Source organism: Clostridium sp. LBM24168 (assembly GCF_052953915.1).
The window spans coordinates 2,076,172-2,133,553 of the sequence record NZ_CP196861.1 but is presented as its reverse complement, the minus strand read 5'-3'; the positions used below and the strand labels follow the sequence as shown (position 1 = coordinate 2,133,553).

The 57,382-nt window shown below is 33.2% G+C and carries 72 protein-coding genes, 1 tRNA gene and 1 CRISPR repeat array (2 of these 74 running past the window's edge); of the genes, 68 read left to right on the top strand and 5 right to left on the bottom strand.

The window, feature by feature from the left end; translation table 11 throughout:
- From ACSVC9_RS10560 to ACSVC9_RS10390, 35 genes are all read left to right on the top strand, one after another.
- Positions 1-161, top strand: the 3' portion of a protein-coding gene (locus tag ACSVC9_RS10560) for a hypothetical protein (RefSeq protein WP_446897456.1). Its footprint begins 559 nt before the window's first position; the window shows 161 of its 720 coding nt (coding positions 560-720); the start codon falls outside the window, past its left edge; the stop codon is at positions 159-161.
- A gap of 60 nt (positions 162-221) precedes the next feature.
- Positions 222-407: a hypothetical protein gene (locus tag ACSVC9_RS10555; protein ID WP_446897455.1), complete on the top strand. Its 186-nt coding sequence runs from the start codon at positions 222-224 to the stop codon at positions 405-407.
- Positions 401-556 (top strand): hypothetical protein, encoded by a 156-nt coding sequence (locus tag ACSVC9_RS10550; RefSeq protein ID WP_446897454.1) that lies wholly within the window; start codon positions 401-403, stop codon positions 554-556. The genes ACSVC9_RS10555 and ACSVC9_RS10550 overlap by 7 nt, the downstream gene beginning before the upstream one ends.
- Before the next feature lie 37 nt (positions 557-593).
- Entirely contained in the window at positions 594-794 is a 201-nt protein-coding gene (locus ACSVC9_RS10545; RefSeq protein ID WP_446897453.1) for a hypothetical protein, read from the top strand.
- A gap of 278 nt (positions 795-1,072) precedes the next feature.
- Positions 1,073-1,246 (top strand): hypothetical protein, encoded by a 174-nt coding sequence (locus ACSVC9_RS10540; protein WP_446897452.1) that lies wholly within the window; start codon positions 1,073-1,075, stop codon positions 1,244-1,246.
- Complete coding sequence (locus tag ACSVC9_RS10535) at positions 1,230-1,385, top strand: hypothetical protein (RefSeq protein ID WP_446897451.1); 156 nt, start codon at positions 1,230-1,232, stop codon at positions 1,383-1,385. Before ACSVC9_RS10540 ends, ACSVC9_RS10535 begins: the two co-directional genes overlap by 17 nt.
- Positions 1,386-1,417: 32 nt before the next feature.
- Positions 1,418-1,954 carry a transcriptional regulator gene (locus ACSVC9_RS10530; RefSeq protein WP_446897450.1) on the top strand — a complete coding sequence of 179 codons (537 nt, stop codon included), beginning with the start codon at positions 1,418-1,420 and terminating at the stop codon, positions 1,952-1,954.
- Between the two features lie 92 nt (positions 1,955-2,046).
- Positions 2,047-2,829 carry a DUF5986 family protein gene (locus ACSVC9_RS10525; RefSeq protein ID WP_446897449.1) on the top strand — a complete coding sequence of 261 codons (783 nt, stop codon included), beginning with the start codon at positions 2,047-2,049 and terminating at the stop codon, positions 2,827-2,829.
- Positions 2,830-2,855: 26 nt separating this feature from the next.
- A complete protein-coding gene (locus ACSVC9_RS10520) occupies positions 2,856-4,061 on the top strand; it encodes a helix-turn-helix domain-containing protein (protein WP_446897448.1) in 1,206 nt (401 codons plus the stop codon).
- A 517-nt stretch (positions 4,062-4,578) separates the two neighbouring features.
- Positions 4,579-4,701, top strand: a complete 123-nt coding sequence (locus tag ACSVC9_RS10515) for a hypothetical protein (protein ID WP_446897447.1) — start codon at positions 4,579-4,581, stop codon at positions 4,699-4,701.
- A 147-nt stretch (positions 4,702-4,848) separates the two neighbouring features.
- Positions 4,849-5,829 carry a ParA family protein gene (locus ACSVC9_RS10510; RefSeq protein ID WP_446897446.1) on the top strand — a complete coding sequence of 327 codons (981 nt, stop codon included), beginning with the start codon at positions 4,849-4,851 and terminating at the stop codon, positions 5,827-5,829.
- Between the two features lie 69 nt (positions 5,830-5,898).
- Positions 5,899-6,639, top strand: coding sequence for a phage terminase small subunit (terS, locus tag ACSVC9_RS10505; protein WP_446897445.1), 741 nt, complete (start codon positions 5,899-5,901; stop codon positions 6,637-6,639).
- Positions 6,639-7,991 (top strand): PBSX family phage terminase large subunit, encoded by a 1,353-nt coding sequence (locus tag ACSVC9_RS10500; protein ID WP_446897444.1) that lies wholly within the window; start codon positions 6,639-6,641, stop codon positions 7,989-7,991. Before terS ends, ACSVC9_RS10500 begins: the two co-directional genes overlap by 1 nt.
- Entirely contained in the window at positions 7,991-9,511 is a 1,521-nt protein-coding gene (locus ACSVC9_RS10495; RefSeq protein ID WP_446897443.1) for a phage portal protein, read from the top strand. Before ACSVC9_RS10500 ends, ACSVC9_RS10495 begins: the two co-directional genes overlap by 1 nt.
- A gap of 2 nt (positions 9,512-9,513) precedes the next feature.
- Positions 9,514-10,917 (top strand): hypothetical protein, encoded by a 1,404-nt coding sequence (locus ACSVC9_RS10490; protein ID WP_446897442.1) that lies wholly within the window; start codon positions 9,514-9,516, stop codon positions 10,915-10,917.
- A 5-nt stretch (positions 10,918-10,922) separates the two neighbouring features.
- Positions 10,923-11,207: a hypothetical protein gene (locus tag ACSVC9_RS10485; RefSeq protein ID WP_446897441.1), complete on the top strand. Its 285-nt coding sequence runs from the start codon at positions 10,923-10,925 to the stop codon at positions 11,205-11,207.
- A 62-nt stretch (positions 11,208-11,269) separates the two neighbouring features.
- A complete protein-coding gene (locus ACSVC9_RS10480) occupies positions 11,270-11,611 on the top strand; it encodes a hypothetical protein (RefSeq protein WP_446897440.1) in 342 nt (113 codons plus the stop codon).
- Between the two features lie 3 nt (positions 11,612-11,614).
- Positions 11,615-11,812, top strand: a complete 198-nt coding sequence (locus ACSVC9_RS10475; protein WP_446897439.1) for a hypothetical protein — start codon at positions 11,615-11,617, stop codon at positions 11,810-11,812.
- Between the two features lie 49 nt (positions 11,813-11,861).
- The gene (locus ACSVC9_RS10470) at positions 11,862-12,479 is read left to right on the top strand and encodes a phage scaffolding protein (protein WP_446897438.1); all 618 of its coding nucleotides are present in this window, start codon (positions 11,862-11,864) and stop codon (positions 12,477-12,479) included.
- A gap of 22 nt (positions 12,480-12,501) precedes the next feature.
- A complete protein-coding gene (locus ACSVC9_RS10465) occupies positions 12,502-12,894 on the top strand; it encodes a hypothetical protein (protein ID WP_446897437.1) in 393 nt (130 codons plus the stop codon).
- A 17-nt stretch (positions 12,895-12,911) separates the two neighbouring features.
- On the top strand, positions 12,912-13,961 hold the full coding sequence (locus ACSVC9_RS10460; RefSeq protein WP_446897436.1) for a major capsid protein: 1,050 nt from the start codon (positions 12,912-12,914) through the stop codon (positions 13,959-13,961).
- 58 nt (positions 13,962-14,019) lie between these two features.
- Positions 14,020-14,253, top strand: a complete 234-nt coding sequence (locus ACSVC9_RS10455) for a DUF7210 family protein (RefSeq protein ID WP_446897435.1) — start codon at positions 14,020-14,022, stop codon at positions 14,251-14,253.
- 2 nt (positions 14,254-14,255) lie between these two features.
- Positions 14,256-14,576, top strand: coding sequence for a hypothetical protein (locus ACSVC9_RS10450; RefSeq protein ID WP_446897434.1), 321 nt, complete (start codon positions 14,256-14,258; stop codon positions 14,574-14,576).
- Positions 14,576-14,965 (top strand): hypothetical protein, encoded by a 390-nt coding sequence (locus ACSVC9_RS10445; protein ID WP_446897433.1) that lies wholly within the window; start codon positions 14,576-14,578, stop codon positions 14,963-14,965. Before ACSVC9_RS10450 ends, ACSVC9_RS10445 begins: the two co-directional genes overlap by 1 nt.
- A 21-nt stretch (positions 14,966-14,986) precedes the next feature.
- The gene (locus tag ACSVC9_RS10440) at positions 14,987-15,412 is read left to right on the top strand and encodes a hypothetical protein (protein WP_446897432.1); all 426 of its coding nucleotides are present in this window, start codon (positions 14,987-14,989) and stop codon (positions 15,410-15,412) included.
- A gap of 2 nt (positions 15,413-15,414) precedes the next feature.
- Complete coding sequence (locus ACSVC9_RS10435; RefSeq protein WP_446897431.1) at positions 15,415-16,245, top strand: hypothetical protein; 831 nt, start codon at positions 15,415-15,417, stop codon at positions 16,243-16,245.
- 6 nt (positions 16,246-16,251) lie between these two features.
- Positions 16,252-16,590, top strand: coding sequence for a hypothetical protein (locus tag ACSVC9_RS10430; protein ID WP_446897430.1), 339 nt, complete (start codon positions 16,252-16,254; stop codon positions 16,588-16,590).
- A 3-nt stretch (positions 16,591-16,593) separates the two neighbouring features.
- Positions 16,594-18,021: a phage tail sheath family protein gene (locus ACSVC9_RS10425; protein ID WP_446897429.1), complete on the top strand. Its 1,428-nt coding sequence runs from the start codon at positions 16,594-16,596 to the stop codon at positions 18,019-18,021.
- A gap of 11 nt (positions 18,022-18,032) precedes the next feature.
- The gene (locus ACSVC9_RS10420) at positions 18,033-18,449 is read left to right on the top strand and encodes a phage tail tube protein (protein WP_446897428.1); all 417 of its coding nucleotides are present in this window, start codon (positions 18,033-18,035) and stop codon (positions 18,447-18,449) included.
- Positions 18,450-18,520: 71 nt separating this feature from the next.
- Positions 18,521-19,195, top strand: a complete 675-nt coding sequence (locus ACSVC9_RS10415; RefSeq protein WP_446897427.1) for a hypothetical protein — start codon at positions 18,521-18,523, stop codon at positions 19,193-19,195.
- A 79-nt stretch (positions 19,196-19,274) separates the two neighbouring features.
- Positions 19,275-19,745 carry a phage tail assembly chaperone gene (locus tag ACSVC9_RS10410; RefSeq protein ID WP_446897426.1) on the top strand — a complete coding sequence of 157 codons (471 nt, stop codon included), beginning with the start codon at positions 19,275-19,277 and terminating at the stop codon, positions 19,743-19,745.
- Between the two features lie 146 nt (positions 19,746-19,891).
- Positions 19,892-20,920 carry a hypothetical protein gene (locus ACSVC9_RS10405; RefSeq protein WP_446897425.1) on the top strand — a complete coding sequence of 343 codons (1,029 nt, stop codon included), beginning with the start codon at positions 19,892-19,894 and terminating at the stop codon, positions 20,918-20,920.
- An 11-nt stretch (positions 20,921-20,931) separates the two neighbouring features.
- Positions 20,932-21,795, top strand: coding sequence for an HNH endonuclease (locus ACSVC9_RS10400; protein WP_446897424.1), 864 nt, complete (start codon positions 20,932-20,934; stop codon positions 21,793-21,795).
- Between the two features lie 234 nt (positions 21,796-22,029).
- Entirely contained in the window at positions 22,030-25,239 is a 3,210-nt protein-coding gene (locus tag ACSVC9_RS10395; protein ID WP_446897423.1) for a transglycosylase SLT domain-containing protein, read from the top strand.
- A gap of 12 nt (positions 25,240-25,251) precedes the next feature.
- The gene (locus ACSVC9_RS10390; RefSeq protein WP_446897422.1) at positions 25,252-25,425 is read left to right on the top strand and encodes a hypothetical protein; all 174 of its coding nucleotides are present in this window, start codon (positions 25,252-25,254) and stop codon (positions 25,423-25,425) included.
- A 3-nt stretch (positions 25,426-25,428) separates the two neighbouring features.
- On the opposite strand, the gene ACSVC9_RS10385 is transcribed toward ACSVC9_RS10390, so the two are convergent.
- Entirely contained in the window at positions 25,429-25,689 is a 261-nt protein-coding gene (locus ACSVC9_RS10385) for a hypothetical protein (RefSeq protein ID WP_446897421.1), read from the bottom strand.
- Between the two features lie 111 nt (positions 25,690-25,800).
- Here ACSVC9_RS10385 and ACSVC9_RS10380 point away from each other — a divergent pair, with 111 nt between their 5' ends.
- The 20 genes from ACSVC9_RS10380 (at position 25,801) to ACSVC9_RS10285 (ending at position 38,809) form a co-directional block, all read left to right on the top strand.
- The gene (locus ACSVC9_RS10380) at positions 25,801-25,950 is read left to right on the top strand and encodes a hypothetical protein (protein WP_446897420.1); all 150 of its coding nucleotides are present in this window, start codon (positions 25,801-25,803) and stop codon (positions 25,948-25,950) included.
- 31 nt (positions 25,951-25,981) lie between these two features.
- Complete coding sequence (locus ACSVC9_RS10375; protein ID WP_446897419.1) at positions 25,982-26,446, top strand: DUF4190 domain-containing protein; 465 nt, start codon at positions 25,982-25,984, stop codon at positions 26,444-26,446.
- A gap of 100 nt (positions 26,447-26,546) precedes the next feature.
- A complete protein-coding gene (locus ACSVC9_RS10370) occupies positions 26,547-26,693 on the top strand; it encodes a toxin-antitoxin system HicB family antitoxin (protein ID WP_446897418.1) in 147 nt (48 codons plus the stop codon).
- A 127-nt stretch (positions 26,694-26,820) separates the two neighbouring features.
- Positions 26,821-27,018, top strand: a complete 198-nt coding sequence (locus ACSVC9_RS10365) for a hypothetical protein (RefSeq protein WP_446897417.1) — start codon at positions 26,821-26,823, stop codon at positions 27,016-27,018.
- A gap of 51 nt (positions 27,019-27,069) precedes the next feature.
- On the top strand, positions 27,070-27,888 hold the full coding sequence (locus ACSVC9_RS10360; RefSeq protein ID WP_446897416.1) for a hypothetical protein: 819 nt from the start codon (positions 27,070-27,072) through the stop codon (positions 27,886-27,888).
- Between the two features lie 59 nt (positions 27,889-27,947).
- Positions 27,948-28,658 carry a LysM peptidoglycan-binding domain-containing protein gene (locus tag ACSVC9_RS10355; RefSeq protein WP_446897415.1) on the top strand — a complete coding sequence of 237 codons (711 nt, stop codon included), beginning with the start codon at positions 27,948-27,950 and terminating at the stop codon, positions 28,656-28,658.
- The gene (locus ACSVC9_RS10350; protein WP_446897414.1) at positions 28,655-29,620 is read left to right on the top strand and encodes an XkdQ/YqbQ family protein; all 966 of its coding nucleotides are present in this window, start codon (positions 28,655-28,657) and stop codon (positions 29,618-29,620) included. The genes ACSVC9_RS10355 and ACSVC9_RS10350 overlap by 4 nt, the downstream gene beginning before the upstream one ends.
- Complete coding sequence (locus ACSVC9_RS10345; protein WP_446897413.1) at positions 29,613-29,969, top strand: hypothetical protein; 357 nt, start codon at positions 29,613-29,615, stop codon at positions 29,967-29,969. Before ACSVC9_RS10350 ends, ACSVC9_RS10345 begins: the two co-directional genes overlap by 8 nt.
- Positions 29,962-30,417 (top strand): DUF2634 domain-containing protein, encoded by a 456-nt coding sequence (locus ACSVC9_RS10340; protein ID WP_446897412.1) that lies wholly within the window; start codon positions 29,962-29,964, stop codon positions 30,415-30,417. Before ACSVC9_RS10345 ends, ACSVC9_RS10340 begins: the two co-directional genes overlap by 8 nt.
- 4 nt (positions 30,418-30,421) lie before the next feature.
- Complete coding sequence (locus ACSVC9_RS10335) at positions 30,422-31,555, top strand: baseplate J/gp47 family protein (RefSeq protein ID WP_446897411.1); 1,134 nt, start codon at positions 30,422-30,424, stop codon at positions 31,553-31,555.
- Positions 31,542-32,174: a YmfQ family protein gene (locus ACSVC9_RS10330; protein WP_446897410.1), complete on the top strand. Its 633-nt coding sequence runs from the start codon at positions 31,542-31,544 to the stop codon at positions 32,172-32,174. Before ACSVC9_RS10335 ends, ACSVC9_RS10330 begins: the two co-directional genes overlap by 14 nt.
- Before the next feature lie 3 nt (positions 32,175-32,177).
- Positions 32,178-32,930 carry a phage tail protein gene (locus ACSVC9_RS10325; protein ID WP_446897409.1) on the top strand — a complete coding sequence of 251 codons (753 nt, stop codon included), beginning with the start codon at positions 32,178-32,180 and terminating at the stop codon, positions 32,928-32,930.
- Positions 32,931-32,943: 13 nt separating this feature from the next.
- Positions 32,944-34,419 (top strand): radical SAM protein, encoded by a 1,476-nt coding sequence (locus tag ACSVC9_RS10320; RefSeq protein WP_446897408.1) that lies wholly within the window; start codon positions 32,944-32,946, stop codon positions 34,417-34,419.
- Between the two features lie 13 nt (positions 34,420-34,432).
- Entirely contained in the window at positions 34,433-35,314 is an 882-nt protein-coding gene (locus ACSVC9_RS10315) for a radical SAM protein (protein WP_446897407.1), read from the top strand.
- A 4-nt stretch (positions 35,315-35,318) separates the two neighbouring features.
- On the top strand, positions 35,319-35,972 hold the full coding sequence (locus tag ACSVC9_RS10310; RefSeq protein WP_446897406.1) for a hypothetical protein: 654 nt from the start codon (positions 35,319-35,321) through the stop codon (positions 35,970-35,972).
- A gap of 15 nt (positions 35,973-35,987) precedes the next feature.
- A complete protein-coding gene (locus ACSVC9_RS10305; RefSeq protein ID WP_446897405.1) occupies positions 35,988-36,440 on the top strand; it encodes a hypothetical protein in 453 nt (150 codons plus the stop codon).
- A 15-nt stretch (positions 36,441-36,455) separates the two neighbouring features.
- Positions 36,456-36,593, top strand: coding sequence for an XkdX family protein (locus ACSVC9_RS10300; protein ID WP_446897404.1), 138 nt, complete (start codon positions 36,456-36,458; stop codon positions 36,591-36,593).
- A gap of 456 nt (positions 36,594-37,049) precedes the next feature.
- Positions 37,050-37,331: a hypothetical protein gene (locus tag ACSVC9_RS10295; protein WP_446897403.1), complete on the top strand. Its 282-nt coding sequence runs from the start codon at positions 37,050-37,052 to the stop codon at positions 37,329-37,331.
- A gap of 3 nt (positions 37,332-37,334) precedes the next feature.
- Positions 37,335-38,165 (top strand): glycoside hydrolase family 25 protein, encoded by an 831-nt coding sequence (locus ACSVC9_RS10290; RefSeq protein ID WP_446897402.1) that lies wholly within the window; start codon positions 37,335-37,337, stop codon positions 38,163-38,165.
- A 2-nt stretch (positions 38,166-38,167) separates the two neighbouring features.
- Positions 38,168-38,809 (top strand): hypothetical protein, encoded by a 642-nt coding sequence (locus ACSVC9_RS10285; RefSeq protein WP_446897401.1) that lies wholly within the window; start codon positions 38,168-38,170, stop codon positions 38,807-38,809.
- Between the two features lie 229 nt (positions 38,810-39,038).
- On the opposite strand, the gene ACSVC9_RS10280 is transcribed toward ACSVC9_RS10285, so the two are convergent.
- On the bottom strand, positions 39,039-39,230 hold the full coding sequence (locus ACSVC9_RS10280) for a hypothetical protein (protein WP_106008455.1): 192 nt from the start codon (positions 39,228-39,230) through the stop codon (positions 39,039-39,041).
- A gap of 218 nt (positions 39,231-39,448) precedes the next feature.
- Between ACSVC9_RS10280 and ACSVC9_RS10275 the strand changes: the two genes are divergently transcribed.
- The 3 genes from ACSVC9_RS10275 to ACSVC9_RS10265 all read left to right on the top strand — a co-directional run bounded on the left by ACSVC9_RS10275 (position 39,449) and on the right by ACSVC9_RS10265 (position 41,979).
- A complete protein-coding gene (locus ACSVC9_RS10275) occupies positions 39,449-40,204 on the top strand; it encodes a DNA adenine methylase (protein WP_446897400.1) in 756 nt (251 codons plus the stop codon).
- Between the two features lie 114 nt (positions 40,205-40,318).
- Positions 40,319-41,425, top strand: coding sequence for a hypothetical protein (locus ACSVC9_RS10270; RefSeq protein ID WP_446897399.1), 1,107 nt, complete (start codon positions 40,319-40,321; stop codon positions 41,423-41,425).
- 32 nt (positions 41,426-41,457) lie between these two features.
- Positions 41,458-41,979, top strand: a complete 522-nt coding sequence (locus tag ACSVC9_RS10265) for a hypothetical protein (protein ID WP_446897398.1) — start codon at positions 41,458-41,460, stop codon at positions 41,977-41,979.
- Between the two features lie 432 nt (positions 41,980-42,411).
- On the opposite strand, the gene ACSVC9_RS10260 is transcribed toward ACSVC9_RS10265, so the two are convergent.
- Complete coding sequence (locus tag ACSVC9_RS10260; RefSeq protein WP_446897397.1) at positions 42,412-42,564, bottom strand: hypothetical protein; 153 nt, start codon at positions 42,562-42,564, stop codon at positions 42,412-42,414.
- A 96-nt stretch (positions 42,565-42,660) separates the two neighbouring features.
- On the opposite strand from ACSVC9_RS10260, the gene ACSVC9_RS10255 reads away from it, so the two are divergent.
- The 4 genes from ACSVC9_RS10255 (at position 42,661) to gdhA (ending at position 45,221) form a co-directional block, all read left to right on the top strand.
- Complete coding sequence (locus ACSVC9_RS10255; protein WP_446897396.1) at positions 42,661-43,089, top strand: hypothetical protein; 429 nt, start codon at positions 42,661-42,663, stop codon at positions 43,087-43,089.
- Positions 43,090-43,103: 14 nt separating this feature from the next.
- Positions 43,104-43,262 (top strand): nitroreductase family protein, encoded by a 159-nt coding sequence (locus tag ACSVC9_RS10250; protein WP_446897395.1) that lies wholly within the window; start codon positions 43,104-43,106, stop codon positions 43,260-43,262.
- Between the two features lie 147 nt (positions 43,263-43,409).
- The gene (locus tag ACSVC9_RS10245; RefSeq protein WP_446897394.1) at positions 43,410-43,622 is read left to right on the top strand and encodes a hypothetical protein; all 213 of its coding nucleotides are present in this window, start codon (positions 43,410-43,412) and stop codon (positions 43,620-43,622) included.
- Between the two features lie 252 nt (positions 43,623-43,874).
- Positions 43,875-45,221, top strand: coding sequence for an NADP-specific glutamate dehydrogenase (gene gdhA / locus ACSVC9_RS10240; RefSeq protein WP_446897393.1), 1,347 nt, complete (start codon positions 43,875-43,877; stop codon positions 45,219-45,221).
- 136 nt (positions 45,222-45,357) lie between these two features.
- Here the strand turns inward: gdhA and ACSVC9_RS10235 are convergent, their stop codons facing one another.
- A complete protein-coding gene (locus ACSVC9_RS10235; RefSeq protein ID WP_446897392.1) occupies positions 45,358-45,798 on the bottom strand; it encodes a GNAT family N-acetyltransferase in 441 nt (146 codons plus the stop codon).
- 350 nt (positions 45,799-46,148) lie between these two features.
- Positions 46,149-51,030: direct repeats of the CRISPR family, unit length 30 nt; unit sequence GTTGAACCTTAACATGAGATGTATTTAAAT.
- A gap of 355 nt (positions 51,031-51,385) precedes the next feature.
- Between ACSVC9_RS10235 and ACSVC9_RS10230 the strand changes: the two genes are divergently transcribed.
- The 6 genes from ACSVC9_RS10230 to ACSVC9_RS10205 all read left to right on the top strand — a co-directional run bounded on the left by ACSVC9_RS10230 (position 51,386) and on the right by ACSVC9_RS10205 (position 57,140).
- Positions 51,386-52,210 (top strand): methyl-accepting chemotaxis protein, encoded by an 825-nt coding sequence (locus tag ACSVC9_RS10230; RefSeq protein WP_446897391.1) that lies wholly within the window; start codon positions 51,386-51,388, stop codon positions 52,208-52,210.
- Between the two features lie 406 nt (positions 52,211-52,616).
- Positions 52,617-53,012, top strand: coding sequence for a pyridoxamine 5'-phosphate oxidase family protein (locus ACSVC9_RS10225; RefSeq protein ID WP_446897390.1), 396 nt, complete (start codon positions 52,617-52,619; stop codon positions 53,010-53,012).
- A 281-nt stretch (positions 53,013-53,293) separates the two neighbouring features.
- Complete coding sequence (locus ACSVC9_RS10220; protein WP_446897389.1) at positions 53,294-54,676, top strand: DUF2334 domain-containing protein; 1,383 nt, start codon at positions 53,294-53,296, stop codon at positions 54,674-54,676.
- 672 nt (positions 54,677-55,348) lie between these two features.
- Positions 55,349-55,813, top strand: coding sequence for a YsnF/AvaK domain-containing protein (locus ACSVC9_RS10215; protein ID WP_446897388.1), 465 nt, complete (start codon positions 55,349-55,351; stop codon positions 55,811-55,813).
- Positions 55,814-56,076: 263 nt separating this feature from the next.
- A complete protein-coding gene (locus ACSVC9_RS10210; RefSeq protein WP_446897387.1) occupies positions 56,077-56,907 on the top strand; it encodes a glycoside hydrolase family 25 protein in 831 nt (276 codons plus the stop codon).
- A gap of 157 nt (positions 56,908-57,064) precedes the next feature.
- Positions 57,065-57,140 (top strand) — tRNA-Pro (locus tag ACSVC9_RS10205).
- Between the two features lie 70 nt (positions 57,141-57,210).
- Here ACSVC9_RS10205 and ACSVC9_RS10200 read toward each other — a convergent pair.
- Positions 57,211-57,382, bottom strand: the 3' portion of a protein-coding gene (locus tag ACSVC9_RS10200; protein ID WP_446897386.1) for a hypothetical protein. It continues 125 nt past the right edge of the window; the window shows 172 of its 297 coding nt (coding positions 126-297); the start codon falls outside the window, past its right edge; it ends in the stop codon at positions 57,211-57,213.

Below are 57,382 nucleotides of genomic sequence, written 5' to 3'. Positions count from 1 at the left end.
AGCAGCCAGAAAGCAAGTTTATATTCAGGATGCAATCGGGACCTGCAGCAGCACTTTATGAAGCAGATGGAGGGGCATGGAGAAATGAAGCCATGAGCAGAATTAAGAAGTATCTGGAGGAACAATTGAAAGATGTTCAGGAAGTTAAGATAATTTCATAGTAATTTTGGGGCATGGCTTATGCTGTGCCCTGGATGAAATTTATAGGGAGGGGATGGAATATGAGTAATAAAAATAAATCTATGAGACAAAGATTTAAAGAACACATGGAAAGAAGTAGAAAACTGGCAGATGATTTTAAGAAGGATGGCATTAATGTAGATATGGATGAAAAAACTGGGGAAATAACTATTGATATGAAAAGCTTAGAAGAACGTTTTGAAAAGGGGGATATAGGACCATGTTAATGGAGAAGTTCTACAAGCAGAGAATTGCCATGCTAGAAAAGGAAATTGAGGATGCGGAACTGGAAAGGGATTTCAAGAAGGTTGCCAAGCTTATGGGAGAAAAAGTTAAATGGCAGGATAGAGCCAGGAAGGATGGAGTTAGTTCTTAAAATGAAATTATGGTGAATTTGAAAGAAGGAATAAAATATGACTAACTATGAATGCTATTTTGGAACACAGGAAAGGGCATTAGATTCTTTAACTCTACTTCTTGAATTTCCAGATCATCCAAGGCAAGAGGTAAGAGAATTTCAAAAGGAAGTTAAAGGAATGGGAGCTGCTAGATGGCTAGAAGGTGAATGTACAAAACAAAGATGGTGGACAAATAAACCACTTATAAAAAAATAGATAGTAAGCAATACAAAAATATTGCAAAAAGCAAAAAGGCCAAGGGGTGAAATCCTTGGCACAATGTTATTTGGTATAGGAACCATTAAGGAAATTAAACACTGGGGACTCATCATCCCCAGCATAAAGGTAAATATCAATGTACTTTGAGTAAGATATTTTAGGCTATGTAGAACTTAAAATACTTAGTGAAATAGATACATCAATAACCTTATATAAATATGATGTACAGAATTCAATTTATAATACATGGAAAAATTTAAAAAGTAGGTGGTGAAATGCTGGAGAAAACTCAAATTAAAATAATTGCAGTACCGTATAAAAACTTCAGGCAAAAGGTTAGGATTATTAAGAAATTCGAGAAGAGATACCACATAGAGGATTTGGCAGGAGACGCGGCGTACGGCGTTTTGTATATGGAGAGGAAGGATAGGAATGCAGGAGTTAACTAAACTTGAGAGCTTGAAGCTTGCTTTGAAATACAGCACTTCGGAGAAACACAGGAAGTCACTTAAAGAGAGAATAGATAAGATTGAAAATAATGCAGATATTGAAACCAAGAAAGAAAACATACAGGAAAGTTTTTTATAGGCATAAGTAATAAATAGGTGGGAGGGACCGTTGTGTTAGACAAAGAGATATTTAAAAAGACAGAAGGGCAGTTATATGGCTATTTTAGAGATCTTAAAGAGATAGAGCTTCTAGAAATAGACTGTAGAGATCTTCAGGACCAGGAAGAAAGTATCCAGTGGGATATAGAACACTGCAATGTCCATGTTAGTGCAGACAGCCATATGAGCCCTAGTTTTAGTGAGAGAGTACAGACGAGTCCTACAGGTGAAGGAGTGGCAGAGAAGGGCATTATACGGGAAATTGAGAAACTTGAGAATGAATTGGAGTATGTAAGTGGCAAACTCCGCAGAAACAGGGCCCGAATAAGACAGCTAAAGAGAAATGTAGCTCCATTGAAAAAAGTACTGACAGTCCCTCCACTGTCAAAGGAAATGATGGATTTTATTACTTATAAATATAAGCTGGACAAAGGCTTCGGATGGATAGCTGCTGAAATGTATGGGGGTGTTAGAAGCACTGCTTACAGGAGGCGTGAGGAGATACTTGAGGATATCGTGAAATGGGAGAGTCTGTATGGCGATAAGTAACTTTAATTATTTTTAATTTAACATCAATTCACTTGACTAATTTTAAGTATATGGTATGATTACTGTATATTTTTATAAGAGGGTGAATTAGTATGTCAGATGTTAATATTCCAGAGAAAGTATTGGATGAAGAACCTATAAAGTCAATTATAAAATCTATTGATGATTCAAGAAGCCAATGGTATCAACATCTATTAGATAGAGGCTTAAAATATGATAATGGAAAATATTTAGATAGATGGAACTATATATTTGATAATATAGAACAGAATTTTAAAAATACTGAGTTTAATTGTTATGCAGTTAACAGATGTGCTTTATGGAAATTTGTAGTTTTGTATAATGTACATTCAAAAATTGTTTATGTAATATTTAGAAAAAGCACATTTCTAGGTATAAACAAAAAAGATAATACATTACATCACTATGCAAGAATGCTTAATTCAATAAATTTAAGAAATATATATCCAAAAGAACCTATAGCCGTTCAAGGAACATTTCCATTTTTAAAAAAGAATGTAACTTTATCTGATTTGACTAGTAATATACACCAACAATTAGATGACATGATAGGGGAAATACAAAGAGAAGCTAAATTGTGTGTAAATATTTTATTTGAAGAGAATAATGATAGATTGACCTCAATATCAGGAAACATAGCAAATTATAATCTTGAGATTAAAAAGTCATATAATTGGGATAAATTTATTTCACCTACAATTGAAGAAATTACTGATACTGAGGATATTGAATTAGATGAAGGTCACAAGATTATAGACTTGAAAATTAGAAAAGAAAAATTCAATCAAACTGAAAAAGAAGATATGGTTAGCAAAAAAGGAACCAAAAATAAAAAAGACAAAAATAAAAATTAGTTGCATTTAGGAGGCTAGCATGAAAAATGTTAAATGGTAATAAAGAAGATGCAGTTAAAAAAATAAATAGAGAATTTAATGGAGAAAGGCTCAAATCTGCCAGAAAATATAGAGGAAAAACTATAAAAGATCTGGCTGAGGATATAGGAGTATCAAAGCAGGCTGTTTCCCAATTTGAAAATGGTAAATCATCTCCTCTATTTGAGACATTGATAAAAATTGTAAATAATCTTAAATTTCCAAGAGATTATTTTTATGAAAAAGATGAAGTGAATATACAGTTAGGGAATACTTATTTTAGAGCATTAAGTAAAATGACAAAAAAAGAGGAAAATATTCAAAAGGAAAAAACTAAATTAATAGGAAAGATTTTTAATTTTTTGAATGAATATATAGAATTTCCTGAGCTGAATTTGCCTGATTTTAAAGAAGATATGGGAATAGAAGATATGGCTATGGGGCTTAGAGATTATTGGGGATTAGGTGAAGAGCCTATTAAAGATATGGTATATCTTCTTGAAAAAAATGGGATGATAATTACTTCTATGAATACTAATACTGATACTATAGATGCGTATAGCCAGCAGCAGAATATAAATGGGGTGAAGTATTTCATAGTAGTATTAGGAAATGATAAATATTCAGCTGCAAGAAGACAATTTAGTTTAGCGCATGAACTTGGACATATAATAATCCATGACGGATTTTTGGATATAGAAGATTTAACTAGAGAAGAGATCAGAAATATGGAAAATGAAGCTCACGCTTTTGCATCAGCATTTCTTTTACCTAAGAATGGATTTGCTAAAGATGTAAGTATGTATCCGACAAATTTGAATTATTACAAACAATTGAAGAAAAAATGGAGAGCTTCAATTTCTGCTATGTTAGTTAGAGCAAATCATTTAGGAATACTTACTAATGGATCGTATCAAGTTGCAATGAAAAAAATAAGTAAACTTGGTTGGAGAAAACGTGAACCATTAGACGATACCTTAATTATGAGCAAACCAACTGTTTTAAATAGAGCAATAGATATTTTACTAGATAATGATATTTTAGATGTTAAAGGTATATTGCTAGAAATGTCTAATATGGGATTGACTTTACCACCAGAGGAAATTGAAGATCTATTAGGATTAAAGAAGGGAAAATTAAAAATTAACGAAAGTGCTGATGGGAAAGTTATAGAAATGGCTATAAAAAATAGTAATCAATTTAGTTGCAAATAAAAATCGTGAGACAAAAATGAGACAGATTTGAAACAAAAGTGAGACAAAGTTGGGACAAAATTCATGTAAAAGTATTATATACTATATATAGTCGATTATGGCTAAGATATAAGTTCTCCTTTTGATATATCTATGGCTCCAGGGTTAAATGGAGCTCCAATGCGGGAAACCGTAAATATAAAATTCCTATATATGTGTAACGGCACCTAACGTAATGTTGGGTGTCATTTTAATATCGTTAATAAAGTAAATGGTTAATTAATAAATTTGACATAACGCTGTAACAAATGACCTGTAAAATAATAATCATATTAAGGAAACATCCTTAAGAAAAACTTAAAAATAATAGTTCCCTCTATTGTTACAAGAAGGTGTCTGTGGTTGCAGGGCACGATAAACTTAAATGCAACCGCAATTGAACAATAATTTCATAGATCTCCTTTTAATAAGCATCCATTATTTTGGGTGCTTATTTTGCGTGGAGAAAAGTCGGGAGTGATAAGCTTGAAACGTGATGATGAATATTATACGAAACTGTATTACAACAATTTTGAAGAATATTGCAGAAAGTGCCCTAACAGGAAAGAGAGAAGGATATGTTCTTGTAGGTGTAAGAGTAGTATTTGTAAATATGCTTTAGAGTAGAGGAATAAACATATATTGGCATATACATCAAAGACTGCTACAAAAGGGACAAGGGTGCTATTAAGAGGGTGAGGTAAAGAAGAATAAAAAAGGAAAAATATTATTAATGTAGAATAATATATTTAGAGGAGATGAACTAAATATGGTAGTTACGTTAAGTATATTTAATAATAAAGGTGGAGTTGGAAAAACTACATATATGTACCATATTGCGCATTTGTTGTGTAAGAAAGATATAAAAGTTTTAATGGTTGATTGCGATAGCCAATGTAATTTAACGTCATATACTCTTGATGACGCATCAATTTTGAGATCTTGGGGGGAGAAAGGAAATAGCATATATAGAATACTTGAACCAGTAGAAAAAGGTTTGGGAGATATAAGACAAAGATCCCCAGAAAAGGTTAAAGATAATTTATATATAGTTCCGGGAGATTTATATCTTACTAATTATGAAGATAAGCTAGGAGATTCATGGATTAAGGCTAAAGGAGGTAGCGAATCTGATATTAGAATACAATCAGCGGTTTATAGATACATTCAATGGGCGGCAGAAAAAATAAAAGCTGATATTATAATGATAGATTTAGGACCTAATTTAGGTTCGTTAAATAGAACTGTGCTTGGAGGAAGTGATTATTTTATAATCCCAGCTTCACCAGATTTATTCTCTATAAGAGGTACAGAAAACTTAGGGAATAAACTTATCCTATGGGAGAAAGAATGGGAACAATGTAATAGGGAAAATAAATCTGGATTAATTATACCAAAAGGAAAGCCATCTTTTTTAGGATATGTTATGCAACAACATAATATTAGAAGTAATAATCAAGGAATGACACAAGGATGGCAAATATTTGGAAATAAATTAGAAGAAGCTATACAAAAAAATATAGTTAATAAGTTACAGCCATTGGGTCAAACGTCACAATACGGGAAGGATAGTTTTAATTTAGGTAAGATACCCAATCTTCATAGCTTAATTCCTTATTCTTTAAATGCAAGAAAACCTGTTTTTGATTGTGGAAGTCATGATGGCCTAAAAGGAGCACATATTACAACAGCTAAAGATAGCGTAAAATATTTTGAACCAATGGTAAAAAAGATAATGAATATAATTTAAAGAACCTTGCATTAAGGCTCTTTTTTACATCCAAAACAAAACGAATAGGCAGGTGGTGACAGTGTAGACATGCCGAGGCAGAGAAGCCCGAACAGGGACAAAGCATTTGAGATTTACAAAGAGAATAACGGAAATATTGATTTAGTAAAGATTGCAGAGATGTTGAATCTTTCACCTGGAACTATAAGAGGGTGGAAGAATAAAGATAAATGGGACAGTAAATTGAATGGAACGCTCCAAAAGAATACGGAACGTTCCAAACGAAAAAAGGGTGCCCAACCCAAAAATAAGAATTCAAAAGGTCATGTGAGCAGCGTACCGAAAGGTAATAAAAACGCTGAAACACATGGCTTTTTTTCTAAGATTTTTCCACCTGAAACAATAGAAATAGTGGAGGATATTATGGTTAAAGATCCGTTGGATATGCTGTGGGAAAACATAATAATTCAGTATACAGCCATAGCAAGGTCCCAGAGAATTATGAGTGTGAAGAACCAGAAGGATTTGACTAAAGTACTCAAAAGAGAAAAGGAGTCCACTGGAGAAACTTCTGACAGTTGGGAAAAAGAATATGAATTGCAGTTTGCATGGGATAAACAGGCTACATTTCTGCAGGCTCAATCAAGGGCAATGTCAGAACTGAGAAGTCTCATAAAGCAGTATGATGAAATGCTTCATAATAATTGGGATAAGGCCACAGAGGAGCAGAAACTTAGAATTGAGAAGCTAAGATGTGAAGTTGAAAAGACCAAAAATCCTGACAAAGATAAACCTATAGAAATTATGATAAAGAGAAAAAGTGATGAATAATGCTTATAGAAAAAGAAATAAATCCAAGTTTTGAAGATTTTATTTTCAACTGGGATTATAAATTCTATTTTTTAGTCGGCGGTTATGGATCGTCAAAGAGTTACCATGTAGCTCTAAAATTAATACTTAAACTGCTTCAGGAAAAAAGAACCGCTCTAATAGTGAGAGAAGTATTTGATACTATAAGAGACAGCTGCTATTCACTTTTAGAGGAAATAGTAACTGATATGGGACTTGATGATAGAATTAAATTCACAGCTTCACCAATGCAGGTTAAGTTTCCTAATGGTTCCAAGATAATATTCAAGGGCATGGATAAACCTTCAAAGCTGAAATCTATAAACAATGTTTCTATAGTATGGATAGAGGAATGTTCAGAGGTAAAATATGCAGGATTTAAGGAGCTTCTAGGGCGTTTAAGACATCCAAGCTTGTCATTGCATATGATTCTTTCTACCAATCCTGTATCGAAAGATAGTTGGACATACAAGCACTTCTTCAAAAATGAAAAGAAGAAAATATTCATACTGGATGATGAAGAACTCTATAAAAAAAGAATAGTTGTAAGGAACAACACATATTATCATCACTCGCTGGCAGATGATAATTTATTTTTACCTAAAAGTTATGTACAGCAGCTTGATGAATTAAAGGCATACGACCCTGATTTATATAGAATAGCCAGGAAGGGTAGATTTGGAGTAAACGGCAGGAGAGTACTTCCACAATTTGAAGTTGCTCCTCATTATGAGGTACTTCAAGCTATAGGAAACATAAAGAATCCAATTAAAAGGGTTGGTTTCGACTTTGGATTTGAGAAATCATATAACGCCATTGTAAGGATGTGTATTGATGATGACAGTAAGATACTTTATATTTACTGGGAGTATTATAAGAATCAAATGACAGATGATAGAACTGCTGTTGAGATAGCTGAGTTTAAAGACACCCAGGAACAAATTAATGCGGATTCAGCTGAACCTAAGACAATTAAATATTATAGACAGCAGGGATTTAACATCAGAGGTGCTAAAAAATTTCAAGGTTCCAGGCTGCAGAATACCAAGAAGGTAAAGAGATTTAAGAAAATAGTGTGTTCTTCAAATTGCACTAATACCATAGAAGAATTAAAGGATCTCACTTATGCTGTTGATAAAAATGGAGAAATTATAGAGGATGTATTTAATATAGATCCACATACCTTTAGTGCTATCTGGTATGGACTTGATGGTTATGAGGTTGCTGATATTAAAGAACAAAAATATGATGATTCTGTCTATAACAAAGGCAGAGGCGTAATTAAAAATAAAGTTGATGACCCTTATGGAAGGAAAGGAGGAGAAGTGTTCTAGTGGAAAGTAGCGAAGAAAGACAAGCCAAGTCAATAAGAGATACATTGTTGAATTTACCCGGCAATGAAATAGAGGAAAGAATAAAAGTAAGAGAAGACTATATTTTTTATAAGGGTAAATCCATAGATTTGGAAATGGCCAAACATGTACCAATATTATATGGACAAAATTGGCCGGTGGATGATAACTGTGATTATAAGCCAACACAGGACATAAGAAATAAAATCAAGCCATTACTCAGAAAGCAGGCGCGCTGGATGTTTGGGGTAAGGCCTACTCTAAAATTCAAACCGGACAATAAAGAAGATAGAAATAAATGTGAAGAACTTAGAAAATTTATTGAGGATGTACTGGATGATAACTCTTTCTGGCCCACAACTAAAAAAGCATTTTTAGAATCCTCTATTAAAAAAAGAGTCCTGCTCAGAGTAGAAGCAAACCCCGGTTCTTCATTGGTCATTAAATATGAATCAATAGAGAATTTCTATTACAAGGAGAAAAACGGGAAACTTTTATATGTCATGTTTTTTGAAGAAGATGAGGAAAATGCATATAAAGAGTCAGATATGGAAAAGCTCTATTACCTTCATACTTATTATTACAAATTCACGGAAAATGGAGGAAGACAGGCATGGTATAAAAAAGAAACATATAAAAATTCAGACCTTCAGGAGAATCTAACAATAGAAATTGATACTGGATTTTCAACTATTCCATGTTGGTTGATAAAAAATGGTGGGGAATTAAATAACTCATTTGGTGAATCTGATGTAGAGGAATTGACAGATATACAAAACCAGTACAACAGAACTGTTAGTGATTTCAGGGATGCGTTGAGGTTTCAGATGTTTGGTGCTGAGGTTGTCATTGATGGAAATGAAGATGATGTCAATAAATTTACCATAGCTCCCGGTGCACTTCATGCAGTAAAGACAAATAATAATGCATCTGATAATAGCAGACAGGCAATAGTGCAAAGATTGGAATATACTATGGGAAATAATTCAGCTGTTGAGGCTTATCTGGAAAGGGCTGAAGCAGATATGAACTTTACTATGGATATGCCTAAATTGAAGGACCTGAATAATATTCCAAGTGCCAAGGCTATGGGATACCTTTATAATGATTTGGTTGCCAGATGCGAGGAAAAGTGGAATGATTGGGCTCCGGCTTTTTCAGGATTATTTGAATTTATAAAGGAAGCTGCAGAAACATGTTATCCGGGAAAGTATGATAAATCGTGGAATAAATTGAAATACAGTACTTTATTTGAGCATAACTACCCACTGCCAAGTGATGATGAAGCAAAGAAAACACTGGCAATGAGTGAGATAGATAGTGGAGTAAGGTCACATCAGTCTTATATCAAGGATTATTCGGATACTGAAAATGCCAAGGATGAATGGAATGAGATACTTAAAGAAAAGTCACAGTTGACTAATGCAGAGGATTCATTTACTGAAGGATTGAACAGTGAACTAAATAGTGATATTGATAACAATTTGAGTACTGGTGAGTAGTTATGAATAAATATGAAAAGATGATCTTTGATGCCAGAAAGCAATTTGCATCCTTGAACTTTGAGCAGGAAAAAGAACTTTTTAATATTTATAAACATTCAGGGGATAAACTTATAGATGAAATCTTAAGTATGCCAGATTCCAGAACTAGAAATCATAAGATAGAACAATATAAATTAATCAATGAGTACAGGGCAGAGCTTTATTATAAGCTCAGTAAAACAATTGAAAATAATATCCAAAAAAGTTCTGATATACAAAAGGGTGTGCAGCTTAGTTTCGTAGATATGATTTCACCTGATAAAGTTACCAATGAAGCCCTGAAAAGAACTATAACGAAGGTATCAAGCAATGCAGTAAAACAGCTTATATCAGGAAATTATTATAAAGATGGCAAGACTTTAAGTAAAAGGCTCTGGAATATAACTGGTGACAATGGCAGTAAAATTGACAAGATTATAAAAACCAATATTGCCAAAGGAGCCAATGTTAAAGAACTTGCAGCAGAACTGGACAAATATGTTAATCCAAAGAATAGGGTAACAGCAAAAAGCTTTAAGGCTGGAATAAGCAATAAGATCTCTTACCAGGCTCAAAGGTTGGCCAGAACTTCAATTACTCATGCACAAACTGAGACACTGATTCAAAATGCTATAAGAAATCCGTTCTGCAAAGGACTCAAGTGGAATTTAAGTTCAAGCCATTTTATGCGCATGCATGGAATGAGTGATATATGTGACGAATATAATGGGAAGGTGTTTGCACCGGAGGATTTGCCACTACAGCACCCCAATTGTTTATGCTATATGACAGAAGTGATTGAGGAGATAGGCAAGTGTATTGAAACCATGAAAGATTGGAGCAAGGGTGAAGTTAATTCTCAAATTAAGTCTGATATAGATAATTGGGTTCAAAGTAAAAAGTATTCCGGAATTGAAACCAAGGGAAATTATGATTTCCAAACTGGCAAAATCAATATTCAGATTCGAGAGGTTAAATCTAATGTTAATGTTGATGAATTAGAAAAAATACAAAATTACGAACCTCCATTGGCTAAAAGACACAGACTTCAATCAATAGGTAAAAATTCTAAAATAAAAGAAAATAATACGGTAATCCTTCCATATGTCGATTACAACAAGGATATTGAAGATATAAAGAAAGGATTGTATAATAAAGTAAATGATACTTTTGAGGTTAATGGCAGGGTATATGGCTATCATGGTAATAGATTTTACCCTATAAGTGGTGATGGTTTTATAACATTGACAAGGCTTGAATATAAGGTGTTAATCAAGATGAAAACAGATAAAAACAATCCAAAACTTATGGATATACTTAAAAATATGGGGGCTACAGAATATATGATTCAAAAGATCCAGAGTATACTACAGGAAGGAGAGTGATAATTGTGTATGATGGATGTAATCTGTATACTAAAGATAAAATAGACAGGGACGAATTGATAGAAAAACTGGATATAGCAAAGGATGATATATTGTTTGTAGAAAGTACAGATGATTGGCTAAAAAGGAAAAATGAGAAAATAGTTATAGAATACAATGGTATTTTAGATGATGAGGAAGATGAAGGATACAATGGGTTTCACTATTATGATGTGAGTCTATATAGGAAAAACCTGAAACAGAAATTTGAAAAATTGAATGATAAAAATTTTGTGGTTGATACAGAGTAATGAGCACTTACTAAGTGAAAATAGTAGGTGCTTTTATTATGTCCAAATTTAAGGAGGTAGTTATGAAAGATTATTTAATCTGGTTGAATGGTGGAAATAGTTTAGGTGGTACTGCAGAGGAAAGCGAATTAATAAAGCTCAAGGAAAATTATAAAAAGGCTGAAAGTGGGAAACAGGTTGATGATTATGTATGTTATGAGCTTAAAGATACAGACGGAGTCACTTATGTAAATTTATTTAACATACAGGCCATAGCAATTACCAAGTGCACTGAAAATAAAGATATTGGTTTTAATATAGGAGTTGATGTTAAATCTTCTCTTTTGCCTGATGATGTAGATAAATGCACTGGAGAATTTGCCAAACGTTTGAAAGATGCATTAAAAGTAAAAGCAGGTGATTAGGATTTGAGATTTCTATTGGTTTTTATATTAATGTTTCTGTGTTATTTAGCAGATTCATATTACGGTAAACCTAAGGGCTTAAATAGAAGTACTGCACCCTATTTTATAGTAGGAATCGTATTTTACTTAACATCAATATTATTTGATATGGGTGATGACATGATAAAGGTATTATTGAAATCTACGGGATTGTTTGGTTAAAGCCTCAAATAAGGCTTTTTTATTTTGTAAAAAGTAAGGAGGAACTGAAATGGCAAAATTAAAGGAAATCATAGGAGAAGCGTTATATAATCAGCTTCCAGCTGATAAGCAGAAAGAATATGAAAATAAGGATTATGAAGACGTATCTGGTGGGGCGTATATCCCTAAAGATAAATTTGAACAGGCAAACGGCCAGGCCAAAGAATACAGAAAGCAGGTAGGGGAAAGAGATAGACAGATTTCGGATTTAAAGGAACAATATAAAGATGTTGATGGTTTGAGAGAAAAGGTTACTGAATTGGAGAATACAAATAAAACTCAAAAAGAAACTTATGAAAAGCAGCTGTCGGATATTGCTTTTAACACTGCTTTGGAAAAAGGACTTGATGCATTTAATGTCAGGGATAAAAAGCTTATTATGGCACTTCTGAATAAAGAAAACCTCAAAGTTGATGGTGACAATATCATAGGCCTTAAAGAGCAGATAGAACCACTCCAAAAGTCACATGAGTATTTATTTGAGAAAGAAATTAATGGGACAGGGTCGTTCAATACTGGAGGTGGTTCAGATGGCAGCAAAGCAGTAAAAACCAACTTTGCAACGGAGCTGGGCAAGAAAAAAGCCGAAATTCTAAAGGCCAAAGGGTTGGAGGATTTCGCCAAATAATAAAAAGGAGATGTGAAAAGTAATGAGACAAACAAGTTATACAATTGGTGCCAAACAAAATAAATTAAGATTAATTGCAGGGGATCATTTTATTTCTTTGCCATTAAAAGTTAGAAAGGGTGATGTGGCTACATTACTTGATACGAATGAAGTATTAACAGCAGGTACTTTGATAACTAAAGATGGGAAACCTGTTACATCAACTACTACAACCACAGATGCATGGGGAGTTGTGTATCAGGATATAAGCTTCAAAGGTTCCATGTCACCCACGGCAAGTGCAGATGATGCTACGGAAGTAGTTCCAGTATTTGTTCATGGCGCCTTATACGAATCAGCAGTTAAATTCAATGCAGATGAAGCCATAAAGGAAATTGAAAAATCTGCTTTGAAACTGATTATTTTTGGAGAATAGAAGGAGGAATTTGACTAATGAATTTAAGTGATTATATAAGTTCAAAGAATATTGCACTTTATATTAAAGAGCTGCCGGCAGAATCTACAGTTGATAAAGTGTTATTTCCAGATAAAAAAGTTACTGGAACAAAACTTGAAATGGCAAAAGGAGCAAAGAAAAAGGCAGTTGCACTTAGAATGAGTACCTTTGATGCCGCAACCAAGATGAGAGCATTGAGTGCAGATTTGAATGTGAAATCAACTGAAATACCGTTCTTTAAAGAAGGTATGGGGATTGACGAGACAACAAGAAGGGAACTGCAAAATGCAATTGGTGCCAACAATGAAAACTTTGTAAATGCACTTCTGGGTCAGGTGTTTGAGAATTATTCCAACCTGGTGGAAGGTGCAAATATAACAGCAAAGAAAATGAGGGCTAGTGTAATTCAGAATGGAGTATTAAATTTTACTTCCAAAGATGGTGATATAGTAGTTGATTATGGCGTTCCTGAAAATCACAGGGAAGTGTTGATCGTTGATGATAAATGGACAAATCCTGATGCCGATATAGTGGGAGATGTAAAGGCATTTCAAAAAGCTATAACGGATGACCATTATGCAAAACCAACAGTCTTGCTTTTAACAGAAAAGACGTTTGACAGTACATTTTTAATAAACACTGTAATTACCAATCACATTAAGAACAGCAATCTGAATACTTCCCTAATTTTGTCACAGGCTAATTATGTACAATTTGCTAAAGAGGTATTGGGACTTACGGTTATTTTTCTTGAGGACACTACTTACAATCCAGAAGAGGGCGCAGATGCAATTCCGTATTATGCAGATGGAAAGATAACTCTTATGAGTGGTACAACGCTTGGAAACACTGTCTATGGTACAACACCGGAGGAATTTGACAAGCAGTCAGGATCATCCAAGCTGGATACTTATATAGTTGATACGGGAATTGCAGTTACAACAATGGTAAAAGAAGATCCGGTAACAGTAGATACAAAAGTGTCGGTAATGCCTATAGTTAGCTTTGACAGGGCAGATGAGGTATTCTTTGCAACAGTATATTAATTAGAGTAGTCAAATGAGGCTGCTCTTTAATTTTATTGAGAAAGGATGATTAAGAGAAATGGCTAAAAAAGATACAAGTACCACAGAAAAGACGTTTAAGGCAAAAGCAAGACGGTTCATCAAATACAATGGTGAGCATTTGAAAGAAGGTCAGGAATTTGATATCAGAGAATCTGATGTAGCAGAATTGAGTAAATATGCTGATATTGAAATTCCAAAGGAAGCTGAAAATACTCCAACCAATCCACCTGGTGGAGAAGGGGAAAAGGAGGGGACAGAGGCAGGTGCATAGTTATGGCATTTACACCTTTGGAAATATTGAAAGTAAATCTTAATGAGAGCCAGTACCCGGTATTTACAGATGAAGAATTACAAAACTTGCTTGATGTAAATGACAATAATGTTCTTAAGGCAAGCTGGAGAGGCTGTTTGATGAAAGCAAATACAGATAAAAAGATAACAGTAGGACCTATAGAAATAGAAAATGCAGATCCGGATTATTGGAACAACCTGGCTTCCATATATCAAGCAGATTATTTGGAGGAACAGTCGAAGCTTAATCCAATTGTAAATACAGGATATAAAACTTCTATGAGAAGGGCAGATGGCTGCTGATGGCTAGAATAAATCCGAATAAAATTATAAATTCAATCAACAAGGCAATATCTGTGAATCCTACTGATATAACATTTACCATGACTGTAAAAAAAGAAGTGGATGGTGCCCTTGAAAATGAAACTGTTGATAAGACAATAACGGTATTAATCTATATTGGCACCAGTACAAATTCGGTAAATATTAACATAAATTCAGGGATTCAAGGCATTTCTTATACCAGTAGATATAAAATGATTGCAGACAAGGATGCAGAATTGGATGTCAAGCCAACGCAGTCAATAAAGTTTACAAGTAATGGTGACAAATTCGAGATAAAAGCTGTATATCCTATAATAATCAGTGATACAATCTGCGGATATGAATGTGATTTGGATCGTATAGATTAATCCATGTAAGGATGTGATTTTATGGGAACAAAGGTCAATGATTTTATAGAGCATAAATTAAGTGGAATGCAGAGCTTGCTTAACAATAAGATAAGACCATTATTGGTTAACGAAGCCAAATCAAAGGCTTATTGGAAGGATAGAAGTGGAGATGCTAGAAGAGGTTTGAAAGGTGGAGTGGAAGTTAAAGGTAAAAAATATACCTTATACTTGGCTCACAGCGAAGAATATGGACAATGGCTGGAGGAAGGTACCGGAATATACGGACCAATGCATAGACCTATAGTTCCGGTGAATAAAAAAGCCTTGAGTTGGGTTGATGAAGATGGAAAAAGGCATTTTGCCAAGAAGGTAAAAGGAATGAAACCTATGCCAATTTTAAGAGATACCCTAAAAAATAACAAAAGCAATGTAGCCAATGAAATAATCAGGTATTGGAGTGAATAGATATGAGATCAGGAATAAGGCAGAAATTAATAGACAGCATCCCGGAACTTAGTAATAAATGTTATGAACCCAATGTTCCGACAAAAGATACTCCAAAACCTTACGCAGTGGTGTTGCAGGGTGATGATACCGACAATGGAGAGGTAGTTGGATTCAAGAGGACCATAGAAGTATGGTTGTATGAAGAGAGGACTACCTTTAAGAATCTTGACTCATTGGGTGATAAAGTGATAAAAGCACTGGACATGCAGGTTATAGAGGATTCCAAGACAAATGAGACATTTACCTGTATCTTTGATGGCGCCATAGGACAGGATACTGTGGATCTGGAATGGGATGCCATAGCAAGAGGGCTTAAATTTACTGTTATAGCCCTGCATGAAGATGATGAATCTCCTGTAGATCCATGGATTGAAGCTGTGTCCAGTTATATAAATAATCTTATAAATATTCCTGTGTATCCAGACTATTGGAGAAAGAATTTTGCGGTACCTTCTGTACTTTGTAGAATTTTGAAAGTTGAACCTGCGCCTGCAACATTGGGGGCAAATAAAATATTGAAGACTATACGGTGCCATTTTGTAAGTAGAAACAAAGGAGAAGCCAATAGTTTTATTTCTACTGTGGAAAATGAGCTGATCCAGGATACAAAAATACCTTTGGATATCCAGGATAGAAGGTACTTAACTATAAGCAGCATAAGAGAAGATAGAGAAGCAGACCCACTTACGGTGGGTCAACTAAGCATAGATTTCTTTAGGTTTGAAAGTATTAATAGAAAAAATATTCCTGTCATGAATAAAATTGAGGGCAGGGGAACGATAGAGGAGTGATAAATTATGGCAGATACAAATAATCCGGAGGTTAAAAAGAATGATGCATCTGGGAAAGAAACACCGGTTTCAAATGCAAATACAAGTGCCAAGTCCAATACTACAGTATCAAACGGTAGCACAAAATCAAGCACACCAATAACGCCGACACCCGTGGTCAAAATGGCCATACCTCAGCAGGAGGTTAAATATCCTATAGAGGATTTAATAGAAAACAGCAAAGCACTTACTGGCTATGGAAAAGAAGTAGCAGTCGGTGCTTTATTTAATTGCAAGGAAAAGGAATTGACAAAAGCTGATTTCAAAAAGGCAATAGATGAATTTCTAAAAAGGAAGGTGAAATAATATATGGCTACAGGAACATGGAGTGAAACACAAAAGCCGAGCATACCTGGAATGTATAACAGGTTTATGTGGGCTGCTGAAAATACACTGTCCCAAGGGACAAACGGTATTGTTGCAATGCCGGTTAAGAGTGATTGGGGACCAGTAAAAGAGGTTGTATCTGTTACAAGTATTCCAGAATTAAAGAATAAATTTGGTTCCAATATGGATTTGACGGCTTACAGGCTTGGAAGATTGGCTTTATTAGGAAACCCAAAAGAACTTTTACTTTATAGACTGGCAGACAGCAATGCCAAGGCTGCAGACATAAAGCTTAAAGATACTACTGCCGATACTCCGGTGGATGTTATAGAGCTTGAAACAATATATCCTACAACAAGAGATTTTAATGTTTCTATAAAAGCCGATATAATTTCAGAGACTGTGACTGATATTACTCTATATGAGGGAGCTGAACAGCTTTATGTATTTAAAGTATCTGGTACCATAGATGATATTGTGAACAAAATAAACAGTAATGACAACAATGTATGGCTGAAAGCCAGTAAACTTGCAGACGGTAATGTTCCATTGGCAAGTATAGTAAGCCAGCCATTTACGGGTGGAAACAATGGCATAGAAGATATAACCAACCAGGGCTATATTGATGCCATGGCTATATTTGAGGGCTATAAGATAGATGCTTTTGCACTGGATGGTACCGGGGATACAGCTTTGCAGATGAGTGTACAGGCATGGATTGATAAAAATAAAGAAAACGGAGCAGATGTGATTGCCTATGTGGGTGATGGCGGCAATGTCGAAACCACACTCGACGATATAAATTCACAAAGTAAAACATTCAATGACGAGGCTGTTGTGAATGTCGGGATAAATGGAATCTATGAAGGTGTTAAGTACACTCCTGCAGAGGTTGCATGTTATATAGCAGGGCTTGGTACTGGCAAGGGAATAAAGGAAAGCATTGTGAACGCAAAAACTATATTTGAGGATGTAAGTCCCAAGTTGAGCAAAACGCAGGTCGAAGCAGCACTTGCAGCAGGTACACTTGTACTTGTCAACGAGCAGCAGAGTGTGATAGTTGTAGATGATGTGAATACTCTCAAAACTTTCAAGCAGGGGCAGAGCGAAGCCATGGGCTATATAAGGGCTGTGAAGTTTTTATATACTGTTGACAAGGATACGAGCGCAAAGAGAAGCGACTTTATAGGACAGACTGGCAATGATGATATAGGCCAGAAGGTTGTTATATCTGCACTAAAAAAGTATTTTGAGACATTACAGGGTGCCGGCATAATAAAGGATGATTTTACTGTTGAGATAGATAAAGACATGCAAGCTAATGCCAAAGATGATGAGTTTTACTGGAAATGGAGTGCAACTTACGTAAATGTCATGAAGAAAATATTTGGAACAGGATATGTTCAATAGGAGGGATAAATATGTATAATGCTTTAGAACCAGGAAGAGTTGTGCATGGCCGTTTCGGGCATGTACTTATAGATGGAGTTGAACAGACCAATTTGCAGGAATGCACTGCAGAAGTTGAACCTGATATAAAAGAGCTTAATTTTTTGGGGCAGGACTGGACACAGTACAAAACTGGTACGCTTAAAGGTTCCGGGACCATGAATGGTTACAAAGTTACCAGTGACATGATAAAAAGAGGTTTTAAAAAATTTGAAATAATGACAAGCCTCGAAGATCCGGAAGCTTACGGTTATGAAACAATAAGGGTAAAAAACTGCATGGCTACCAAGCTTCAACTGTTGAATTTAAAAGCAGGGGATGTAATAGAGGAGGAAACACCATTCAATTTTGTGGGTTATGAACTTTTAGATCCTATAGAAGCCGAGTGATACAAATTCCCCTTTTTAACAAATTATGCTATAATTTTATTAATATTTTGTTAATAAAGGGGAATGGTTATATGGCAAAATTAAATAAAGATAAAGTTGTGCCAGCATTAATTTTGATAGCAGTTATTGTAATTGCAAGTAGTATATTTACTATACTTGATGAAAGAAAAGATTCAGATGCTTTGAATACTGCAAATGTTCAACAAGTGGAGAAACCTAAAGTTGAGCAAATAAATCTTTCTGTAGCAAATGATACAAAAGATGCGAATTTATCAGAAAGTGTTGCAGGACTTAATGCTCCAGCGCAGAACATAAAAAAAATCCAGGTACAATTAATTGGTGCTGAATTTGGAGAGTATGACAGTGATATAGGCAATGGGCTAAAAACGGAGACACCAGAACAGGCTGGAGCCAGAGGCGGAAGCACAGGGGCAGTTAAATCTGTAGATGATGATGCCAAAAAGAAAGATGCAGTTTTAGCACTGTATTTCAAAGGTAAACTATTGTCAGGCACAAGCCCCAGGGATTCCATAAAAGGAGATTTCCCTATAACCGTGAAAGACAATAAAAATGATGAAGCAACTGTACTATATAATTCGCTGAAAAATTCCTATATTGGTGTAAAGGGTGATACCTATGGTGTTATGCTGTTTGCTGTTTATTCAGACAGCACAAATTTTTACGTCAATATAAATAATAAAAACTATGATATTACTATGTCACAATTGAATTACATTAAAAAATAATTTGAGAATATTTATTGAAAACACTTGCTTTTACAGCAGGTGTTTTTCTTATATAAAAAATAAAGAGGAGAGGTTAGTAATGAACAAAATTAACAATAAAAATTCAAGTATTGAACTGGATAATATGAGTGAGGATCAGATAATAGAGAAGCTTTTAAATACTCAAAAAGTACCTACGAAAACTGTATTTATTGAGAGGCTTGGTATTCCAGTAAAATTGAAAGCATTGACAGCCAAACAAGTATCAAGGTTTAGGGACGAGTGCACTTATGTAGAGAAAATACGGGGGAATGAGATAACAAAGTTTGATAATGATAAATTCAATGTTGGGTTAATAGTAAAATCGACTGTTTCACCTGATTGGGGCAATAGCAAATTGTTAGCTGCTTTACATGTAAGTGATGCGGAGGAAGTATTGCAGAGAAAATTGCTTGCCGGTGAATTGACTGTTTTAGGTGATGAAGTTCTGGATCTTAGTGGATACAATGATGGTTTCAAGGATGTGGAAAAAATAAAAAACTCATCAAGTCCAGATACAAACTTAGATTGATGAATTTCCTCTGGGTAAGGCATAATTTAAGGTTCAGAGAATTTTACAACATGCCTTACGAGGAACAACTAATGTATTTGGGCAGCGCTGAACTTGAAATGGAGGCAGAGGAAAAGTTAAGAAAGAAGTAAAGGGGAGGTGTAATTATGGCTGAAAGAGAAATATATCATCTTGATATTGTAATTGGTGTTAAAGGTGATGATGATACTAAAAAGAGACTTAGTGCCATGGACAAATACCTGGCTAGTATGGAGAAAAGAGCCAGGATATTGAATAAAATAAATGCCTCTCCTGCTGTAAGAATAAATGATAAAATAACCAAACAAATGGAAAAGATAAATGGTGGATTGAAAAAGTTAAACAAAGCCGCCGTTAACCCTATAGTACAAATAAATGATAAGGCAACAAAACAGTTAGAAAAGATAAATGGAAATATAGGAAGATTTAATAAGATGAAAGTTGCTGTAACGACTTCTATAATAGATAAAATATCAGGGCCGGTAAGTAAGATCAAAGGTGGACTGGATAGATTAAACAGTGCCGGAGTATTTGTAAAAACAAATATCATAGACAGAGTATCCGGACCAACCAAAACCATACTGTCAGGTCTTGGCAAGATAAAAGGCACTGCATGGTCAGCTACTGTTACTATCAAGGATAAAATTTCTTCTGGATTAGGTATTATCCGAAGAGGTATAACCAAGACCATGGGTATGGCCGTATCTTTACAGGGAATACTTCTTGGTGTCGGCGGAACATGGGCGGGTATAGTCCGGCCAATGCAGATATCTGGGGATTTTGAACAAACACAGATGGCATTTACTACAATGCTGAAAAGCGCGCAGAAAGCTAATTCATTTTTATTTCAAGCTCAGAATATGGCAAATGCAACACCATTTGAGTTCCCACAGTTGGCTGATGCAAGTAAAAAAATGCTTGCCTTTGGGTGGAATGTAAAGCAAATACTTCCGGATTTATCTACTATTGGTGATGCTGCTTCCGGATTGGGGCTTGGTGCTGATGGTATAAATCAGATCACGCTGGCACTCGGTTTAATAACGCTATTTGGCCGAGTTATAAATCGGATAAAAACGGTGAAATCTAAAGATTTTATAATAAAATTGCTGGAGGCTATTTATTACAGCAGTCCTCAATTTATAGTACAATTATATTGAGGTGTTTTTTTATGTTAAAAAAGTGTATTAATTGTGGCAAGGAGTTTAATATACCTCCTTCACGATATGATAGAATAAAGTTTTGCTCAAGAGAATGTAGAAAAGAATATACTAGGACTACAATTAAGTGTGCCTATTGCGGAAAAGAATTTGAAGTATATAAAAGGGATTTGCCACGCAAAAAATATTGCTCAAGAGAATGTGAATATAAGTCTATGGAAAATAAGGAAGAGTATACATGTGAAGTATGTGGCAAGAAATTCTTTAAAGTACCTTCAAGAGTGAGACATAGGCATGTTTATTGTAGTCACGAATGTGCTGCAATTGCAATGCAAAATAGAGAAACAAAAAAATGTGTAATTTGCGGTAAACAAGTTACTAGACCCAAAAGCCAATTTAAAAACGTTGCATTATGTAGCAAAGAATGTACAAGCAAATATTATAGCTTAATAATGAGTGGTGAAAAACATCCATTATTTAATAGTATAAAAATGAAATGCTGGGTATGTGGCAAAGAATTTTATGAACCTAAAAGTAGAGTTGACATTGGAAAAGGCAAGTTTTGTTCCAAAAAATGTAAGTATGAATATTTTAGTGAACATTTTGCTGAAACATTAAATCCTAATTGGCATGGAGGAGCTAAAGACTATAGAGGGCCTAATTGGAAGAATCAAAGGAAAAAGGCGCTTATTAGAGATGAATTTACTTGCCAAATATGCGGAGCTACTGAAAATATACAGGTTCATCATAAAAAGGCCTATAAGAAATTTGATGGCAACTGGAAAGAAGCTAATAAATTGAGTAATCTTATTACACTTTGTGGTTCTTGTCATTGTTCAATAGAACCACGAATAAAAAAGCATAAATCTAAGTAATGAAATCCATGGTAATACCGTGCTAAACTTATAGATTGCGAAAGGCTATAAGTAGTGTAGAGCGTAGAGGGTGAATAAATATAATCCCTCCACGAGTACCCGACAACTAATATTAAAGGTTGTCTTTTTTATTGGTTGAAAATGTACGCCGAACTAACCATGAATCGACATGGTGTAATGGAGGAAACTCCTAGATTATGAGGATAAAAAGCCTTATAGATAACAAAATTGCAGATGAAAGCAAAAGGAAGAGTACAAGGTGATGAGATGCTTCAACTAACTGAAGCTGGAGTTCCGGCCACCAAGATACTTCAGGAGCAGCTTGGACTAACTGCAAAACAAGTCGCCAATATAGGTGATGCAGGGATCAGTTCAGATAAGGCCATACGTGCGCTGCTTACTGGCATGAATAAGAGATTTGGTGGAATGATGCAGAACCAGGCTAAAACTGCACTTGGATTAATGTCCACTCTTAAAGATACATTTGAAAATAAACTGATGAATCCATGGGGACAAGGATTGTGGAGTGGAATAAAACCTGGATTGACAAAAGTCGCTGACTGGCTTGATAAAAATGATAAGAAAGTCACTGAATTAGGGAATTTGTTCAAGAAAGCAGGGCATAATGTAAGCTCGTTTATCGGAGGTGCCCTCGAAGATTCGCAGCGAAGATTGGATAGGCTTATGGACAGTAGCCAGTGGAAAAATGCTGATCTTGGAGGGAAGATAACTTTATCCTGGGATAAAATTGTTGCTGAACCTTTTAGCGCTTGGTGGAATGGTCCGGGTAAACCTAAAATAAATAGAGTTGCCGCAGATATGGGATCGGCAATTGGTGGTACTTTGGGCAGTGGAATTACATCATTACTGGATGCACTTGGTGGAAAAGAGGATAAAGTTGGTGCATCTGGTACTTCAGCAGGAACAGCGTTCACAAACGCATTTCTTGAAGCCTTTGATACAGGAAAAATAGTTGATAAACTCTTTAGTGCCTTCAAAGATTCTAATATTAATGCTTTAAAGAATCATGATGCAGCAAGTATTACTAAAGCAGGAATAATGGACTATATAGTATTTAGTGTGCTAGGTGGTAAAACATTATTAAAAGGTGGGGGAAAGCTATTCAACTGGTTAAGGACAGGAAATACAGCTGGTAAAACCGCAAGTGCAGCAGGTACAGGGGCAAAGACGGCAGAAAGTGTTTCAGGAATAGGCAAAATAGCGAATGCATTGAAAAAGATTGGATCTATTACAAATTCCAAAGCATTTAAAGCATTGCCAGTAGTAGGCCCACTTGCTGCTGTTGCTACGTCTGCGTATGCTGTAAGTTCATCCTCTGATAAAGCAAGAGCAGCCTCTGGAGAATTTGGAGGAATAGCTTCAGGATTAGCTGCAGCTAAGCTAGGAGGAATGGCAGGATCAGTTTTTGGACCAGTAGGTACTGGAGTTGGTGCTTTAATAGCAGGCATAGCAGGTACTTGGGCTGGACACAAAGGAGCAACAACATTATATGATAAATACAATGCAAATTCATCAACTAATAAGGTCCCGAATGGATTCAGCAAAAGTTTCAATGACCTGACTCAAACCAACATGAAGAATTTAAATACAACAAAAGCACTGGATAGATCTCAGACGGGTATTACAGTACAGAGTAATGCCTATAGGGGAACTCTTAGCAATCTATTGAGTAGTACAGGCCTTACGGCTGATTCCCAAGGGAGATTGAGAGATGCAAGCGGTCAATATCAAGGTTCATTGGGTGATTTGCTTACAAGTACAGGGCTTGTTATGGATTCACAGGGTAATTTGTTGGATGCTAATTCATTGGTACAGGATTCACAGGTAAACCTGGCTCTTTCCATGGACAATCTTTCCCAAACAGTAAGTAATCTGGATGGAAATATGGGAGGCATTGGAACACAGCAAAGTAGTGGAATATGGGGGAAAGTTAAAAACTTCTTTGGATTTGGAGACAAGACTCAATCATCAGGTTCTACTATTATTAAGAATCAGCAAAATAGCAATTCTGGAGGATATAATTTTTTATCCGGTTTAACAGGCAAGAAATATGCAAATGGAGGTATTACGTCAGGACCAGAGATTAGTATTAGAGGTGAAGCAGGTACCGAAGCCATAATCCCACTTTCACCTAATCGAAGAAACCGAGGTTTAAGCCTCTGGCAACAGGCAGGGAAAATGCTTGGTGTAAGAATGTTTGCCAATGGTGGTATTGTAGGAAATGGTTCTACTGGTGGTTCTAAAGTTGCAAAGGCTACTGCAAATGTATCAACTTCCATAGCTTTAGGAGACAATGCTTTATCCCAGTTTAAACAGTATGGCACTAAAATAAATACGAACCTAAGTACAGGGATAGAACAGACAAGACAGATACCAAATACGTCTATAAATAAAGTTATGACCTCCTCAAAGGCTATTTTAAATACGTTTTCCAAGCAGGGACATTTATATGGAGTTGCAATAAATAACGATATAGCAGCAGGAATACGTTCGAGTATGGGCAATGTTACAAGCGTAGTAAAAATGCTCACAGACAAAGTTATAACCGAGTTTAAGAATGGATTTGAAATACACTCTCCGTCTGCGGTTATGACTAGATTGGCTAAATTTATTCCTGCCGGAGTTATAAAAGGAATGACATCCGTAGATATTAAAGCATTTATAAAGAATTGGATCGGGGATATTGGTTCAATGGCTGGCGGTATGAGTGGCAATGTATCTGGATGGCTTACGGCTGCACTTGGAATAACCGGTACTCCAATGAACTGGTTATCTGGGCTATTGAGACTTACACAAGCTGAATCCGGAGGGAATCCAATTGCCGTAAATCCGCAGGCTGTTAATGGAGAACATGCCACTGGATTGTTGCAGACACTAGGCTCCACATTCAGACAGTATGCTGTAAAAGGGCTTGATAATATATTGAATCCTATTGCAAACGCAGCAGCTGCCATAAACTATATAAAATCCACTTATGGGAGCGTGTATAATACGCCACTATTCAAGGGTGGAAGTTATGTAGGATATGCAACCGGTACAGACAACGCAAAACCCGGACTGGCAAGAATAAATGAAAGAGGCTGGGAATTTGTGGACTTTACCGGAGGAGAAAAAGTATTGAATCATAATAAGTCCGTTGGACTAATGGAGAGAACAGCAAATTCTTTAAATAGAGTAAAAAGTGCTGTATCTAGCCTTGGAATAGGGAATACAGAAAGCAGAGATGTTCCAGAAAGCTCATCTAATCCAATGTATTATACTTCACAACCGCAGATGGCTATGGCTGGAGGTTATCAGGGAGACATAAACGTGGATGTGGAAAATACTTTTAATGACAGCACAGATGTTGATGAAATAGTTGAAAGAGCAACGGTACAGTTTGCAAGACAGCTAAAGGCGGCCTTGCTGAATAAGAAAAAATAAGGAGTGATGATGATGGAAGATCAAAAACTGAAATTAAATTTGAATTCAGCAGAACTTGATTTAATTAATAAAATAAGTTCGCAGATTATAGATAGTATTATAGAAAATGGCCTGAATACAAGACAAGTAGATGCACTGCTTGAATTGATTCAGGCTCAAGTTAAAGAATGTAAATTAAATCATTAGGAACTATCCCCATATTGTGGTTCCTCCAGGTATACCAACATAATTAGAATCCTCAGCATCTGTTATAGTTACTACGCTATTGTTTTTATCAATTTGACATTTAGCAGATGCTGAAGTAATTAAAATGTTGTTATCTGTGTCAAGTTCAACAACTGCAACTTTTCTATTATTGAATTCGACCATGATTTTATTGTGAGCTGACCACAAAGTGTATGATGAAGAAGCACTTTTTATAGTCCATTCTCCTAATTGTATATTAGCCATAGTTTATCACCTCCTTACAGGTGATAATTCTACAAATATTATAAAGTTCCCTTTATTGGCAAATTATGATATAATTTTATTAACATTTTGTTAATGGGGGGGATTCTTAAGATGGAGACTAAGGAGGAAATTAAAAGTAAAAAAGGCATTGTATCATTGATCTTAGGGATAATAGGGCTTATAGCCTGGTTGTTACCTATAATTGGCGCACCGGTAACTATTGTTGGATTAATTCTAGGCATAAAAGGGGCGCAGTACTAATCGTAAAAAATTAGCTACAGCAGGAATTGTTTTGTGTATTATCGGGTTATTTGCTACTGTTGTGAATGGAGCTATAGGAGCATATAAAGGATCTACTGGTACATTGTTTAATTCAAATATAAGCAATAGTGCATCAAATAATACTCCAGTAAATACAAACGAATCAAGTCAAAGCGTTGGCAAAGTTACGTTTTGCGAAAATATAGATAAGGATCTTAATCCTACTAATACTAAAGAGACTTTTAACGTGAATAGTCAATTTTACGCTCGATTTGACAATAAGGCTCCGTTTAAAGCTTCAAAGTTAAAATTATCTATCTATACAATGGATGGCAATTCTCAAAGTACATTTTATACTGAAGAGCAGGACATTGATCAGGACAATACTATTTTAGCCATACCATTAAATATTGATACAGCAGGAAGATATAAGATTGCTATAACACGTTCATCTGATGACCAAAAGCTTGGAGAAGGTGAAGTCACAGTACAATAACCTAAAAAGAATCACTTAGGTGGTTCTTTTTTAGTGAAAAATATTTAACCTCTTGACATTTGCAGTATTGCAGTATATACTAAGTGCAGGAGGTGAAAACATGACAGAAAAAACTATCACTATACGAATTGATGACAACTTGCATAAAGATATAAAGATAAATATTGCTAAAAAAGGAATTTCACTTAAAGATTATATAGTAGGACTTGTTAAAAAGGATTTGTATGGTGAAATAAGTAAAAAATAAATGAGATAGTCTCTCTTGTAATTTGGCGATTACAGACTATCTCATACAGAGATTACTCTCTATGAAATATTATATCATAGTTAATAATCTCACTCAATGAAATAAAAATTGAAAGAGAGGATATAATATGGAAAATAATTTAATGGTTTTTGAAGAACAACAGGTTGAAGTTTTTGAATTGAATGGTATTGCATATTTTAATCCGTATCATGTAGGAAAGTGCTTAGAAATGGCAGAAAGTACAGTTAGAAATTATTTGTCCAAAATGAATACTAATCAAGTAAGATTGCTTAAAAATTCAGATGTCCATTTAAAGGACATCTGAAAATTAAATAATGCGGGTGAAAAATTTCTTACAGAGAGTGGAGTTTATAAGTTGGCTTTTAAAAGTAACAAACCTAATGCAGAAAAATTTTCGGATTGGGTAACTGATGAAGTTCTCCCTTCCATAAGAAAAACAGGATTTTATTCAACAGAGAAGGCGGAACAACTTAAAATTCAGGAGCCATATAAATTAATCAAGAAGTTCTACAATGGCAATCCGGTTATGGTATTGAAGGACTTGGAATTTGTTACAGGGATTCCGCTTCACACTATAAGTTATCATCTTAGAAATGATAAGAACTTTACTATTGATACCGACTATTTCTTTTTGGAAGGTATTGAACTTAAGAAATTTAAAAAAGACAATAAGCTTTCTCCATGGATAGGTTCCTTAATTGTTATTTCCAAACAGGGAGTTGATAAATTGCTGAATATATTATTGCTTAAACCTGAAGGGGAATTAAGAGAAACATTTGAAAGATATTTTGAGTTAGAGAACCAAGCGCCACAAGGTAAGAATAAAGCACCAGTTCTGGAACAGCTTCAGGCTTGCAAGTTTATTGCTGATGATATGAAGGTTGGGGAGGCAGTAAAAATGTCTATATATAGAATGATTTGTGAGAAGAATGGAATTGATACTGCTGTTGTGGATAAGATAGAGCATAATAAAAAACTGGATATGGAGCTTAGAGAAATTGCAATGCAATATGGAGTATATTTATTAGAACATTTTACAACTCATGAAATAATAGATATGAAAAATCAATGGGTTTATGATAATAATGTTAAATCAGAGAAAGTTAAAACTTATATGGTAAAATTGTTTGATGGCATTATTAAAATATCAACAAAAATAAAGAAAACAGCTTAAAACGGAGCACTTACTTTTATAGTAGGTGCTTTTATTATACCCGAAAAGAAGGTGATACCATGAATTCTACAGCGCTTATGGAGGCAGTCAAACTGCTGAATGAATTTACAACCATGATTATACCTAATTATGATGTCTACCTTACGAATACAGCAGACAATGACACTTTCCATTTTCCCGTAAATCCATTCAACTATTCCATGGATCACGATAAAAAATATAACACTGTTGAAATAGTGGACGTGGGAGAGGCTGACGTACCCGACAAGGGAACCAAGATACAGAAAATAACCTTTGATACCATATTCCCAAGAGAGTACGATTCATATTGCCGGTATCAGGACATTCCGAGTCCCAAAAGTGTTATGGAGAAATTGAAGAAATGGCAGGAGCAGGCACAGCCACTTAGATTGATTATTGACGGTGTGGGACTGAATGAACTTGTTATAATCGACACCATGCCTGAAAAAGAGGAACCTGGAGAAATAGGGGACAAGTACATTACAATGAACTTCAGGACCTACAAGGAAGTTAAGATTGAGCTGTATAATCCGGCCAAGGCAACTTCTACAACACTAAAGAACAACAGGACAGCAGCAGTCAGTACCAAAGGTACTTATGTTGTAAGATCCGGGGATAATCTCTGGAGCATAGCAAAAAAGTATTACGGAGATGGAGCAAAGTGGCCTACCATATATTCCAAGAATAAGTCTGTTGTAGGTTCCAACCCAAATCTAATTTATCCGGGACAAAGGCTGGTGATACCATGAATATAATTTTGAATGAAAAATATGAACTGAAGAATGTAAATGAGGGAATAACCTTGCAGGAAAGCCTTGACAGCATTGCCTACAGTGCCACCATAATTCTTCTGGATACTGACGAATTGAGAAAACTGAACATAAAGAAAAAAGACAGACTGAGGATAGTCGATATACATGCCGAGAAGAATCAGCCCACGAATCTCTTTGACGGTGTTGTGTGGGAAGTTGTAAGAAGTAAAAAGAACAGGACACTTACTATAACCGGCAGGGAGAGGACTGTATTTATGGAGGAATCCGAGGATGATTTCCTTTTACCTGCAGGGCAGACTGCTACACAGAGGATAACAAAGTATGCCAAGGACTGGAATATACCTATAGCAAGTCTTATTGACACCAAAATAAAGCTTGAAAAGGCACAGCAGGGAGGACAAAAGTTGCTTGACCGTATAGATGCAGACCTTAGAGAAACCGCACAAAAAGGCGGTAATCTATATAAAATAAGGATGCTTGACAAATTAAATATCATCCAGCTCGGCAGCAATAAAAATATATGGAAGCTTGAGACTGTCGCAGATGATATCGAAACTACAAGCAGTCTTGAGAGCGCAGTTACAAGGGTGAAAGTTTTAGGCCAGGACAAGGATGACGGGAAAGCTACTCCTGTTATAGGTACTTATTCTAAGGACACTGATAAATACGGTACTCTGCAGAAAATCCTCCAGGATGAAAAAGTTACAAATGCCACCCAAGCAAAAGCCAAGGCTGCAAATATGTTTAGTGACGGTAAGGAAGTAATCCATATAACCTGCAACAAGGATATAAATACCATAAGATCCGGTGATGCAATAATGGTGGATGGTGTTATATGGTATGTCATGGACATTACCCACAACATGAATATACCGTATACAATGGACATAAATGCAGGAACACCACTGTATATAAGGAGGGCGTTTTACAATGAATAGCGAAAATGAAATAGCCGATCTGGTTAGTGTCATGCACGGAAACAGTAGAGAAATTGCCGGAAAAGTAGTGAACAATACCGGATTCAGTATGGCACTTGGTATTATTACAGAAACTGGACTTGTATTGGATAATTTTAAATATGAAATAACCAATTATATGGTGCTCGACTATCTGGCAATGGACAAGGACTATTTTACCGGAACTGATGTGGCAGGTGGAGAATACAGCCATTCACACAGGGTAAAAACCCCGGATGGATTGAAACCTTTGAATGTAGGTGACAGAGTGATTGTTGCCACAATAGGGGCACAGAATATAGTTGTGGGGAGAGTGAAAGCAAATGCCTGATTTATTTCCCTCTGATGTGAATTATTCTGACGATCCATTGGAGAATATTTCTGATAGCGATACCGAATACAAAGGCTCCTACGAGTTTGACTTTGACAAAGGCGAATTTGTAAAGAACCCTGACGGGACAATAAAGAAATGTAATGATATAGAGGCATACAAGCAGTGGTGCCAGCTTGCAATGTTAACTCCCAGAGGGCTGCTTGGATACAGTGATCTGTTCGGTCATGAACTGAATACTCTGGCAGGTACCCAATATTCTAAGGGTGCTGTAGAACTTGAAGTTAAAAGAATGACAATGGAGGCACTTATGGTACATCCAAGAACCAAAGATGTTACAAATTTCAGTTTTGCATGGCAGGATAGTGGAGAATTGTATTATGAATATACTGCAATTACTACAGGTGATATTTCTATAGATTTAAATAATACAGTTAAGGTGGGGTGATTGAATGGCTGAATTTGAAATACCTGATTTCTTAAGCGAAGATGCAGATACAATACATGAAAGAATGCTTTCCAAGGCTCCCAAAGATGTGAATACTATCGAGGGAGATTTTTTCTGGAACAATACAAGACCTGCAGCTGAAGAAATAGCACGTGTAAAGCAGATGGTTCTCACGGATGTCTTATATGCTGCATTTCCACAGACCAGTTATGACAATTACCTGGATTACCTGGGTGAATCGGAAGGGCTTCCTAGAAACAAGGCAACATTCAGCACCGGGAAAATAAAAATTACAGCAGTACCAGGTACTCAAATCGTAAAGGGTAAAATAGTGTGTACTGTTGGTACAGATGATAAGCCAAGCATAGAGTTTGAAATACAAAAAACCACAATTATAGATGATACGGGCGTAGCTTATGTGGATGCAAAATGTACTCAAGCTGGCACTATAGGCAACGTACCGCCAGACAATATAACTTTGCTTGCCACCCCTATAAATGGAGTTAAGGAAATAACCAACGAGGAACAGTTTCAGGGTGGTACTGATATAGAAGACAATACTCATTATAGTGCCAGAATTGTGGAAGCAGAACAGCAGGAAAGGCTTAGTGGTTCTGACAGTGATTATGTGAGGTGGGCAAAGGAAATTGATGGAGTAGGCTATGCCTATGTGGAAGAAGAATGGAACGGTCCAGGTACAGTTAAGGTTTTAATCCTGGATAAAAACAAACAGGCAGCAACACAGGAATTAATAGATGCAGTGCAAAATTATATTGCCCCCATGGTTCCTCAGGGGCAAAACAGGGGAGGGCTTGCACCTACAGGGGCAATAGTCACAATTGCTACCCCGACTATATTGAGCCTTATCATTAAGGCGAATTTTGTTTTTACATCTGGATATGATTCATCTGAAGTGCTTGAGAACATAAAAAATGAGGTAAACAACTACGTTACAAAGATAGAATTAAATGGTACCATACTATTAAAGGCGGTTGATTCAATAGTGGGTTCTTTTATTTTGCAGGGCAAAGGTCTGGATGATTATTCTAATTTGACTATGAATGACGGCTCTAAAAATATAATTCTGAATGAGCAAGTTGCCATAGTAAATGAGGTGGTAGCTAATGCAGTCCCTTAAAGGCAGACAGATGATGCAGTATATTTCTCCTGCACTGCATGACAGCAAAATAGAACAGGCAATATATGAAGCTATAGGAAGTGAATTTGACAGCCTGGAGGAGGCTGTAGCAGATGTAAAGCTGCAGCTTTTCCCACAGACTGCAACTTGGGGCCTTGCATGGTGGGAGAAAAGATTGGGGCTTCAAACGAATTTAAGTGAGGACCTGGAGAAAAGAAGAAAAAAAGTAATTGTAAAGCTTCAGACCAGGTGGCCCATGACACCACTTAACATGGCAAATATAATCAGCACTTATACGAGTGCTGATGTCCATATAATTGAGAACGTGGCTCCATATACTTTTGAAGTGGATCTGCTTAGTAATAACGGCTTTCCTGAAGATTTAATTGACCTATATAAGACCGTAAAGAGAATAAAGCCGTCACATGAGGGTGTTAGATATAAATTAACTTCCATAACCAACATGAATATCTATTATGCTGCAGCTTCCATATCTGGAGAAACAATAACTGTATATCCATGGACACCGAAGTCTATAGAATCAAGGGGAACAATAAATCTTGCAACAGCATCTGCAAATAATACGGAAACCATATCTGTATATCCAAAGGAGGGATAAATCTTGGCAGAGAATTTCTATACGATACTCACAAATACAGGCAAAGCTAAAATAGCCAACGCAACAGCACTTGGTACAAAAGTAAACTTTACTACTCTTAAGGTCGGGGACAGTAATGGTACTTATTATAACCCCACAGAGACACAGGAAGACCTTGTACACACTGTCTGGAACGGGAATATAAATTCCATAACTACAGATCCGGACAATCCAAACTGGATAACTATAGCAGTTGTAATTCCGTCTAATGTAGGCGGGTTTGTGATTAGAGAGGTTGGAATATTTGATGATGAAGGAGACATGCTTGCTATAGGCAAATATCCGGAAACCTACAAGCCACAGGTATCAGATGGGAGCACGAAAGACATAACCATTAGAATGATTCTAGAAGTCTCCAATAGTGCCAGCGTAACTCTAAAAGTAGATCCTACGGTTACACTTGCAACCAAAGCTGATTTAAATGCATTGGCTGGAAAAGGCAGGACTACGGAAACTGTAAAAGGAAACACAGACAATATAGCCAAATTGAATAATAAAGTATTAAGTGGTACAGGAACTTTTAAGGGTACTGCCGGAGTAACAATAAATCATACAGCTAATACAACTGATTATGTTGTGCATATTACAATAGCATCTGCTGATCCTGAAGGTGCTGTGGGTGTATATTGGGTGGAGAATAAGACATCTACATCCTTTGTAGTAAAAAATACTGATGGTATAGGAATTAATTTCGATTGGATTTTAGTTAAAGAATAGGGAGGAAATTATATTGAACGAAATATTACCAACAGCTTGTTCGTTATTGTTAACCGAACAATGTAATTTAAGATGCAAATATTGCTTTGAGCATCATAAAGATAGATGGATGAATAAGACTATAGCAGAGAATTCGATAAATTGGTTATTTGAAAACGCAAAAAAAGCTAATAAAAAAACAGTTAATGTAACCATGTTTGGTGGAGAACCTATGTTAAATTGGGAGGTAATGCAATTTGCTTTTCAAATGGGTTACGAAAAAGCACAAAAAACTGGGATAGCATTTAGTGCTGGAATTATAACTAATGCAACAGTTATGTCAGAAGACATTTTTAATATGCTAAAAAAATATAGAGATAAAGTTAAATTGAATGTTCAATTATCTATTGATGGAATTCCTGAAGTACAGGATATGTATAGAGTAGATATTCATGGAAATCCAACATGGGATAAAGTTAAAAAAAACATTCCTATATGGAAAAAGCTATTTGAAGATTGTGCTGATAGGCTAAATGTACATGGCTGTATAAACCATAAGACCATAAAATATCTGTATCAAAACTATAAATTTTTTCACGATACATGGGGATTTAAAAAGATTTGGTATATTCCAGTAGCAGAGGAGCAATGGACAAATGAAGATGTAGAAATATACAAAAATCAAATAGATAAAATATATAAGGATGTAATTAATATTGTAAAAAAAAACAAAGAAAATCTAAAACTAATAAACAATAAATTAAACGATATTTTGAATAAGCACAATTATACCAACTTAAAAGATAGTTTCATTAAGTCTAATCTTACCAATGCTTTAAATGAAATTTATAATTATGCTCCTTTAGACAGATGTTTTAATTATTGCCAACCAATGAACAGTAAAACATGTGGTGCAGGCGTAAATTATGTGACTATAACTGCTGATGGAGAAGTATATCCTTGCCATCAAATATATTTCAATGATCCTAATAAGGAGACATTATTAGGTAATATTTTTACAGGTATAGATGATATGAAAAGAAAAATATTTTTAGAATATGATGCAAAAGAAGATTTTGAAGGCTGTAAAGATTGTAATCATAATAATTGTTATAGATGTTTAGCAGCTAACTATGTGTTTACAGGAAGTATGTTTAGCCAGATAAAAAATAAATATTGTAAGATGATGAAAGTTGATCAATATTATCAAAAAAAGTTAAGGGAGGATTTAGTGAATATGGGCTTATTAGCAAAAAAGAATTGCAATCCAGATAGTATAGATATAGGAAATAATTCAGATTGCTTGTGCGATTGTAGAGGATCGAATGAATGTAACCAACATAATTCAGATGGAACACAATATTGTGATGTAGTGGAGAATATTTTCGATACTAATAGAGAGCAGAGTTCTATTAATATGGAAGAATCATTAAATATAATTGCTAGTGGTATAGAACAGACACTCAATAAAATTGATAATTTAGAAGATCTTATTAAGGAAAATTTATAAAAGAGGTGATATTTTGGAAAGATATGTTATTCATGTTACAAAAGAATGTAATATGGAATGCAAGTATTGTTATGAAAAAGATAAAACTTCTAAATATACATGGAAAGAAGTAAAAGAGTTATTAGACAATATTATTAAATATAATAAGGATAAAGAATTTGAAATAGAATATCTTGGTGGAGAACCTTTATTAGCTTTTAATATTATTAAAAAAGCTACAGAATATTTAGAAAGCCAGAGAACTGTTAAAATTAGAAGTTATGCCATTACTACTAATGGAACAGTACTAAATAAGGAAATTATTGAATGGCTAAGAAATAACAAAAAAGTATATTGGTTTGCTTCTATGGATGGTACTAAGTGGATGAATCAATTAAGAGTATTTAAGAAATCTGGTATTAATTCACATGATATTGTACTTAAAAACTATAAAATTTTAGAAAAAGAAATCGGCAATAATAGGATAGGCGTACATATGGTTACACATCCATATAATATTGCGTATCTATCACAGGGGATTAAACATCTTTATGAAAATGGTGTTAGAAATATTGGTGTAGGAACAGTAGAATCTACAATTATTATAGATGATGAGTATTGTAATAGGTTTGTAGAAGAGTTAAATAATATATCTATGAATATATGTAATGGAATATATAATGATTTAAATATTGATGTATTATCTTATCTAAAGCCCAAAAGTGACACTAGATACTATATAAAAGATGAAACCGGCAAGACAATAGCGGAAAGTTATGGCAGAACAAAGAATGATATAACTAAAACAGACGTTTATAATTCTATTCCTACACAGTCAAGAGTTGGTAATATGATTGAAGATATAAGAGAAAAAGTTTACTACAATCATCAAATAAATTTAAAAAATAGGAGATGATTGCATGTTAAGTTTATTATCATTAAAGAATATAATTATTAATAATAAAAAGGGCTACACTATTACTCCTACGGTAAATAGTTTAAGAAGTTTAAAAGTGTTATTAAATAATATGTACGCTGTAAGAACAGCAAGTGGTTCTTATTGCTCTGGTCATAGTGGAGCACAATATAATGGTAAAATATCTCTAAGGGGAATGAATGAAGCTTTAAATAATTTGAAAGCGTGTAGTTGTAATAACAGAACTGTAAATGCTACCACTTGTTCCTGCAACGGGAGAACGAGTGGGTGCAATTGTGATAATTATTCTTCTGGCTGTTCATCAGTTTGTACATGTAATAGTAGAACTAATTCAGTTTGTGATTGTCAAGATAGAACTGGTGTACCTGAATCAATAGTTGATTCTGATGCACTGGGATGTGATTCAGTTGGGTGTGATTCAGTTGTACCATGTTCGTGTAAAAGTACCTATGGCTATATTGACTGCCTTTGCTATACAAGAACAGGACAACCCATTTGTACATGCAATGCTAGAACTAATGAAAATGGCGAGTGGGGTTCAACATCACCATCTGGGTGTACTTCACAAATAGCATCTGGGTGTGATTGCCAAGGTAGAACTACATGCAGTTGCAATACAGTAAATGAATTTAATTAGAAGGGAGTCTTAAATGTGTCTAAATTTCAAATAACATTAGCAAATAATGTTAGCTATGTAGCTGATTCTATACAAGAAACTGTACAAAATCAAAATGGATACTATGAAAACTGTTTATCTTTAAATTTTTATAGACAAGAAGGTGGGGGTAATTATGATTTGAATGAATTACAAACATCATTTTCTAATTCATCAAATTTAACATCAATTGTAATAAAGAAATTGGCTGAAACAATAGAGAATTCAGATGGATCTACAACTAATATACCAGAAGAGCAGATATTAAATTCTACAGATTATCAAACTTTTAGAAGTATTTATAAATATTATGAAACGGGTATGATTAATATATGTTTATCTAAATCTAAACAAGCTACAGAATTGAACCAATTACAAAGTAATGTTGCAGAATTACAAAGCCAAAATGCTCAAATGCTTTTAGCATTGGTAAATGCAGAGTTAATATAAAAGGAGGTAACATAAATGGACTGGTTTAAAATATGCTCAACTTACTATAAGGCAGGTTTTTATACAAATGACTCTTTAAAAGTGTTTACTAATAAGGATAAAATTACAGCAGAACAGTATAAAACCATAACTGGGCAGGACTACACAGCATAGAGCACAGGGCAAATAGGGGCTAGAGGTAGCTTTTTTATTTTTGCCTTTTTAGAAGGATCTATCTAAAAATAGGATAAAGGCTCACCTAACGTTTAGATCAGCCTCTACCTTATTGTATTGTCTGGTTCCTAGGTATAAGAGATTGTATAATTATATACTTATCTCATGCTTTATTGTACACATTGAATGTCAAAACAATATGTGAAAATGTAACAAATATTATATATAACGATTATTATTCTAGTAAATAATACTTTAGGTGTAAAATCGAGGTGAATCAAAATGTTAATAATTTTGACTATAATCCTTGTACCTATAATATTTATTTATGTAGTAGTATTTATTCTTTGTAGAATGGCTAGTAAGGAAGAACATTCAGAATAAACAATTACAAATAAAAAGAGTTTTGGGGAAATCCAAGGCTCTTTTTTAATGCAGAAATTAAGGAGGCTAGAGATGGATTATGCAACTATCGGGTTAATTTGCACTGTAATAGGTGCAATAGTGGGAATTATAAGTGCATTTAACTATATGAAAAAGCAAACTAAGGAAGATGCATCTTGTAATACTAGATTGGAGACCAAATTAGATTATATCGGAAAAGACGTAAGTGATATAAAGCTAGATTTTAGGTCACAAGCTACTAAAATAAGCCTTATTGAGGAAAGAGTCACCAGAGTTGAGGAAAGCGCAAAATCAGCTCATCATAGGATTGATGGTTTAGAAAAGGAGGAATAATTTATGTTAAAAGGTGTTGATATAAGCAATCTTAATGGTTCTATAAATATGAACCTAATAAAAAATGCCGGTAATTCTTTTGTAATTGCCAAAGCCACCGAGGGAAGTACCTTTGTGGATAAATTTTATAACGATAATATTAAAAAAGCCAAAGCCCTGGGACTTGTTACCGGGGCTTATGCTTTTGGAAGATTTAAAGATAAAGAAAAAGCCATCCAGGAAGCAAACTTTTTTAAATCCACTGTTGCAGGTACTGATCCGGATTTTGTAGTTCTGGATTTTGAACAGCAGTGCAGCGGTGACATGACAGATGCATGTCTGGCATTTCTGGATGCCATATCTTCTATAGCTCCGGCGGTGATTTATTGCAATCCAAGTTATATAAAAGAACATCTGAATTCCAGGATAACAAAATATCCTCTTTGGGTGGCAAATTACGGGGTAAGTAGTCCGTGTTTCACGCTATGGAGTAAATATGCTATATGGCAGTATACGAATAAAGGGCAGATACCAGGTGTGTCCGGATATGTGGATCTTAATTATATGGCGGAGGATTTTTATAATCTTGTAAAAGGAGGTAAGAAGAAAGTGGATGCTATTGTGATATATAACTACGGTGCTGATATGCATTCTGCGGAACTGTTGGCTGATTTTTTAAATTGTCCTACAATTTCTAATGCCAGAAAGTTTGATTTTAGCCAAGTAAAGAATGTTTATGCTGTTGGTGGGAAGAAAGAACAATATACAAGCTATTTGACAGAACTGATCAGCGGTACGGATAGATATGAAACAGCAGAACGTGTACTTAATTTTATAAAAAATGGAGGTAAATAAAAATGTCAGGTTTAACTATATTATTTATTGTTATAGGGCTGGCCATTGGAGTGGGAGCTGCAGTATTGGTGCTCCTGCCAGCTTTAAAGAGGAAGGGTGTTGACACTGGAGAGATATTACAAAAGGTTGACAACGGCCTGCAGGAGGTCAAAAAATATACTGATGCTGCAAAAGCTATAGTACCGGGTAATAAATTTCTGAATATTTTGAGTATCGTAGAACACTATGCGGAGATAGGTGTAGGGCAAGCTCAGCAGCTCAATATATCTTCACAGCTTCCAGCGGACCAGAGGAAAAAGAGTGCTGAAGATTATGTATATAGTGTACTTCAAAAGTTGGGTATAGAAGTTGATGACAATGTAAAGGCCATAGTTTCCGGGGTAATTGAAAACAAAGTATATGAACTCAAAAGCCCAGAAGAGAAAAAGTCAGCTGGGCAGACGGCAGTTCAAAGTCAGGTATCGCAGCTTCAAACTCAAAATTCACAGCTACAGAGTGAAAGAGACAAGCTGCTGCAGGAAAACGGAGAATTGAAAAAGAAGGTTGCTGATATGCAGAGTATTGTGGGGACTACGCAGAGTACGAATACAACAGCAACTCAGTCAGCACAAAGCACTACGGCTCCAGCACAGCCAGCTCAATAATTTTAGCCATAGGTCATTGATTTGGCCTGGGGCTTTATTTTTCACTTCAAAAGTATATTATAGTATACAAAATTTAAAAATTTTGTATGGAATATTGGACGTTTTACTTATTGAGTGTTTAAAATAATATACAATGTGATATAATATATGTATAAGAAGCCGTTACGGTTTTATATGATTTTTTAAATGTTTTTACTGTTTAAAATGCACTCAATGGGATGGGTGCATTTTAGTTTTTTGAATGATTATTTTCATCATCAACAGTGACGGAAATTTCATTATTATCCCTAAAGTTATTTTTATGTTTAAGTACAGCTTTTTCCTTTAAGTATGCCAATATAGCAAAAATTACTGTAGTGCCCAGAGCTATGCCCATTGTTGTTACGCATACTATGGAAACGATAATAACGTAAGCATTCATATATGTCACCCCCTCTGCTGTCAGATTAACCGCAACGACTCCATGGGAGAGATAAAGCCCGGAGGGTGACTAACTAAAAACATCCTTATTCTCCTGATAATCATTATAGCATAAATTTTAATCATGAATCTATATTTATAAAGCTTATCCATATTCTACCTTGATATAGAACATATGTTCGTATATAATAGTATTATCTGGAATATGGGAGGTAGTATATGAATAGTTTTATAGGATGGATAGGTGGAAAGAAATTACTCAGAAAGGAGATAACTAAAAGATTTCCCGAAAGTTTCAATAGATACATAGAGGTGTTTGGAGGTGCAGCATGGGTATTATTTTCAAAGGATAAATTGGCCAACATGGAAGTCTACAATGACATAAATGGAGACCTGGTGAATTTATTCAGATGTGTAAAATTTCACCGTGGGGAGCTGCAGAGGGAACTCTCATTTATGTTGAATTCAAGAGAAGTATTTTATGATTTTGTCAGCCAGTATAATACTAGAGGTATGACGGATATTCAGAGAGCAGCACGTTTCTTCATGCTGATTAAGACAAGCTATGGAAGCGACCACAGATCCTATGGATGTGTAAAGAAAAATGTTAATGTCATGATTCAGTATCTTACGGATATTCAGGAGAGGTTGTCTGATGTAGTCATTGAAAATAAAGATTTTCAGGATTTACTTAGAGTATACGATAAAGAGGATGCGCTCATATACCTGGACCCGCCTTACTATGGTACTGAAAAATACTATCAAGTACAGTTTTCAGGGAAGGACCATATAAGGTTATGTGACTGCCTTAAGAATGTGAAGGGTAAATTTATTCTTTCTTATAACGATTGTGAATTTGTGAGAGATTTATACAAGGATTTTAGTATAGATGAAGTTCAGAGAAATCATAATCTTATGGGAAAGTATGGAGATAAAGAGCATAGATACAGTGAGTTGATTATCAGAAATTATTAAACATTTAAAGGACTTTTTTAACTAAATATTGAATATATACAATATAAGTAACAGATAATGTAATTACGGTGAAGTTAGTATACTTTTGTCGAATTTATTGAATAATTTGGTAGCATGTCCTATACTAAAGAAAAAGCCTATTATAAGTTTGGCGGACTTATAATAGGTTATGTGCTTTCAAATCATTTGACATCTCCATTATATAATAATGTTTTTGAAAGTGCAACTTTACTATATTGGGGGATTAAGTTATTAATGAGCATAAAGAGAATTAGATGTTTTACTTATGATTTAAAGCGAAGGGATAAAACAGTAGACAGTAAATATTTAAAAGATGTAATAGAAGAATTATTTGAAAGTAAGAATGTAAAAACTGTTTCCTATATGAATAAGGCCTTTATATTTAAAGACAATGATGAAGAAAATTATTTATCACTTGAATATTTAAAACATGTGGATGATATTGATGTAAATGATAATTATTTGTTTTTTAGGATCGGAAGAGAAAAAGATATAGAAGGAGCAATAAAGAGAAATTTGGAAACCTTTGAGGGAAAAGAAATAATAGATAAAGAAGACCAAGACTCATATAATTTGGAAATATGTACGTATATTTTAGTGGATATTAAAGACAGTATAGTTTTGGAGCTATATGGGCAATATGCACCTACGGTTAAATCATTTAAACATATATTAAATAAAAGTTTTAGTAATAATGAATTTGATTATAAAAAAATAGTTTCAGAGGAGTTAATTAATGCGTTGTCAGACGAAGGAGTTAGATTAAATAAAATAAGATATAATTATGAAGTTCCTAGTGCTGATATACTTACAAGTTTAGGGTTAGATGATGTCCAAATACAACAGATACGGAATTTAGATTTTTATCAAATTGAGGTAACTCTTAAGGCTAGAAACCATGTACCTCTAACTACGAGTAGCCAAAAAATAAAACATACGATAAATGCTCTACGTCAATGTACTGAGAAAATAAAGAATACATTACGCATAACTGGTAAAACTAAAAATACTAGTAGTAAAGATTATACTTTTAGAGAAGAAGATGTAACATTTAATTTAGATATTCCTAGTGTAAAAGTAGATGATGGTTTATCTATAAAATTGTCGTTAGATGAAATAGCGAAGGAAGTATATTATAGAATGAAAAATTTATATGAAGGTGAAAATAAAGCACGAGTATTAAGTTATATAGAAAAATAGCAATTATAAATTTTAATATGGAGGTGGTGTAAATGAAGTTATTAAAAAAAATAATTACTTATATTTTAATAAGTATTGTATTCAGCATTATATTTAAAGTTGATTTTGTTAAGCAAAACCATTTTAATTTAATAACCGTTACTACTGTTTTAGTAGGCTTTTTATTTACATCTCTTTCAATTTTATTGACTTTTTTAAATGAAAAAGTTATACAATTTCTTGATAAGGCCGATTCGCTTGATAATATATATAAGAATATTATAGAAGGTATCCAATTGGGGATATCATCTGTTTTAGTGTCATTATTAAATCTGATACTATTTGATAATATTAAATTAAATTTTAGAATAAGACAAGGAATATATAGTCTAGAACTCGTATTATTAATAGGTACCATATTATGCTTATTTATTGCTGTTATAGATACTAAGAATTTGATAGATTGTATAAGAATAGATAGAAAAAAACAAAATGATAAAAAAGAAGCAAATAGGATTATGGAAAAAAATATAAATAAAATTTTAAAGCGCAAACTGCAGGTTACAGGCCAATAAAAAGATAAACAAAAGCTCTGGTGAATCCAGGGCTTTTAAAATAGTATTTACAATAAATAACCCCCAGCCCAAAGCTGGAGGTTTAGCTTTTATAAATAGAGTAAATATTATATAATTATATATATCAGAATATCTGATTTTAGTAATAGTTCCTTCCATTAATTTATAGTGGGAAAGATGTGCTAAAATAAGTAATATCAAATGGTGTAAACCTGATTTGAATTTACACCATTTTTACACCATAGTTTTAGATAGACATAAATATTAATATTTTATTATAGTTGTTAAACCTTTATAATTCAAAACTTGCAGAAAATCATATACACTTACAATATTGGAAAAGTGAAATCAGGAGTTCGATCCTCCTAGGGACTACCAAAAAGAAAAGAATGGCTTAACATCAATGGTTAAGGTGTCCTTATTTTTTTATTTTTAAGGATTATTTACCGATTTTATCCTGCTTAAATAGTTTATTATAATATTTCTATACAAACCTTCATATCTTGCAAATGTAGTTGGTTTTATATTTCCATACATTTTCACAACTTCAAATAGCCAGCTTTTTATTTTGTCTTTGAAACTCATTAATTCTATTTTATACAAATAACGGAATTGTTATAATTTATTTGAATTACCATACGATTATACATAATAAGCTGTACTTTAAGGAGGTTTTTTCATTTGATAAATATAAATAATATAAATTACCGGGAAAATCTTATGTATGAATATAATAAGATTAAGAATAACTTAGGCAATAGTAATAACTATATAAATAAAGCTATTACTGACAAAAACACTTATTCTGATAATAATACTGAAAAATTTGATCCATATAATAGTACTTTTGCACAACTAATAAAGGAAGACAGAAAATTACTTAATGAAGGTAAAATTACAGATAAAGACTATGGATGCATACTGATTCATGCCTTTATATCAAGAATACGTGTTGTAAATACTAAACTTGTATTAACAACTAATAGTGATTATAGTCAAAATTGGGTATCGACATTTAATAATATACAACAGAGTCATAAAAGTGCTGGATTGTGTCAAGATTATGATGAAGACGAAAGACTTCAAAAGATAATAGAAGGACTAGAGTAATTATTTAAAAAACTGTGATTAGTTATGCTATTCTTATAAAGAATATTAGTTGTAGAAAATATCAACAAAAGCAGATCAGAAAGGAAGAGCTGGATGTTATTCTTGAAGCTGGAACTTATGCACCAACGGGTATGGGGAAACAATCACCAATTATTGTTGTTATACAAGACTAAGAAACGATCAAAGAAATTTCTAAAATAAATGCAGCTATTATCGGAACTAAGTCTGATCCATTTTATGGAGCGCCAACTCTACTTGTTGTATTTGCCGACAGAAAAGTTGAAACTTATGTTGAAGATGGCGCACTTATTATAGGTAATATGTTGAATGCTGCTCATGCCATCGACGTGGATTCTTGTTTTATTTACAGAGCAAAAGAAGAGTTCGAAACAGAAAAAGGCAGAGCACTGTTAAGAAAATGGAGAATCCAAGAAAATTATGTTGGAATCGGTAATTGTGTTTTGGGATATGCTGCTGAGGGTGGTGTTGCGCCAGCTGCACCTAGGAAAAAGGATTATATTATACGCGTTTAATTTCTTGATGATTAAAAGAATAAATAATCGAGGAGTTTTGAAGAAATTCAAAGTCTAGAGTTAAAAAATGCTCTAGGCTTTTGTTTTTTTATTAAGTATGCTATTTTTTGCCTGGATAGTGATTGATATATTGTTTTTAAAAATATTCTAGTAAAAAATTCTTATTATTTTCAGTATTTAAAATATATGTTATAATTTAAACTTGTTAATACAATTTATTATTGACAGAAAATTAACGAAAGGATGTTATATATGAAAAAAACTGAAGCATATATTGCTTATATTTTAAAAAAAGTAAAGGAAAAAGATCCGTATCAACCAGAATTTAGTGAAGCTGTTCAAAATTTTTTAGGCACTATGGTACCTGTTTTGGACAAGCACCCAAAATATATTGATGAGAATATATTGGAACGTATTATAGAACCTGAGCGTATCATTCAATTCCGAGTTCCATGGGTTGATGATAAAGGTAAATATCAAGTAAACCGAGGCTTTAGAGTACAATTCAACTCAGCTATTGGCCCATATAAAGGGGGTCTTAGATTCCATCCAACAGTTAATTTAAGTATTATTAAGTTTTTAGGATTTGAGCAAATTTTTAAGAACAGCCTGACTGGATTACCTATTGGTGCAGGAAAAGGTGGAAGTGATTTCAATCCTAAAGGTAAATCAGATAATGAGGTTATGAGATTTTGTCAGAGCTTTATGACCGAATTGTCAAAATATATTGGAGCGGATTTAGATGTACCTGCTGGTGATATTGGTGTAGGAGCTAGAGAAATAGGTTATATGTATGGACAGTATAAACGATTGAGAGGTTATCAATCAGGAGTATTGACTGGTAAAAAAGTGGAGTATGGAGGTTCTTTAATTCGTCCGGAAGCTACAGGATTTGGTTTAGTATACTATGTAGAAGAAATGTTGAATGCCTTGAATAATTCTTTAAAAAACAAGAGAATTGTAATTTCAGGGTCAGGAAATGTTGCAATTTATGCAGTTAAAAAGGCCCATGAACTAGGTGGAACTGTACTTGTTGTTTCAGATTCTAATGGATATGTTATTGATCCAAATGGTATTGATTTTTCGATCCTTAAACAGATTAAAGAAGTTGAACGTGGAAGAATAAGTGATTATGCTTATCGTGTTGAAGGGGCGCAATATCATGAAGGATCTGCTTGGAATTCGGATCTCAAATATGATATAGCCCTACCTTGTGCAACACAAAATGAAATTGGTGAAAAAGAAGCGCATAAAATTGTTGCTAATGGTGTTAAATTAGTGGCAGAAGGAGCAAATATGCCAGGTACACCACAAGCTATTCAAATATACAGGCAGGCTAATTTGCTGTATGGACCGGCAAAAGCTGCTAATGCTGGAGGAGTTGCAGTTTCTGCATTGGAAATGAGCCAAAATAGTATGCGATTAAGCTGGCCTGCTGAAGAAGTAGATCAAAGATTAAAAAAAATCATGCAAAATATTTTTAAAAATTCTGCAGAAACGGCACATGAATATGGGCTCGATAATGACTATTTAAGTGGGGCAAATATAGCAGGGTTTATTAAGGTAGCTGAGGCAATGAAAGCGCAAGGTCTTGTATAAATTTAAGAAGAAACTTAGAAAAATGCTGTAATTAACAAGATTATATTATGGTTTACACCTTGTTTAAAAATATTGGTACATAATCAGCTCAATAGTTTTAGTCCTAGAGTGGAGGAAAACTACTCTAGGATTTGTTTTAATATGTGTTAGGATATTTCATTAAATAGTATGGTATATTGTCACTTATCCCTTCTTCTTCGATTATCCAATTGTGCGATATGTAATAATCAAGAGCTGCAATATTTGATTTTACACATTTCAAAGTTAACGGTAAACTTACTCTTTTTATGGCTTCAATAATAAGATCTGTCCCAATACCTTTTCCTTGAAATTCTTTAGATACAAATAAATTATGTATGAATTTATCTGGTACCCAAATTGATATAAATCCAACTATTTTGTTTTCTATCATAGCAGTTAATATCAATTCGTCCTTTGTACTTTCATCAAAATCCGATAATTTTATATTTTCAGCTCTTTCCCAATGGAATGTACTTTTGCGGACATTATAAAATATTTCTCTTAATATTTTATAATCTGACTGTTTAGCATCTACAATAAGAATATTATCTTTCATTTAATACCTCCATAAATTTTACTTTTCTGTATAATTTGTTTCTAAGAATTATTCTACATAAATATAATAGCATATTTACAATATGAGGTTGGGAAAAATCATAATCCTATGGGAAGATATAGAGAGCATAGGTATAATGAATTGATTATTAGGAATTATTAAGGTATATTTATTTTTTCCAACCTTCAAAAAGGAAAAATGGGTGTGAGTTATTGAATTATATGAATTTTAAGTAGTTTTATTGTTATGTTTATTAAAACCAGAAATCAGTTGGAAAAATTTTAAGAAAAGCCTTTATTTATAAAGTCTTGAGGAATATAATAAAAATGAGAAATGACTATTTTGCATAGGTTGAACCTTAACATGAGATGTATTTAAATCCATTTAAAATTGCATAAAATTGAGTTCTGCTCAAAGTTGAACCTTAACATGAGATGTATTTAAATAATTTATCCCTTAACTCTTTAGGCAAAACTACCCTTCGTTGAACCTTAACATGAGATGTATTTAAATTCAAATACTCTAGTTACAAATCTTTTAGCCTTATCTGTTGAACCTTAACATGAGATGTATTTAAATTATTCATGTAGTCTTTTTCCATCAAAACGTCCTTCGGGTTGAACCTTAACATGAGATGTATTTAAATTCATACTCCAATTCTTCAATTGCCAAATCTATATTTGTTGAACCTTAACATGAGATGTATTTAAATTAGATAATTGGCCAGATAGTACTTGTTTCCTTAAAGGTTGAACCTTAACATGAGATGTATTTAAATGATGCCATGAGAAAACAGTGTGAGCTGGTATTTGAGTTGAACCTTAACATGAGATGTATTTAAATTTCTCTTTGGTGAAATAATTTTGCTTAGTTACTGGGTTGAACCTTAACATGAGATGTATTTAAATGTAAATGCGACATATAATTTTTATATCTTTTGGATTGTTGAACCTTAACATGAGATGTATTTAAATTCTTATTTAAAGCTAAATGTATTAACCTATTTACTGGTTGAACCTTAACATGAGATGTATTTAAATCTATTAAACACTACTCATTACCTCGCCACCTCACACGTTGAACCTTAACATGAGATGTATTTAAATTAAGTAATTATCATTTAATTTTCCTCCTTTTCTATAGTTGAACCTTAACATGAGATGTATTTAAATCCGTTATTCGGTACATTTACAATTAAAGAAGGTTCGTTGAACCTTAACATGAGATGTATTTAAATCTTTGTAAACATTGTGATATTGTGATACAATATTATGTTGAACCTTAACATGAGATGTATTTAAATTTCAGAAACTATTTAGGTTCCATGGACTTGATATTTGTTGAACCTTAACATGAGATGTATTTAAATGGCTACTGAGGATAAAGTTAACAATGGATTCAAGATGTTGAACCTTAACATGAGATGTATTTAAATCAACTGTAAGCACAGTTGTATATGGCACTGATATTAGTTGAACCTTAACATGAGATGTATTTAAATTCTTTAGAATAATTTTCTAAACGAGGATATTCAAAGTTGAACCTTAACATGAGATGTATTTAAATAAAAAATACTTGTATGGGAGGTGTGAAGTGGACTTTGTTGAACCTTAACATGAGATGTATTTAAATGATACAAGAATTATGCAATCAAGAATTTGTTGAAAAGTTGAACCTTAACATGAGATGTATTTAAATTAGAATAAAATTTAGATGAACTAATTAAAAATAGAAGTTGAACCTTAACATGAGATGTATTTAAATGCAGCAACCTCAGCTGGTTAGCTATGAAAATGAGAGTTGAACCTTAACATGAGATGTATTTAAATTTTTCACCAGTTGATAAACCTATCTCTAAAAAAAAGGTTGAACCTTAACATGAGATGTATTTAAATCCTTCAGGCGAACTATCTATAATTTTATCTAAAAGAGTTGAACCTTAACATGAGATGTATTTAAATTTTGTGTTTAAATTATTTATAATATTATTTAAATTGGTTGAACCTTAACATGAGATGTATTTAAATGTACAGTGTTGATGATGTATTCCAGGTTGCAGGCATGTTGAACCTTAACATGAGATGTATTTAAATTTACGGTAGAAGCATTCACTACAAAATTAGATTCGTGTTGAACCTTAACATGAGATGTATTTAAATAATAATGTCTGAGGCACCTGACTATATAGAGTGGTGTTGAACCTTAACATGAGATGTATTTAAATTTGGTGGTGTTGTCGGTGCAAATACAGCACATTTAGTTGAACCTTAACATGAGATGTATTTAAATATCAAGGGCCATGGCTGAGCTGAGGAGTTTGGTAAAGTTGAACCTTAACATGAGATGTATTTAAATCTGTATTCTTTTATTAAGAATATCATTTTAACACCTCGTTGAACCTTAACATGAGATGTATTTAAATTCCAAATCATCCGGTTTCTGGCTCATACCTTTATAAGTTGAACCTTAACATGAGATGTATTTAAATATATAATATATTGGGTAGTGTTGACTTTCTTGTTTTGTTGAACCTTAACATGAGATGTATTTAAATTAAAAATGAAGTTGCTCAAATTGAAGCAGATAAAGTTGAACCTTAACATGAGATGTATTTAAATTGAAATCTTATATTTTTATTTATACCTGCTTTTTTTGTTGAACCTTAACATGAGATGTATTTAAATAAACTTGAAAAGATAGAAGATAGACCTTCAGAGGATGTTGAACCTTAACATGAGATGTATTTAAATAGGAATAGAGTTATGTAAATATTGGCAAGAGTTAAAGTTGAACCTTAACATGAGATGTATTTAAATCCAATTAAGTATTCTAGGGCAATATATGAACAAAAAGTTGAACCTTAACATGAGATGTATTTAAATTCATTCAATTTACTTAGAACATTTTCCCTTTCTGTGGGTTGAACCTTAACATGAGATGTATTTAAATAGTATCTACTCTACAGAATAAGATATCTACTATACAAGTTGAACCTTAACATGAGATGTATTTAAATTGCTTTGTGGCAGGGTGGAAGAGCCAGGGCTTTTCCGTTGAACCTTAACATGAGATGTATTTAAATCTATGGAGTTAAATCACCAAGTTTTACTTTGTGGAGGTTGAACCTTAACATGAGATGTATTTAAATTGTAAAAGGAGAAATAAAAGTTGTGACATAGATATGTTGAACCTTAACATGAGATGTATTTAAATCAAAGCAAATATATTGAGAAAGGATGGCTATCATGTTGAACCTTAACATGAGATGTATTTAAATACAAATGATAAATGATTTTGCTAAGACACATTCCGGTTGAACCTTAACATGAGATGTATTTAAATCTCGTTTTTGGTTACTACCTACAATATCGTTTGAGTTGAACCTTAACATGAGATGTATTTAAATATTGGTTAAAAGAGAGTCCGGAGGGAATCCACTTGGTTGAACCTTAACATGAGATGTATTTAAATAGCACTAGATGTATTAATAAATGCTATGATTGAAAGTTGAACCTTAACATGAGATGTATTTAAATATGGATTGGTCGTTGAAAAAAACACTAAAACAAGAGTTGAACCTTAACATGAGATGTATTTAAATAATAGCCTGCACACTTTAATATAAATGGGCAAGCTAGTTGAACCTTAACATGAGATGTATTTAAATAGCCTATATAATGCCTTGTGAGTGCCTTTATTTTTGTTGAACCTTAACATGAGATGTATTTAAATGATACAGTAGCTATAAAATAAGAAGGATTCCATAAAGTTGAACCTTAACATGAGATGTATTTAAATTTTCCAGTAGTTCTATTTGTAATTACTAGTGCTTGTTGAACCTTAACATGAGATGTATTTAAATTCTGGCAATTTGAAAATGGACAGTGAAGAATATAAGTTGAACCTTAACATGAGATGTATTTAAATTATAAAAATTGTAATTATAAGTAAAAATGGTTTTCCGTTGAACCTTAACATGAGATGTATTTAAATTGTCTGAACCCCACTTTTTAAAGCTTGTAGGCAATGTTGAACCTTAACATGAGATGTATTTAAATACAATATTGCGGGGCTAATGGTGATGCTGATGTAGGTTGAACCTTAACATGAGATGTATTTAAATTTTACTTACTCACCTTTGCTCTCAGTTCATGTAAGGTTGAACCTTAACATGAGATGTATTTAAATAAAAATAAATTTGCTAAATTTATATAGGGTGATTCGTTGAACCTTAACATGAGATGTATTTAAATTACCCAGACTGCTAAATGTTTTAAGTGAAAGTTTTAGTTGAACCTTAACATGAGATGTATTTAAATAAGTACCATGCATAGAATTGCAAAGTTTGATTTACCGTTGAACCTTAACATGAGATGTATTTAAATTCTTATGATGAGGTGGTAACTTGAAATTTATAGAGTTGAACCTTAACATGAGATGTATTTAAATTAGCGTCTCCAGATAGTATTGCAACTGGAGATAAAGTTGAACCTTAACATGAGATGTATTTAAATTATTCACGCTGCTTTATTTTTTCAAGCCCTTCCATGTTGAACCTTAACATGAGATGTATTTAAATTTGCTATCTTTATAGGGAAATCTTCTCTACTATTAAGTTGAACCTTAACATGAGATGTATTTAAATATTGTTGAAATTCTTAACACAGACGTTTGAAGAATGTTGAACCTTAACATGAGATGTATTTAAATCTGCAAAACTAAAATTACGCTTGAAAAAGATTCTAGGTTGAACCTTAACATGAGATGTATTTAAATGATGCTGAAACAGGAATTTATTGATTCTGCTGTAAAGTTGAACCTTAACATGAGATGTATTTAAATTGAGACTTTGCATCTATCTGGCACATGACATTGTTTGTTGAACCTTAACATGAGATGTATTTAAATTCTCGAATCCCTTTTTATCTGCCATAACCGCATGGGTTGAACCTTAACATGAGATGTATTTAAATTTAAAAGTTCAGCTGCAAACTTGTTGGCTTCATTTGTTGAACCTTAACATGAGATGTATTTAAATAATAGTTCAATCATAACTTTATTAAATCAATCTCCGTTGAACCTTAACATGAGATGTATTTAAATAGGATTTACCAATGCTCTTAACGGTACCGACCTAGTTGAACCTTAACATGAGATGTATTTAAATTAGGAAAATTTTTCTATAATACCTTCCTGTTGAGCGTTGAACCTTAACATGAGATGTATTTAAATCAGTATAATTCTCTCCATCTATGCTAATTTGAACATCGTTGAACCTTAACAATATTGGGTGATTTAGATCATAGTCTTAAGAAAAATAAAATCAGTAATTTGATCCCTCCAGGGAACTACCAAGTGAGTAATAACAGTGTTTTGAAGAAATTCGGGATATTGCTATTTTTTTGTTTAATACATTTTTTTAGATACCTGTAAGAAAAAAATGAAGACGCAATTTTTACATTTAATAGCTCTATAATAGTACGGTGGAATAGATCTTAAAATAAATAAATATGATTGGCAGGAAGCAGTCAGTTATTGTCGAATAATAGTATTATGAATAAAAATTTATTTTAGGAGAGGGAGTCTTATGGCAAGAGAAGAAAGTTTAGAAGTTTATTTACAAGTTATGCCTGTACTTAAGGATATATTGCTTGAGGATATAGCAGTGGCTGTTGCAGATACTACAACATTTTTATATTATAGACCAGGAGATACTTTAGATATGAAAATAAATGTAGGTAGTGGAATACCAACTGATATCATGCTATATAAAACGATTAAAGACGGTAAACCCTATAGTACAATAGTTCCCAAAGAAGTATTTGGAATTTCTTTTAAAGAAATTTCATATCCCATCAAGAATTCAAAAGGTAATATTGTAGGTGGTATAGGAATAGGCAGAAGTTTAGATGGACAATTTAGGGCCGAAGAATCAGCAGATAATTTATTTTCTTCCCTTGAAGAAACTAATGCGAGTATTCAAGAAATTAGTGCAGGAGCGGAGAAGTTGCTTAGCATGATAGATAACTTGGTGGATATTACAAGACAATCAGAAAGAGAAGTATCAGAAAGTAATGAAATTATTGGTATGATACAAGGTATCGCTTCACAATCGAATCTATTAGGACTGAATGCAGCTATAGAAGCAGCTAGAGCAGGTGAATTAGGAAAAGGATTTACAGTTGTTGCAAATGAAATGAGAAAGTTAGCTAGATCAAGTAATGAATCCTCAAAGAAAATTTCACAAATATTATTAGAAATGAATAAAAATATTAAAGATATTTTTAAGATAGTAAATCAAGTTCAATCTGTTTCAGAAAGCCAATCAGCTGCGACTGAAGAAATAACTGCTACTTTAGAAGAAATTACTAAAAATGCCCAGATTATGAGTGATATTGTAAAGATAAAATGAAGTCACCATCTTGGTAAAATTTGGCTATAATATTTAATTATAGCCACCAATACAGCTTATGCCGTAAATAAAAAATTCTTATATTTAACTTGTGGTTAATATGTTCTTAATGGTATAAAGCTAAAATAATAATTAAAGTTGTAATCAAAGTAAATTTAACATAATAGTTCCCTATAAACAATTTAAATATGAAAAAATACACTCTATCAAATGAAATAAGCATCTTGGATCAGTTCTAGGATGCTTGTTTTGTTTATTCATAAATAAAACACATTAAACTTAAATACAACTGTCACTAGGTTATATTTATATATAAAACGTATAAATATTTATAAAAATTGTATTTGCTATTTTAGAGGTAAGGGTTAAAATGGTTATATTATATGAATTGAAAGGAGCAATTAAAGTGAATGAAGTTTATCAATATTTAAAAAATATTGGCACTTATTACTTAGCTACATCTGAAGGCGATCAGCCAAGAGTCCGACCATTTGGAACAATCTCTGTCTTTGAAGGAAAGCTTTACATTCAGACTGGAAAGATTAAAGATGTTTTTGACCAAATGAAAAAGAATCCTAAAATTGAAATCTGTGCTGTTGGAAAAGATAATACTTGGATACGTATTACAGCAACTGTTATTCAGGATGATAGAGTTGAAGCTAGACAGCACATGCTTGATGACTATCCAAATCTTAAAAATATGTATGCAGCCGATGATGGAAACTGTGAAGTCCTTTATCTAAAAAATGCAACTGCTACTATTTATTCTTTTACGGAAAAACCTAAGACCATTAAATTTTAAATAGTCTATAGGATAAATAATGTTATAATAATGAATAATTAAAAACCTCAGCTCAAAGCCGGAGGTTTTTTGCCGTTAAAAATTTGGCAAAAATAAGTTAAAGACTGCTGAAAACTATAGGATATCCAAAAGATAAAAGCTCTAGTATTTTTTGAATTTACGCTATAATTTTTAATTATCACTCCTGATATATAAATATAAAGAATATTATATCTTTAAAAATGTAAAATATAAATATATTACACTTATATTTTACTAATCAATCAGGAGATGAATAAGTGATGGATATAAAAAAAGCAAGGGATAAATTTAAAAGCACTCTTAAATTAATATTATTAATAAGCAGTATTATTATTACTATTTCTGGTGCATGTATCCTAAGAAATAAAGAACTATCAAAACATAATAATATAAATAATATCTTAGGAGAATCTAATAAAAAATTTAGCCCTTTTAAAGGTTTAAATATGAAAGAAGAAAATATAATATTAAATTTTAAAATGAAGCCTCTAAGACTTCGATCTCCTATATATAATGATAATAATAGGTTGTATATTCCAGTTTCTGAAATATGTTACTTGTTAAATGGTAATACAGAGTTAACAAAAGATAATGCCATTGTTAGAATGAATAATAAATCTGTACGAATTAATTTATTAAAAAACTCCTATTATAAAAATAATAAAGAGTATAATTTACGAAAAAAAGCTATTACATCAGAAGATGTTCTTTATCTAGCTCTTTTTGACTTCACTAAGTTATTTAATTTAAAAACAGATTGGAACATTGAAACAAAAACACTGTCTTTATTTTATGATCCAGGTGTTTTATCACAAAAGGTTGGGAAAAAGCATGGCAAGCCGGCTTTAATTAGACTAGAAGATATTACTGCAGGCCAAAGATATGCAACATCAGAGTCATTGGAAAAACTTAGAATTATATCAGATTATTTATATCACGAAAATATTCCTTTTCATGTTGCTTGGATTCCTAGATATATGAATCCTGCGAAAGGTATTGATAATGACCCTTCTACTCATCTCAGTATGTATAATACAGATTTTATATTTACGCTTGATTACCTTATAGATAGAAATGGAATGGTTGGGTTACATGGGTACACGCATCAACATGGAAAGGAAGAAAGTGTTGATGGAATTGAGTTCAATAGTAGAATTAATGCTAGTGAAAAATCTGTTCGCAAAAGAGTTAGTTTAGCAATAAATTGTGCTAAAAAACTGGATATACCCATATACTTTTTTGAAAGTCCTCATTATGATGCAACAAAGTCACAAAAAAGAATTATAGGTGAATATTTTAATTATATATATGAAGCATATAAATTTCAGAATGAAGGGGTAGTAAGAAAAGTGAAAATTCAAAATAAAATAGTAAGTTTTATTCCTACTCCACTTGATTATGTAGATGGTGTAAAATATATGGATAATATGATTAATAAAATTTATAAATTGCCTAAAAAAACTTTGGCTAGTTTTTTCTACCATCCTAATATTGAATTTGAATATATTAAAGTTGGAAAGGACAGATCAGGGTATCCAATTTATACTTATTCTGAAAAATCACCTCTCCATCAATTGTTAAATGTATTTTCAGATAAGAATTATGAATTTAAATCCATTGAGGAATTGGATATCAGCAGCTAAAATATGTAAGCTCTATTCTTGTTTAATGTAGTAAGAGATCTACGTTATTCAAAAGAATTTATAGAGTTTTTAATTGTAAACATAAAAAAGCCAGGGGTGAAGTCTTGGTGTAAAGATATTTAATAAAAGAGTATAAAAATATTTTTTGGTATAGGAATTTTTATGAAGGAAATTAACACTGGAGATTTATAATCCTCAGTGTAAAGGTAAATATCAATATACTTTTGTTAAGATATTTTAGGTTATGTAGAACTTAAAATATTTATTGATATAAATATATTGATATCCTTATATCAATATCGTGTGTAGGAATCAAGTTATTATACATGAAAAATTAAAAGTATTTGATTAAAGCTAGGTACCATTTATTTAACCTGTAGTTAATATGCTCTTAATAGCATGAAGTTAAAATAAAATCAAAATAAAGCCCCCTAGAAGTTACTACAATAATCCCCAATATATAAAATAAGCATTTGGAGTGAGGTTTCCGAATGCTTATTTTTTATTCATAAAATAGTATATTTTGTTACAAACAATATACGTGATAGATTTATTATATTTATTTTATTGTAAGCAATTTACTTTAACTCCATATTTCATAAAGGATATATTACTCTAACAGGGATAAAATATTAATGAATTGAAAATATCTATTTATAGGAGGCAGTATTTATGAAAGGTTTATTTGACAATATTTTAGGCAATGGTAGTGACGATGATGATGATAAGAAGAAAAGTAAAGACGGTGGAAGACTTACACTTCATAAGGAAGAGCTTGATATAAATAAGAGCAGGGTTCCAAAAGGTGAAGTTGAACTAAGCAAAGAAATTGTTGAAGAACAGAAAACAGTTAATGTTCCAGTTACTCATGAAGAAGTTGTTATAAAAAGAAGACCAGTAGATAATAAATCTAATGATACACCTATTAGTGATGAAAATACCATACGTATTCCAGTAAGTGAAGAAAAGGTCAATGTAGGTAAACACACTGTGGCAACCGGTGAAGTATCCGCTCATAAACGTGAGGTCAAAGAAACAAGGAAAGTGGATGAGAAACTAAAAAGAGAAGAAGCTCGTGTAAATACAAATGGCGATGCAAAGATAGTGGATAATAATAAAGATCATAGTTTCCATTAAGAAATTTATAAAATAAAAGAACGTCTCATAAATCATGTATGATTTATGAGACGTTCTTTTAGGAGGATAATCATGTTGAACAAAAAATGATACCATAATTTCTGATGTCTGCGTTTTAATATTTTTTAGGCCGTTTATGAATGTAGAAAATGCCAGTAGTCTTATCATACATACTATGTCTTAAAGAAGGAAGGAATGAGCACAAATCACAATATTAGCAAATTTTTAAATCAATAAATATATTGAATCAAGGGGGAGATTCTATGATAAAAGGTGTTGATATAAGTAATTTGAATGGAACAGTAAATATGAATCTGATTAAAAATGCAGGTAATTCTTTTGTTATAGCTAAAGCTACCGAAGGAAGTACTTTTGTAGATAAATTTTATAGTTACAATATTAAAAATGCCAGAGCCTTAGAACTTATTACCGGAGCCTATCATTTTGCCAGATTTACAACTAAAGAGAAGGCAATCAAAGAAGCTAATTTTTTTAAGTCCATTGTAGCAGAAACAGAACCTGATATTGTAGCACTTGATTTTGAACAGAAAGTAAATGGAGATATCACAGATACATGTTTAGCATTTATGGATGCTGTATCTGATATTGCTCCAACACTTATTTATTGTAATCCTAGCTGGATTAAGGACCATTTGAATACTAGGATAACTAAGTATCCTTTATGGATAGCACACCATGAAGTCTTGTCTCCAACCTTCGCCTTATGGACTGATTATACTCTGTGGCAATTTACTGATAAAGGACAGATATCCGGAGTAAATGGATATATAGACCTTAACTATATGGTAGAAGATTTTTATAATTCAATAAAAGGAGGCAAGAAGAAGGTGGATAATATTGTTATTTACAATTATGGACCAGATCAGAGGAGTGCAGAGATGTTGGCCGATTATCTTAATTGTCCTACAATATCCAATAGCAGAAAATTTGATTTCAGCCAGATTAAAAATGTGTATGCAGTTGGTGGAAATTCAGGGCAATATACAAATTATTTAACTAAATTGATTTCTGGATCAAACAGATTTGAGACCATGCAGTTAGTTCTTAATTTCATAAAAAATAAAGGTAAGTAAAATAGTATACAGATACTGTCGGATATGTATTTGTAAGAATGAATTCTTTACTAAATTATTTTAATATGTTATCATGTTGTATGGCAGCACAGTTAAAGCAGTATCTGAGGTGCCTTTAGCTATACTGTCAGCTTGAAATTTTTATTTTTTTGCATATTGGGGTGTAGCACAGGTGGTAGTGCGCAAGTTTCGGGAACTTGAGGTCGCAGGTTCAAGTCCTGTCACTCCAACCAGTACAGTAAATAAAAGGGACTGGATCAGCTTTTATTAAAAGCTATTCCAGTCTTTCTATAGTTTTATTAGTTAATCATTTGTGATATCAATTTTAAGGGATTCTTCTACATATAAACTATCAATATCTATTTCATTATTTTTAATTTTAAATTCAGCTAATCTATGTATAGTAGTATCTCCATACATAGGAACATTTTCTTCACTTTCCAGAATATATTTTACATTATTGCTTGAAGGATTT

Bases quoted from the DNA above. Each gene is read 5' to 3' on its own strand.
- ACSVC9_RS10400 (WP_446897424.1), top strand. From the start codon at position 20,932: ATGTTAAAAAAGTGTATTAATTGTGGCAAGGAGTTTAATATACCTCCT.
- ACSVC9_RS10395 (WP_446897423.1), top strand. From the start codon at position 22,030: ATGAAAGCAAAAGGAAGAGTACAAGGTGATGAGATGCTTCAACTAACT.
- ACSVC9_RS10340 (WP_446897412.1), top strand. From the start codon at position 29,962: ATGCCTGATTTATTTCCCTCTGATGTGAATTATTCTGACGATCCATTG.
- ACSVC9_RS10310 (WP_446897406.1), top strand. From the start codon at position 35,319: ATGTTAAGTTTATTATCATTAAAGAATATAATTATTAATAATAAAAAG.
- ACSVC9_RS10210 (WP_446897387.1), top strand. From the start codon at position 56,077: ATGATAAAAGGTGTTGATATAAGTAATTTGAATGGAACAGTAAATATG.
- ACSVC9_RS10280 (WP_106008455.1), bottom strand. From the start codon at position 39,230: ATGAATGCTTACGTTATTATCGTTTCCATAGTATGCGTAACAACAATG.
- ACSVC9_RS10215 (WP_446897388.1), top strand. From the start codon at position 55,349: ATGAAAGGTTTATTTGACAATATTTTAGGCAATGGTAGTGACGATGAT.
- ACSVC9_RS10525 (WP_446897449.1), top strand. From the start codon at position 2,047: ATGTCAGATGTTAATATTCCAGAGAAAGTATTGGATGAAGAACCTATA.
- ACSVC9_RS10405 (WP_446897425.1), top strand. From the start codon at position 19,892: ATGGCTGAAAGAGAAATATATCATCTTGATATTGTAATTGGTGTTAAA.
- ACSVC9_RS10420 (WP_446897428.1), top strand. From the start codon at position 18,033: ATGTATAATGCTTTAGAACCAGGAAGAGTTGTGCATGGCCGTTTCGGG.
- ACSVC9_RS10370 (WP_446897418.1), top strand. From the start codon at position 26,547: ATGACAGAAAAAACTATCACTATACGAATTGATGACAACTTGCATAAA.
- ACSVC9_RS10450 (WP_446897434.1), top strand. From the start codon at position 14,256: ATGGCATTTACACCTTTGGAAATATTGAAAGTAAATCTTAATGAGAGC.
- ACSVC9_RS10435 (WP_446897431.1), top strand. From the start codon at position 15,415: ATGAGATCAGGAATAAGGCAGAAATTAATAGACAGCATCCCGGAACTT.
- ACSVC9_RS10385 (WP_446897421.1), bottom strand. From the start codon at position 25,689: ATGGCTAATATACAATTAGGAGAATGGACTATAAAAAGTGCTTCTTCA.
- ACSVC9_RS10555 (WP_446897455.1), top strand. From the start codon at position 222: ATGAGTAATAAAAATAAATCTATGAGACAAAGATTTAAAGAACACATG.
- ACSVC9_RS10515 (WP_446897447.1), top strand. From the start codon at position 4,579: ATGAATATTATACGAAACTGTATTACAACAATTTTGAAGAATATTGCA.
- ACSVC9_RS10540 (WP_446897452.1), top strand. From the start codon at position 1,073: ATGCTGGAGAAAACTCAAATTAAAATAATTGCAGTACCGTATAAAAAC.
- ACSVC9_RS10425 (WP_446897429.1), top strand. From the start codon at position 16,594: ATGGCTACAGGAACATGGAGTGAAACACAAAAGCCGAGCATACCTGGA.
- ACSVC9_RS10490 (WP_446897442.1), top strand. From the start codon at position 9,514: ATGAATAAATATGAAAAGATGATCTTTGATGCCAGAAAGCAATTTGCA.
- ACSVC9_RS10350 (WP_446897414.1), top strand. From the start codon at position 28,655: ATGAATATAATTTTGAATGAAAAATATGAACTGAAGAATGTAAATGAG.
- ACSVC9_RS10550 (WP_446897454.1), top strand. From the start codon at position 401: ATGTTAATGGAGAAGTTCTACAAGCAGAGAATTGCCATGCTAGAAAAG.
- ACSVC9_RS10545 (WP_446897453.1), top strand. From the start codon at position 594: ATGACTAACTATGAATGCTATTTTGGAACACAGGAAAGGGCATTAGAT.
- ACSVC9_RS10335 (WP_446897411.1), top strand. From the start codon at position 30,422: ATGGCTGAATTTGAAATACCTGATTTCTTAAGCGAAGATGCAGATACA.
- ACSVC9_RS10365 (WP_446897417.1), top strand. From the start codon at position 26,821: ATGGAAAATAATTTAATGGTTTTTGAAGAACAACAGGTTGAAGTTTTT.
- ACSVC9_RS10520 (WP_446897448.1), top strand. From the start codon at position 2,856: ATGTTAAATGGTAATAAAGAAGATGCAGTTAAAAAAATAAATAGAGAA.
- ACSVC9_RS10430 (WP_446897430.1), top strand. From the start codon at position 16,252: ATGGCAGATACAAATAATCCGGAGGTTAAAAAGAATGATGCATCTGGG.
- ACSVC9_RS10270 (WP_446897399.1), top strand. From the start codon at position 40,319: ATGTCCTATACTAAAGAAAAAGCCTATTATAAGTTTGGCGGACTTATA.
- ACSVC9_RS10440 (WP_446897432.1), top strand. From the start codon at position 14,987: ATGGGAACAAAGGTCAATGATTTTATAGAGCATAAATTAAGTGGAATG.
- ACSVC9_RS10230 (WP_446897391.1), top strand. From the start codon at position 51,386: ATGGCAAGAGAAGAAAGTTTAGAAGTTTATTTACAAGTTATGCCTGTA.
- ACSVC9_RS10460 (WP_446897436.1), top strand. From the start codon at position 12,912: ATGAATTTAAGTGATTATATAAGTTCAAAGAATATTGCACTTTATATT.
- ACSVC9_RS10345 (WP_446897413.1), top strand. From the start codon at position 29,613: ATGAATAGCGAAAATGAAATAGCCGATCTGGTTAGTGTCATGCACGGA.
- ACSVC9_RS10535 (WP_446897451.1), top strand. From the start codon at position 1,230: ATGCAGGAGTTAACTAAACTTGAGAGCTTGAAGCTTGCTTTGAAATAC.
- ACSVC9_RS10300 (WP_446897404.1), top strand. From the start codon at position 36,456: ATGGACTGGTTTAAAATATGCTCAACTTACTATAAGGCAGGTTTTTAT.
- ACSVC9_RS10410 (WP_446897426.1), top strand. From the start codon at position 19,275: ATGAACAAAATTAACAATAAAAATTCAAGTATTGAACTGGATAATATG.
- ACSVC9_RS10480 (WP_446897440.1), top strand. From the start codon at position 11,270: ATGAAAGATTATTTAATCTGGTTGAATGGTGGAAATAGTTTAGGTGGT.
- gdhA (WP_446897393.1), top strand. From the start codon at position 43,875: ATGAAAAAAACTGAAGCATATATTGCTTATATTTTAAAAAAAGTAAAG.
- ACSVC9_RS10510 (WP_446897446.1), top strand. From the start codon at position 4,849: ATGGTAGTTACGTTAAGTATATTTAATAATAAAGGTGGAGTTGGAAAA.
- ACSVC9_RS10295 (WP_446897403.1), top strand. From the start codon at position 37,050: ATGGATTATGCAACTATCGGGTTAATTTGCACTGTAATAGGTGCAATA.
- ACSVC9_RS10465 (WP_446897437.1), top strand. From the start codon at position 12,502: ATGAGACAAACAAGTTATACAATTGGTGCCAAACAAAATAAATTAAGA.
- ACSVC9_RS10470 (WP_446897438.1), top strand. From the start codon at position 11,862: ATGGCAAAATTAAAGGAAATCATAGGAGAAGCGTTATATAATCAGCTT.
- ACSVC9_RS10455 (WP_446897435.1), top strand. From the start codon at position 14,020: ATGGCTAAAAAAGATACAAGTACCACAGAAAAGACGTTTAAGGCAAAA.
- ACSVC9_RS10390 (WP_446897422.1), top strand. From the start codon at position 25,252: ATGGAAGATCAAAAACTGAAATTAAATTTGAATTCAGCAGAACTTGAT.
- ACSVC9_RS10285 (WP_446897401.1), top strand. From the start codon at position 38,168: ATGTCAGGTTTAACTATATTATTTATTGTTATAGGGCTGGCCATTGGA.
- ACSVC9_RS10290 (WP_446897402.1), top strand. From the start codon at position 37,335: ATGTTAAAAGGTGTTGATATAAGCAATCTTAATGGTTCTATAAATATG.
- ACSVC9_RS10275 (WP_446897400.1), top strand. From the start codon at position 39,449: ATGAATAGTTTTATAGGATGGATAGGTGGAAAGAAATTACTCAGAAAG.
- ACSVC9_RS10380 (WP_446897420.1), top strand. From the start codon at position 25,801: ATGGAGACTAAGGAGGAAATTAAAAGTAAAAAAGGCATTGTATCATTG.
- ACSVC9_RS10415 (WP_446897427.1), top strand. From the start codon at position 18,521: ATGGCAAAATTAAATAAAGATAAAGTTGTGCCAGCATTAATTTTGATA.
- ACSVC9_RS10235 (WP_446897392.1), bottom strand. From the start codon at position 45,798: ATGAAAGATAATATTCTTATTGTAGATGCTAAACAGTCAGATTATAAA.
- terS (WP_446897445.1), top strand. From the start codon at position 5,899: ATGCCGAGGCAGAGAAGCCCGAACAGGGACAAAGCATTTGAGATTTAC.
- ACSVC9_RS10265 (WP_446897398.1), top strand. From the start codon at position 41,458: ATGAAGTTATTAAAAAAAATAATTACTTATATTTTAATAAGTATTGTA.
- ACSVC9_RS10330 (WP_446897410.1), top strand. From the start codon at position 31,542: ATGCAGTCCCTTAAAGGCAGACAGATGATGCAGTATATTTCTCCTGCA.
- ACSVC9_RS10445 (WP_446897433.1), top strand. From the start codon at position 14,576: ATGGCTAGAATAAATCCGAATAAAATTATAAATTCAATCAACAAGGCA.
- ACSVC9_RS10500 (WP_446897444.1), top strand. From the start codon at position 6,639: ATGCTTATAGAAAAAGAAATAAATCCAAGTTTTGAAGATTTTATTTTC.
- ACSVC9_RS10245 (WP_446897394.1), top strand. From the start codon at position 43,410: ATGTTGAATGCTGCTCATGCCATCGACGTGGATTCTTGTTTTATTTAC.
- ACSVC9_RS10355 (WP_446897415.1), top strand. From the start codon at position 27,948: ATGAATTCTACAGCGCTTATGGAGGCAGTCAAACTGCTGAATGAATTT.
- ACSVC9_RS10220 (WP_446897389.1), top strand. From the start codon at position 53,294: ATGGATATAAAAAAAGCAAGGGATAAATTTAAAAGCACTCTTAAATTA.
- ACSVC9_RS10260 (WP_446897397.1), bottom strand. From the start codon at position 42,564: ATGAGTTTCAAAGACAAAATAAAAAGCTGGCTATTTGAAGTTGTGAAA.